The 57,671-nt window shown below is 44.3% G+C and carries 47 protein-coding genes (2 of these 47 running past the window's edge); 13 read left to right on the top strand and 34 right to left on the bottom strand.

Annotated features, from left to right (window positions below):
- Window positions 1-333, bottom strand: partial view of a glucose 1-dehydrogenase gene (locus VXQ11_RS05960; protein ID WP_064096798.1) — the beginning only. The gene continues 441 nt to the left of window position 1, outside the view; the window shows 333 of its 774 coding nt (coding positions 1-333); it begins with the start codon at window positions 331-333; its stop codon lies beyond the left edge, outside the window.
- 661 nt (window positions 334-994) lie between these two features.
- Between VXQ11_RS05960 and VXQ11_RS05955 the strand changes: the two genes are divergently transcribed.
- Together VXQ11_RS05955 and VXQ11_RS05950 are read left to right on the top strand one after the other, a co-directional pair.
- Window positions 995-1,864, top strand: a complete 870-nt coding sequence (locus VXQ11_RS05955) for an SDR family oxidoreductase (RefSeq protein ID WP_064101564.1) — start codon at window positions 995-997, stop codon at window positions 1,862-1,864.
- A 168-nt stretch (window positions 1,865-2,032) separates the two neighbouring features.
- Window positions 2,033-2,203 (top strand): hypothetical protein, encoded by a 171-nt coding sequence (locus VXQ11_RS05950; RefSeq protein WP_004280276.1) that lies wholly within the window; start codon window positions 2,033-2,035, stop codon window positions 2,201-2,203.
- 82 nt (window positions 2,204-2,285) lie between these two features.
- Here the strand turns inward: VXQ11_RS05950 and VXQ11_RS05945 are convergent, their stop codons facing one another.
- The 6 genes from VXQ11_RS05945 to VXQ11_RS05920 form a co-directional block, all read right to left on the bottom strand.
- On the bottom strand, window positions 2,286-3,347 hold the full coding sequence (locus VXQ11_RS05945; protein ID WP_416705644.1) for an enoyl-CoA hydratase/isomerase family protein: 1,062 nt from the start codon (window positions 3,345-3,347) through the stop codon (window positions 2,286-2,288).
- A gap of 25 nt (window positions 3,348-3,372) precedes the next feature.
- Window positions 3,373-4,146, bottom strand: a complete 774-nt coding sequence (locus VXQ11_RS05940; protein WP_064096796.1) for an enoyl-CoA hydratase — start codon at window positions 4,144-4,146, stop codon at window positions 3,373-3,375.
- A 19-nt stretch (window positions 4,147-4,165) separates the two neighbouring features.
- Window positions 4,166-5,293, bottom strand: coding sequence for an acyl-CoA dehydrogenase family protein (locus VXQ11_RS05935; RefSeq protein WP_416705643.1), 1,128 nt, complete (start codon window positions 5,291-5,293; stop codon window positions 4,166-4,168).
- Window positions 5,294-5,351: 58 nt separating this feature from the next.
- Window positions 5,352-7,001: an AMP-binding protein gene (locus VXQ11_RS05930; protein WP_416705642.1), complete on the bottom strand. Its 1,650-nt coding sequence runs from the start codon at window positions 6,999-7,001 to the stop codon at window positions 5,352-5,354.
- An 88-nt stretch (window positions 7,002-7,089) separates the two neighbouring features.
- The gene (mmsB, locus tag VXQ11_RS05925; RefSeq protein WP_144723722.1) at window positions 7,090-7,980 is read right to left on the bottom strand and encodes a 3-hydroxyisobutyrate dehydrogenase; all 891 of its coding nucleotides are present in this window, start codon (window positions 7,978-7,980) and stop codon (window positions 7,090-7,092) included.
- Between the two features lie 11 nt (window positions 7,981-7,991).
- Window positions 7,992-9,521 carry a CoA-acylating methylmalonate-semialdehyde dehydrogenase gene (locus tag VXQ11_RS05920; protein WP_416705641.1) on the bottom strand — a complete coding sequence of 510 codons (1,530 nt, stop codon included), beginning with the start codon at window positions 9,519-9,521 and terminating at the stop codon, window positions 7,992-7,994.
- A gap of 177 nt (window positions 9,522-9,698) precedes the next feature.
- Between VXQ11_RS05920 and VXQ11_RS05915 the strand changes: the two genes are divergently transcribed.
- Both VXQ11_RS05915 and VXQ11_RS05910 read left to right on the top strand, forming a co-directional pair.
- The gene (locus VXQ11_RS05915; protein ID WP_416705640.1) at window positions 9,699-10,583 is read left to right on the top strand and encodes a LysR family transcriptional regulator; all 885 of its coding nucleotides are present in this window, start codon (window positions 9,699-9,701) and stop codon (window positions 10,581-10,583) included.
- Window positions 10,584-10,752: 169 nt separating this feature from the next.
- Window positions 10,753-11,430 (top strand): type 1 glutamine amidotransferase domain-containing protein, encoded by a 678-nt coding sequence (locus tag VXQ11_RS05910; RefSeq protein ID WP_416705639.1) that lies wholly within the window; start codon window positions 10,753-10,755, stop codon window positions 11,428-11,430.
- A 107-nt stretch (window positions 11,431-11,537) separates the two neighbouring features.
- On the opposite strand, the gene aliA is transcribed toward VXQ11_RS05910, so the two are convergent.
- The 4 genes from aliA to badH form a co-directional block, all read right to left on the bottom strand.
- Window positions 11,538-13,205 carry a cyclohexanecarboxylate-CoA ligase gene (gene aliA, locus VXQ11_RS05905; protein ID WP_416705638.1) on the bottom strand — a complete coding sequence of 556 codons (1,668 nt, stop codon included), beginning with the start codon at window positions 13,203-13,205 and terminating at the stop codon, window positions 11,538-11,540.
- Window positions 13,206-13,253: 48 nt separating this feature from the next.
- Entirely contained in the window at window positions 13,254-14,411 is a 1,158-nt protein-coding gene (gene aliB, locus VXQ11_RS05900; protein WP_144723718.1) for a cyclohexanecarboxyl-CoA dehydrogenase, read from the bottom strand.
- A gap of 12 nt (window positions 14,412-14,423) precedes the next feature.
- Window positions 14,424-15,206 carry a 2-ketocyclohexanecarboxyl-CoA hydrolase gene (gene badI, locus VXQ11_RS05895; protein WP_101162355.1) on the bottom strand — a complete coding sequence of 261 codons (783 nt, stop codon included), beginning with the start codon at window positions 15,204-15,206 and terminating at the stop codon, window positions 14,424-14,426.
- A gap of 75 nt (window positions 15,207-15,281) precedes the next feature.
- Window positions 15,282-16,046 (bottom strand): 2-hydroxycyclohexanecarboxyl-CoA dehydrogenase, encoded by a 765-nt coding sequence (gene badH, locus VXQ11_RS05890; RefSeq protein ID WP_064101544.1) that lies wholly within the window; start codon window positions 16,044-16,046, stop codon window positions 15,282-15,284.
- A gap of 502 nt (window positions 16,047-16,548) precedes the next feature.
- On the opposite strand from badH, the gene VXQ11_RS05885 reads away from it, so the two are divergent.
- On the top strand, window positions 16,549-17,040 hold the full coding sequence (locus tag VXQ11_RS05885) for a MarR family winged helix-turn-helix transcriptional regulator (RefSeq protein WP_064096841.1): 492 nt from the start codon (window positions 16,549-16,551) through the stop codon (window positions 17,038-17,040).
- 75 nt (window positions 17,041-17,115) lie between these two features.
- Here the strand turns inward: VXQ11_RS05885 and VXQ11_RS05880 are convergent, their stop codons facing one another.
- The gene (locus VXQ11_RS05880; RefSeq protein WP_416705637.1) at window positions 17,116-18,387 is read right to left on the bottom strand and encodes an MFS transporter; all 1,272 of its coding nucleotides are present in this window, start codon (window positions 18,385-18,387) and stop codon (window positions 17,116-17,118) included.
- A 358-nt stretch (window positions 18,388-18,745) separates the two neighbouring features.
- On the opposite strand from VXQ11_RS05880, the gene VXQ11_RS05875 reads away from it, so the two are divergent.
- Window positions 18,746-19,969 (top strand): CaiB/BaiF CoA transferase family protein, encoded by a 1,224-nt coding sequence (locus tag VXQ11_RS05875; RefSeq protein ID WP_416705636.1) that lies wholly within the window; start codon window positions 18,746-18,748, stop codon window positions 19,967-19,969.
- 70 nt (window positions 19,970-20,039) lie between these two features.
- On the opposite strand, the gene VXQ11_RS05870 is transcribed toward VXQ11_RS05875, so the two are convergent.
- The 8 genes from VXQ11_RS05870 to VXQ11_RS05835 form a co-directional block, all read right to left on the bottom strand.
- Window positions 20,040-21,722, bottom strand: coding sequence for an AMP-binding protein (locus VXQ11_RS05870; protein WP_191730722.1), 1,683 nt, complete (start codon window positions 21,720-21,722; stop codon window positions 20,040-20,042).
- Between the two features lie 76 nt (window positions 21,723-21,798).
- A complete protein-coding gene (locus VXQ11_RS05865; RefSeq protein WP_416705635.1) occupies window positions 21,799-23,295 on the bottom strand; it encodes a flavin-containing monooxygenase in 1,497 nt (498 codons plus the stop codon).
- Window positions 23,296-23,307: 12 nt separating this feature from the next.
- Window positions 23,308-24,147 carry an alpha/beta fold hydrolase gene (locus tag VXQ11_RS05860; protein WP_416705634.1) on the bottom strand — a complete coding sequence of 280 codons (840 nt, stop codon included), beginning with the start codon at window positions 24,145-24,147 and terminating at the stop codon, window positions 23,308-23,310.
- Window positions 24,148-24,276: 129 nt separating this feature from the next.
- Entirely contained in the window at window positions 24,277-26,076 is a 1,800-nt protein-coding gene (locus VXQ11_RS05855; RefSeq protein ID WP_064101551.1) for an acyl-CoA dehydrogenase C-terminal domain-containing protein, read from the bottom strand.
- Window positions 26,077-26,286: 210 nt separating this feature from the next.
- On the bottom strand, window positions 26,287-27,267 hold the full coding sequence (locus tag VXQ11_RS05850; protein ID WP_416705633.1) for an NAD(P)H-dependent flavin oxidoreductase: 981 nt from the start codon (window positions 27,265-27,267) through the stop codon (window positions 26,287-26,289).
- Between the two features lie 11 nt (window positions 27,268-27,278).
- A complete protein-coding gene (locus tag VXQ11_RS05845) occupies window positions 27,279-28,067 on the bottom strand; it encodes an enoyl-CoA hydratase-related protein (RefSeq protein ID WP_416705632.1) in 789 nt (262 codons plus the stop codon).
- Window positions 28,068-28,103: 36 nt separating this feature from the next.
- Entirely contained in the window at window positions 28,104-29,027 is a 924-nt protein-coding gene (locus tag VXQ11_RS05840; RefSeq protein WP_416705631.1) for a 2-hydroxyacid dehydrogenase, read from the bottom strand.
- On the bottom strand, window positions 29,024-29,779 hold the full coding sequence (locus VXQ11_RS05835) for a class II aldolase/adducin family protein (protein WP_416705630.1): 756 nt from the start codon (window positions 29,777-29,779) through the stop codon (window positions 29,024-29,026). Before VXQ11_RS05835 ends, VXQ11_RS05840 begins: the two co-directional genes overlap by 4 nt.
- Before the next feature lie 110 nt (window positions 29,780-29,889).
- On the opposite strand from VXQ11_RS05835, the gene VXQ11_RS05830 reads away from it, so the two are divergent.
- On the top strand, window positions 29,890-30,327 hold the full coding sequence (locus VXQ11_RS05830; RefSeq protein WP_416705629.1) for a PaaI family thioesterase: 438 nt from the start codon (window positions 29,890-29,892) through the stop codon (window positions 30,325-30,327).
- A gap of 113 nt (window positions 30,328-30,440) precedes the next feature.
- On the opposite strand, the gene VXQ11_RS05825 is transcribed toward VXQ11_RS05830, so the two are convergent.
- From VXQ11_RS05825 to VXQ11_RS05815, 3 genes are read right to left on the bottom strand one after another with little or no spacing between them, the layout of a single operon-like run.
- Entirely contained in the window at window positions 30,441-31,658 is a 1,218-nt protein-coding gene (locus VXQ11_RS05825) for a 3-oxoadipyl-CoA thiolase (RefSeq protein WP_416705628.1), read from the bottom strand.
- A 25-nt stretch (window positions 31,659-31,683) separates the two neighbouring features.
- Window positions 31,684-33,204: a 3-hydroxyacyl-CoA dehydrogenase gene (locus VXQ11_RS05820; protein WP_064096775.1), complete on the bottom strand. Its 1,521-nt coding sequence runs from the start codon at window positions 33,202-33,204 to the stop codon at window positions 31,684-31,686.
- A gap of 2 nt (window positions 33,205-33,206) precedes the next feature.
- Window positions 33,207-33,980 (bottom strand): enoyl-CoA hydratase, encoded by a 774-nt coding sequence (locus VXQ11_RS05815; RefSeq protein WP_416680172.1) that lies wholly within the window; start codon window positions 33,978-33,980, stop codon window positions 33,207-33,209.
- Between the two features lie 454 nt (window positions 33,981-34,434).
- On the opposite strand from VXQ11_RS05815, the gene VXQ11_RS05810 reads away from it, so the two are divergent.
- The 3 genes from VXQ11_RS05810 to VXQ11_RS05800 all read left to right on the top strand — a co-directional run bounded on the left by VXQ11_RS05810 (window position 34,435) and on the right by VXQ11_RS05800 (window position 38,330).
- Window positions 34,435-35,733 (top strand): MFS transporter, encoded by a 1,299-nt coding sequence (locus VXQ11_RS05810; RefSeq protein WP_064096774.1) that lies wholly within the window; start codon window positions 34,435-34,437, stop codon window positions 35,731-35,733.
- 114 nt (window positions 35,734-35,847) lie between these two features.
- On the top strand, window positions 35,848-37,113 hold the full coding sequence (locus VXQ11_RS05805; RefSeq protein WP_416705627.1) for a DcaP family trimeric outer membrane transporter: 1,266 nt from the start codon (window positions 35,848-35,850) through the stop codon (window positions 37,111-37,113).
- A 17-nt stretch (window positions 37,114-37,130) separates the two neighbouring features.
- The gene (locus VXQ11_RS05800; RefSeq protein WP_416705626.1) at window positions 37,131-38,330 is read left to right on the top strand and encodes an MFS transporter; all 1,200 of its coding nucleotides are present in this window, start codon (window positions 37,131-37,133) and stop codon (window positions 38,328-38,330) included.
- Between the two features lie 170 nt (window positions 38,331-38,500).
- Here VXQ11_RS05800 and VXQ11_RS05795 read toward each other — a convergent pair whose 3' ends face one another.
- The 6 genes from VXQ11_RS05795 to VXQ11_RS05770 form a co-directional block, all read right to left on the bottom strand.
- Window positions 38,501-41,080: an EAL domain-containing protein gene (locus tag VXQ11_RS05795; RefSeq protein WP_416705625.1), complete on the bottom strand. Its 2,580-nt coding sequence runs from the start codon at window positions 41,078-41,080 to the stop codon at window positions 38,501-38,503.
- 203 nt (window positions 41,081-41,283) lie between these two features.
- Window positions 41,284-41,943: a 3-oxoacid CoA-transferase subunit B gene (locus tag VXQ11_RS05790; RefSeq protein WP_064096840.1), complete on the bottom strand. Its 660-nt coding sequence runs from the start codon at window positions 41,941-41,943 to the stop codon at window positions 41,284-41,286.
- On the bottom strand, window positions 41,943-42,614 hold the full coding sequence (locus tag VXQ11_RS05785; RefSeq protein WP_416705624.1) for a 3-oxoacid CoA-transferase subunit A: 672 nt from the start codon (window positions 42,612-42,614) through the stop codon (window positions 41,943-41,945). Before VXQ11_RS05785 ends, VXQ11_RS05790 begins: the two co-directional genes overlap by 1 nt.
- Before the next feature lie 40 nt (window positions 42,615-42,654).
- Window positions 42,655-43,935, bottom strand: coding sequence for an MFS transporter (locus VXQ11_RS05780; protein ID WP_416705623.1), 1,281 nt, complete (start codon window positions 43,933-43,935; stop codon window positions 42,655-42,657).
- A 254-nt stretch (window positions 43,936-44,189) separates the two neighbouring features.
- Window positions 44,190-45,389, bottom strand: a complete 1,200-nt coding sequence (locus VXQ11_RS05775; RefSeq protein ID WP_416705622.1) for an acyl-CoA dehydrogenase — start codon at window positions 45,387-45,389, stop codon at window positions 44,190-44,192.
- A gap of 31 nt (window positions 45,390-45,420) precedes the next feature.
- The gene (locus VXQ11_RS05770; RefSeq protein ID WP_416705621.1) at window positions 45,421-46,575 is read right to left on the bottom strand and encodes an acyl-CoA dehydrogenase family protein; all 1,155 of its coding nucleotides are present in this window, start codon (window positions 46,573-46,575) and stop codon (window positions 45,421-45,423) included.
- Window positions 46,576-47,067: 492 nt separating this feature from the next.
- Here VXQ11_RS05770 and VXQ11_RS05765 point away from each other — a divergent pair, with 492 nt between their 5' ends.
- Window positions 47,068-47,904 (top strand): IclR family transcriptional regulator, encoded by an 837-nt coding sequence (locus VXQ11_RS05765; protein WP_064102868.1) that lies wholly within the window; start codon window positions 47,068-47,070, stop codon window positions 47,902-47,904.
- A gap of 213 nt (window positions 47,905-48,117) precedes the next feature.
- Window positions 48,118-49,830, top strand: coding sequence for a 4Fe-4S dicluster domain-containing protein (locus VXQ11_RS05760; RefSeq protein ID WP_416705620.1), 1,713 nt, complete (start codon window positions 48,118-48,120; stop codon window positions 49,828-49,830).
- 296 nt (window positions 49,831-50,126) lie between these two features.
- Here the strand turns inward: VXQ11_RS05760 and VXQ11_RS05755 are convergent, their stop codons facing one another.
- From VXQ11_RS05755 to betI, 5 genes are all read right to left on the bottom strand, one after another.
- Complete coding sequence (locus tag VXQ11_RS05755; protein ID WP_416705619.1) at window positions 50,127-52,328, bottom strand: OsmC domain/YcaO domain-containing protein; 2,202 nt, start codon at window positions 52,326-52,328, stop codon at window positions 50,127-50,129.
- Between the two features lie 334 nt (window positions 52,329-52,662).
- A complete protein-coding gene (locus tag VXQ11_RS05750; protein WP_416705618.1) occupies window positions 52,663-53,433 on the bottom strand; it encodes a hypothetical protein in 771 nt (256 codons plus the stop codon).
- 129 nt (window positions 53,434-53,562) lie between these two features.
- Window positions 53,563-55,218: a choline dehydrogenase gene (betA, locus tag VXQ11_RS05745; RefSeq protein ID WP_416705617.1), complete on the bottom strand. Its 1,656-nt coding sequence runs from the start codon at window positions 55,216-55,218 to the stop codon at window positions 53,563-53,565.
- An 11-nt stretch (window positions 55,219-55,229) separates the two neighbouring features.
- Entirely contained in the window at window positions 55,230-56,705 is a 1,476-nt protein-coding gene (gene betB, locus VXQ11_RS05740; protein WP_416705616.1) for a betaine-aldehyde dehydrogenase, read from the bottom strand.
- A 21-nt stretch (window positions 56,706-56,726) separates the two neighbouring features.
- Window positions 56,727-57,305, bottom strand: a complete 579-nt coding sequence (betI, locus tag VXQ11_RS05735) for a transcriptional regulator BetI (RefSeq protein WP_416680196.1) — start codon at window positions 57,303-57,305, stop codon at window positions 56,727-56,729.
- Window positions 57,306-57,573: 268 nt separating this feature from the next.
- Here betI and VXQ11_RS05730 point away from each other — a divergent pair, with 268 nt between their 5' ends.
- Window positions 57,574-57,671, top strand: the start of a protein-coding gene (locus VXQ11_RS05730) for a choline transporter (RefSeq protein ID WP_416705615.1). The gene runs 1,939 nt beyond the window's last position; 98 of the gene's 2,037 nt are visible here — the first part of the coding sequence; its start codon is at window positions 57,574-57,576; its stop codon lies beyond the right edge, outside the window.

Raw genomic sequence — 57,671 nt, 5'->3', positions numbered from 1 at the left:
AACTGTAATTTTTGAAGGTGATTCCCGGCCACCACCTCCACCGCCCGCATTATTTACTAATATATGGATAGCTCCAAAAGTATTTCGGGTGGTTTCTACGGCGTTTACGAGATCATCATCTTCCAGAATATTACAGGCTACACACTGGACTTCACCTCCTGTTTTTTCATGGATTTCTTGAGCAGCCTGTTTAGCCTTCTCCTGATTTAAATCCGCAATCATGACTTTAGCTCCCGCCTGAGCAAGAGTAAGAGCACAGGCATGGCCAATCCCTGCCGCACCTCCCGTAACCAAAGCCACTTTTCCTGTTAAATCTATTAGAGAGTTTTGCATGAGATACCTCGTATTAATACATTGTCATATAACTTTATGAGGTTAAGATTTTTCCCTATCATAAATTTTCAGCACTCTAAAAGTAATATATTTACTTTAGAATTTATTTTTAATTGTAATAGTAGGTGTAATTGTAATTCTTACTTATAAATATCAATTTTATTCATAAAAATAATATCAATTTAATACACGACTATTATTTATTTTTAAGATTAGTATTCTTTAGGATTCTTCTATTTTAAAATATTCCATCTTATTAAAATAATTAGTATAACTTTCATTTAAATATCAAAGAAAATTGTTATGGAAAATGTATTTTATTCAGTCTGGTTTCAATAAAGTTTTTCATTTTTGCACTTTTTATTATCTATGCAACGCATTAGAGATAAGCTACAGAGGATTACCCATAAGAAGTCGATCATGATTTGCCTGAAGTTGTACGGGCAATGGATCGACATCAAATAAAACGTATCTCCTCTCATAATATTTATATATCTTTATTTAATGTAATTAAGTTATTAGACCAATGATAATCTGGATGAATAATTGATAAATCTCGAATACATTCTGTTATGAAATGTTGAATACAATCTTATTTTTTCCAAAAGCCACTAATATATTTTGTTCTCATATGGCTAAAATCATTGGAATTGGAAAAGATATGAATCATTATCCTGAAAGCCCAGCTTCAAGTGAAAAACAAGACCATCAACCGGGTGCACAAAATGAAATGAATCCTGCACCGGAAGTGATAAAACCGCAATATAAAGGCAGCGAAAAACTAAAAGGCAAGGTTGCCTTGATTACCGGTGGTGATAGCGGGATTGGCCGCTCTGTATCGGTCCTATTTGCCCGTGAAGGTGCTGATATCGCTATTTGTTATCTGGATGAAGATCGCGATGCGCTGGACACTAAAACAATGGTGGAAAATGAAGGGCGACGATGCCTGCTAATTAAATGTGACTTACAGGATCAAGAAGAAATCAGAAAAATGGTTGAACAGGCCCTACAGGAATTTAAAACCATTAATATTCTGGTCAATAATGCAGGGGTTCAGTATCCGCAAGAAAGTATTACCGATATTTCACCTGAACAATTATTTAAAACTTTCAACGTGAATATTCTATCCATGTTTTATCTGACTCAGGCAGTGATTCCGCATATGCAAGCCGGTGATAGCATCATCAATACAACCAGTATCACCAGTTATCATGGACATGACCAGTTAATTGACTATGCAAGTACGAAAGGTGCTATTACATCCTTCACCCGTAGTTTATCTACCAATTTGTTGAAAAATAAAACCGGGATTCGGGTTAATGGTGTCGCACCTGGCCCAATCTGGACACCGTTAATTCCAAGCAGCTTTGACGAAGAGCAACTTGAGGATTTCGGTAAACAGACCCCAATGGGTCGTATGGGGCAGCCAAGTGAAGTGGCACCAGCCTATTTATTCCTGGCCAGTGAAGAAGCCAGTTATATTTCAGGTCAGGTGATTCATGTGAATGGCGGCAGTATTATTAACGGCTAATCAAGTAAAGAAGATAATGGTTCTAGCTGACCGTTATCTTCATCTCCTTGATTTCAGGCCCATCTATTCTTAAGAAATCTTTTATAAAATAAGTCAAACGAATACTTACCTTTATAGAAACCAGCCCTTGTTATAGTAATTTCAGCCAAACCTGAGGAGGATATCAAGATGCCTAGAGGTGACAAATCAGCCTATACCGATAAGCAGAAACGGCAGGCCGAACATATTGAAGAAAGCGAAAAAGAGCGTGGACATTCTGAAGAAGAAGCCGAACGTATCGCTTGGTCGACGGTCAATAAACAAGACGGTGGCGGCAAGAAAAAGAAAACCTCTCATTAAGCAGAATTCATACTGATGATGCGATAGGATACATATAAAGACTCTTTATAATTTAATTATAGAGAGTCTTTTGCCATCAGCTTTAAGTAATGTTTTCAATACGCTGCTGAGTCCATGCTGGCCAGAGCTTTTCTAGTGTTTGCTCAAATTCTGCATTCTCAGTTCGCCACTGCGGATTTTTGTCCTTATCAATAATCAGCGCACGAACCCCTTCAATAAAGTCGCCCTGCTCTAACCAGACATCTTGCAAGTCGCGTTCTAACTGCATGCATTTTTCTAGCGACAAATTCTGTCCGGCTTGCTGTAACTTCAAGCTGGTTTGCTTGGCCATGACCGGACGCTGCTGCAAAATTGCCAGCATTTTATTGGCCCATTCCTGATCGGTTGAATTACTTGTATGAGCAAGACTCTGTTCAATCTCCTCGAGGTTTTGATAGCCAAAATGCTGATTAATATGCTCTATACTTTTTTGTAGCTCGCTTTCTACAGGATGCGTAATATAGGAACTAATAATCTTTTGAATCTCCATCGGGTTTAATACCGGCGCTGCAATCAATGCCGCTTCCAGTTCAGCAAAACGCTCACTCGGCACATGATAATCCACCAGATCCAGATACAGTGCATCACTGCTACTGATCTGCTCACCGGTCAATGCCATATAGACACCGACTTCATCCAGTCGGGACAGAAAATGGGTTGCACCGACATCAGGGAAAAAACCAATCGCGGTTTCTGGCATGGCAAAACGTGATTTTTCACTGGCGACCTTGATATGACAGGCCTCAGCCAGTCCAAAGCCGCCTCCCAGTACATAGCCATCCATCATCACGATCACGGCCTTTGGAAAATTACGCAAGGTGCTCAGCATCTTATATTCAGTGGCAAAAAAATCCTGATACCGGGTATTGCCGGCCTGATAGCTGTCATACAGATAACGGATGTCTCCTCCGGCACAGAAGGCCTTGGGACTGTTGGAATTGATCAGGATGGCTTGCACTTCTGGCTCATGGCGCCACTGATTGAGTTGCGCCTGAATGCCCTGGATCATCGGCAGGGTTAAGGCATTTAAATGGCTGGTGCGGTCCAGGCTGATGATGCCCAGACCTCCTGCGACCCGAATCGCTAAATTATTTTCATCACTCATTATTTTTGTTCCTGGTATGAATTTCTTATTGATGGGTAAATTTGGCTGGCCGTTTTTCCACAAAGGCTTGCATGCCTTCCTTTTGATCGGAACCTGCAAAAATGGAATGGAATACCCGGCGTTCAAAGCGCAGGCCTTCAGCCAGGCTCACTTCAAAGGCCCGATTAATTGATTCTTTAATCATCATCACGGCAGTAAGCGACTTTTCAGCAATTTTTTCGGCAGCTTGCAGGGTTTGTTCCAGCAATTCTTCCTTGGCAAATACCCGAGCCACCAAACCACTTTGTTCCGCTTCCTGCGCCCCCATCTGCCGTGCCGTCAGGCACATTTCCATGGCTTTGGCCTTACCAATCGCCAAGGTTAAACGCTGGGTACCGCCAATGCCCGGCAACACGCCTAAGGTGACTTCAGGCAAACCAAATTTTGCATTGTCGGCGCAGTAAATAAAGTCGCACATCAATGCCAGCTCACAACCACCACCCAAGGCATAGCCACTCACTGCGGCAATTAAAGGTTTACGGCGCTGGGCAATTCGATCGGCCAGACTGAAAAAATCATCCAGATAAATTTGTGGAAAATTCAGATCTGCCATTTCCTTAATATCGGCACCGGCAGCAAAAGCTTTTTCCGAACCGGCAATCACAATACAGCCAATTGCCGGATCTTTTTCCAGTTGATCCAGTGCCTGATTCATTTCAAAAATCAGCTGGTTATTCAGTGCATTTAATGCTTGCGGACGGTTTAAAGTAATCAGCCCGACACCATTACGTTGTTCTAATAAAATCGTTTGCCACTGCATGAAATAAGTCCTTTTAAAATTAGAGGCTGCGTGCAATCACCAGGCGCTGAATATCGCTGGTGCCTTCATAAATCTGACAAATCCGCGCATCGCGATAAATCCGCTCAATCGGAAAATCTTTCAGATAACCGTAGCCGCCAAAAATCTGCAGCGCTTTGGAACAAACCCGTTCTGCGATTTCTGAAGCAAATAGCTTGGCCATGGAGGCTTCGGTTAAACAGGCTTCACCGGCTTCTTTTTTGCGTGCTGCAAAATGCACCAGTTGCCGTGCCGCTTCAATTTCAGTCGCCATACTGGCCAGCCTGAAGGAAATTGCCTGCTGTTCAAAAATCGGTTTGCCAAAAGCCACACGATCATGCGCATATTTGGTGGCTTCTTCCAATGCGGCACGCGCCAAGCCCACCGCTTGTGCGGCAATGCCAATCCGCCCGCCTTCCAGATTGGCCAAGGCGATTTTTAAACCTTCACCTTCTGCACCAAGTCTTAAACTTTCATGAATGCGGACATCGGTTAAGGCAATCTGACAGGTATCCGAAGCATGCAGGCCGAGTTTTTCTTCGACCCGAATGACTTCATAGCCGAGTGTATCTCGCGGCACTAAAAATGCACTCATGCCTTTTTTGCCCGCAGCTGGATCAGTCACAGCAAACACAATAATCATCCCGGCATTGTGGCCTGAGGTAATGAACTGTTTGGCGCCATTCAGAATGTAATGATCGCCCTCCTTGACCGCTCGGGTTTTAATCGCGGCAGCATCCGATCCTGTATGCGGTTCGGTCAGCGCAAAGGCCCCAATCATTTCACCTTGAGCCAAAGGCTTTAAAAATTGCTGCTTTTGCTCTTCTGTGCCGAACTTGAAAATCGGCACACAACCCACCGAGTTATGTACGCTCATAATCGCGGATGTTGCACCATCGGCCGCAGCGACTTCTTCTAAGGCCAGAACATAAGCCAGTGTACCTGTACCCGAGCCGCCCCATTCCTCGGGAATCAGCATACCTAAAAAACCCAGCTCTCCCATTTGGGCCAATGCATCTTTGGGAAAGATACCTTTTTGATCCCACTCGCCGGCAAAGGGTTTAATCTGTTCCTGGGCGAAGCTTTTGGCCATATCCTGAATCAGTTGTTGCTCTTCCGTTAGTTGCATCGATGCTTCCTTCAATCTCTTTATTTAATCTTCTTATTCAATCTGTTGGCTTTGGCTGTTATGCAGTCTTGGCTTGCTGCTTGTTGATTTCCTGATTGCGCAGTAAAAAGCGTTGAATTTTACCGCTTGGGGTTTTTGGCAATTCGGTCACAAATTCAATCAAGCGCGGATAGGCATGCGCAGACAAACGCTTTTTCACAAATTGACCCAGCTCTTCTTCCAGATGGGTCGAAGCTGAAAAATTATTCGCCAGAATCACAAAGGCTTTAATCACTTCGGTACGCTCGGGATCAGGCACACCAATGACTGCTGCTTCAATCACGGCATCATGTTCTAGCAAGGCACTTTCCACATCAAATGGGCCGACCCTATAACCTGACGTTGTAATGACATCATCACTACGCCCGACAAAGCTCATACTGCCATCAGCATGAATCTCTGCGGTATCCCCAGTTAAATAATACTGTCCGACAAATGGAGATTTACGGCTTTCTTCATAACCAGAGAACCACATCATCGGCGATTGGCTGATATCCACTGCCAGGATGCCCGGGACGTCAGCTGCTAATTCATGCCCCTGTTCATCGACAACGGTAATCCGGTAACCCGGGCTGGCAAAGCCTGCCGAACCTGAACGGACCGGATGTTCCAGGGCATGATGATTACACACCACCATCCCGACTTCAGTCTGGCCATAATGGTCATAAATCGGCACATCCAGTACCTCTTTAAACCAGTGGATCACTTCCGGATTTAACGGTTCTCCCGCACTGCTGACGACACGTAACTTGCCGCGCAGTTTTGCCATTTGAGCAGGATCGGCTGCCATCATCATACGGTAAGCGGTCGGTGCGCCAGCCAGATTGGTAATGCCATATTCCTTAACAATTTCGCAGACACTTTCCGCATTAAAACCACCTTCATAAAATAAGGTCGAGTGTCCAAGCATTAAGGGACCAGTAATCGCATAATACAAACCGTAGGCCCAGCCGGGATCAGCAATATTCCAGAAAGCATCTTCAGGAGTTAGACCAATGGCATTTTGCATATAGCTTACAAAAGCAATCAGCGCTTTTAACGGGACTTTAAGAGGTTTCGCTGGTCCAGTAGTACCGGAGGTAAACATCAATAAAAAAGGATCATTAACATTCAGGATTTCCAGCTCACAAGCTTCAGCCTGACGGTTTAATACCGTCCAGAAGCTGAGGTCGTGCGGATAGCGTTCTGCCTCGGTTTCGGCATGTACCGTCACAATCGCCGGGCAGTTGCTAATTTCGGATAATTTGTCCCGATTCGCCAGATCAGTCACCACCAGCTTGCTTTGCGCCAGCTGAATGCGATGCTCGATGGCTTTGGGACCAAAGGCAGTAAATAACGGTTGATAGACTGCACCAATCCGCCAGGTCGCTAAAATGGTAATGATCAGCTCCGGCGTACGCGGTAATAATCCGGAAACACGATCACCTTTACCAATGCCTTGAGACTTAAGAAAATTGGCAAACTGGCTGGAGTATTTTTTGAGCTCGGCAAAGCTATATTTTTCTTTACGGCCATCTTTACCATGCCAGTACAAGGCAATGGCATCGGAATTGGCATGACGGTCACAGCATTCATAACAGGCATTCACTGCCTGCATTGAACCGGAGAGAAACTGGCTTGCAACCGTATTTAAATCAAAGTCTTGAACCGTTGTTTGATAATCTAACATGTTAAACCTCAGCCTGAATTTATCGTTATTAATGACAAGGTGTGTAGTTATTGAAGCGAATCCTTGCTCCATCTGAATATTTTAGGTTTTAAGCAGGTGGCATGGTGTATTGATGCATGATGCTGGAGAAGTCCAGATGGGCATCGCCTTCCTGACAGAGCTGTTGATAGAGTTTCTGTACCATGCTGCCGAGTACCACCGGCTGATCCACCTGTTGTGCTGCATCGACAGCCAGACCCAAATCCTTGAGCATCAGTTGTGCAGCAAAACCGTCGGTATAACCCCGCGATGACGGCGCATTGGCACAAATATCGGGCCATGGATTATAAATTTCAGAACTCCAGCAGCGTCCGGTGGAACTGTTGATCACGCCAGCCAGAGCCTTTGGATCAATACCCAGTTTGGCTCCTAGCGCCATTCCTTCTGCAACGGCAGTCATGGAAATGCCCAGAATCAGATTATTACAGATTTTTGCCACCTGTCCGGTTCCCACCGCACCACAGTGCACCAGATTTTTACCCATACAATCAAGAACCGGTTTGACAGCTTCGAAAGTAGCCTCATCTGCACCGACCATAAAGGTCAGGGTTCCATCTTTAGCACCTAAAGTACCGCCAGATACAGGTGCATCACAGACGCGAATCTGTTTGGCTTGCGCTGCTGCGGCAACCTCCTGAATGGTTTGCGGATCAATGGTGCTGCTGTCGATACACAAACTGCCCGATTGAAGTACCTCTAAAATACCATTTTCACCTAAATAGACTTCACGCACATGCTTGGCTGCGGGCAACATACTGACCACGATCTCCGCCTGCTTCGCGGCAGCTTGTGGACTGTCGCAGACTACACCGCCCGCTTCTGAAAAATGCTGTAAAGCCACTGCACTTAAGTCATAACCAAAAACCTGATGACCCGCCTTGAGCAGATTCTGCGCCATCGGACCACCCATGTTGCCTAAACCGATAAATGCAATCTTCATACTGATGCTCCTTAACGCAGACTGATTGTGGTATTCACACCACTATTTTCCTGATCATCTTCAAACCAGCGGCTGGTGATGGTTTTGGTCTGGGTATAGAACTGCACCGCCTGTTTGCCATAAGGACCTAGATCCCCCAGTTTTGAACCGCGTGAACCGGTAAAGCTGAAAAAAGGGACAGGGACAGGAATTGGAATGTTAATGCCCACCTGACCGATATCAATCTGGTTCTGGAAGGTACGCGCAGTATTACCATTTTGGGTAAACAGTCCAACGCCATTACCAAATGGATTGGCATTAATCAGCGCAATTGCCTGCTCTAAAGTATCGACATACATGATGGCCAGTACTGGACCAAATACTTCTTCTTTATAAATGCGCATATTGGTCGTAACCTGATTAAAAATCGTTGGCCCGACAAAATTGCCTTTTTCATAGCCTGGAACCTGTACATCACGGCCATCCAGCAGCAGTTCAGCACCTTGTTCGACACCGCTGTGAATTAAATCGATGACACGTGCTTTGGCACGGGTTGAAATCACTGGTCCAACATCGGTATTCGGTTCATGCCCGGCATTCACCTGTAAAGTTTTGGTTTTATTGACCAGTTCATCGACCCAGTGCTTGGTCTCACCGACCATCACCGCCACTGAAAGTGCCATACAACGCTGACCAGCGGCGCCAAAAGCTGCACCGACCAACGCATTTAAGGTTTGTTCTTTATTGGCATCTGGCATCACTACCACATGGTTTTTGGCGCCCATCATCGACTGCACACGTTTTCCGTGCTGGCCCGCGAGGTTATAGACATGCGTGCCGACTGCGGTCGAACCGACAAAAGAAATCGCTTTGATATCGCGATGGGTACACAATTGATCGACCACTTCTTTGCCGCCATGCACCACATTGAGCACACCCGCCGGTACACCTGCCTGAATCGCCAGTTCAACCAGCATCATGGTCGACAATGGATCCTGTTCAGAAGGCTTTAAGACAAAGGTATTGCCGCAGACAATCGCCATTGGGAACATCCAGAGTGGAATCATCGCCGGGAAGTTAAACGGCGTAATCCCTGCACAGACACCCAGTGGTTGCTGCAAGGTATAGGTATCGACACCGCGTGCCACGCCCTCAATATACTCACCCATCTGTAATGAACCGATCGAACAGGCATGTTCCACTACTTCCAGACCACGCTGGATATCACCCTCGGCATCGGCCAGGGTTTTGCCTTGTTCTGCTGTTAAGACCTGGGCAATACTTTTTAAGTTAGTACGGATCAGATCCTGCAATTTCAGCATAATCCGCATACGTGCCTGAATCGGGGTTTGGCGCCAGCTGGCAAAGGCATTTTGTGCAGCCTCAATCGCTGCATTGACTTCTTCAGCAGTGGCAAAAGGCACCTGACCCAAGACTTCCTGAGTGGCAGGATTGACAATATCTTGCCAATGGCTGGTTTTTGATTCGACAAATTCACCATTAATCAGGAGTTTTGCGGTAGTGAATCCGGTACTTTGCTGGGGATGAGAAATAGCGTTCATGATCGCTCCGTGCTGGTTTGTTATTGTCGTTGTGTGAGCCTTTAATGGCTTTTATTTAATGTATAATTTTTGCGCTGTTTTAGCAGACTAACAAAGAACACTTTGACCACCAATAGAAATTGATGCACGATGGTTGTGCAAATATGCACAGGGATTTAACAGGACGTTAAATAGAAAATGAAAGTAGATTGGGATCATTTACGCTTTTTTCTGGTTTTGGCACGTGCTAAAACGCTCACCAATGCCGCACGCTTGATCGGAGTGGAACACAGTACGGTAGCAAGGCGGATTCAGGCCCTCGAAAATACCCTAGGGACGCAACTATTCAAGCGTGAAGCGACAGGTTATGAACTGACTGCAGAAGGGCTGGCACTGGTGCCACGGGTCGAACAGATGGAACAGTCCTTTATCCAGATTGACAAGCGCCATAATCCCTTGCAGGGACGGGTTAGAATTGGTGCACCAGAAGGTTTTGGTACAGCGTTTTTAGCTCGTCTTTTGGCAGAATTTTCCCAACATTATCCTTTGCTGACCATTGACCTGATTCCGGTGCCGAAGGCGATTAAACTTTCACATCGAGAAGCCGATATTGTGATTGCGATTGACCGGCCCAAATCTGGGCCCTATATCATTACCCGGCTAACCAATTACTGCCTGAAACTGTATGGCAGTCAGTATTATTTACAGCAAAATCCGGAAATTAAAAAACTGGAAGACCTCCAGCAGCACCGTTTTGTCGATTATATTGATGATTTGGTCTATAGCACTGCACTCTATTCGCTAGAGCGTCTTCCACTGCAAGTCAGTGCCTGTTTTCGCAGTAACAGCATTCTGGCGCAGGAAACTGCCGTGCGTGCAGGCGCTGGACTGGCTATTTTGCCGAAATTTCTGGTCAATGATAAAAGTGAACTGAAAGAGGTGCTGGGTCAGCAGCTCAGTTTTACCCACACTTTCTGGATGCTGACACTGGTCGATCTGCAACATGAACCAAAAATAAAACTGGTCTGGGATTTCCTGCGCAAGCAGGCTGATCTTCAACAAGACCTGTTAATGGGCAGATGAATATTAAATACAACTGTGCTGTATATAGAGTCACCTCTTTAAGTTAAATCAACTGAATTAACAACGTATCGATACAGCAAATGAACGTATCACAACACTCCTGACCTTTGTGACTTGTTAAATTAACAGTCGATTATTCACGATGTTTAACGAGATACAGGAAAATAATATGAAAATCTTGATGGTACTGACTTCACATGACCAGCTGGGTGATACTGGCAAAAAAACCGGCTTCTGGCTGGAAGAACTGGCTGCACCCTATTACACTTTTGTTGATGCAGGCGCAGAGGTAGTTTTGGCTTCTCCTGCAGGTGGTCAGCCACCACTAGATCCAAAAAGTAATGAGCCGGATGCGCAAACCGAAACCACCAAACGCTTTGAAGCAGATGAAGTGGCTATGCAGGCTCTTGCCAATACACATAAGTTGAGTGAAGTCTTAAATCAGGATTTTGATGCTGTATTCTATCCGGGTGGTCATGGACCACTATGGGATCTGGCCAAAGACCAGAATTCCATTTCTTTAATTGAGCAAACCTTGCAGGCAGATAAACCTGTTGCGCTGGTCTGTCATGCACCAGGTGTACTGCGTGATGTGAAAGATGCCGAAGGCCGTTCGATTGTAGAAGGCAAGACAGTCACCTGTTTTAGTAATACCGAAGAAGACGGCGTGGGTTTGACAGACATTGTTCCGTTTCTAGTTGAAGACATGCTGAAAGAAAAAGGTGGGAAATATTCTAAAACTGAGGACTGGCAGGTATACGTGCAACAAGATGGTCTACTCATTACTGGACAAAACCCAGCCTCTTCTGCTGCAACGGCTGAAGCTTTATTAAAATTATTAAAGTAGAAGTTAATCTAAAATTCGTATTAACCTTTTAAGTCACTTCTTTTTGAATAAGAAAAACCCTGAATAAGGCAATATTATTCAGGGTTTAATTCCGTATATTCCCAGATTTAGTTCGCTTCAACTGCTGTTGAGGCAATATGCTGAGCCAGTAATTCTCTGAGTTTAAATTTCTGGATTTTCCCAGATGGCGTCATCGGAATATCCTCCCAGATTTCCAAACGTTCCGGAAGATACTGCATGGCCAGATTATGAGTTTTCAGGAAATCTACCAGCTCATTAAAACTTAACGGTTTTGTCTGATCTTTCAGTTTGATGATTGCACAGGCACGCTCGCCCATTCGCTCATCTGCATAAGCCACTAAAGCTACTGTTGCAATATTCGGATGTTTATATAGCAATGATTCAATTTCTGCGACCGGAATATTTTCTCCGCCACGGATAATTACATCTTTCTTACGTCCGCAAATCCGGATATAGCCCTGCTCGTCCTGATAGGCAATATCGCCAGTATCAAACCAGCCTTCGGCATCTGTATCATTTAAATGGGGCCGTTTTAGATATCCGCCAAAATTTGAACAGGTACGGATCATCAAACGACCGGATTCATTCACGGCTTTGGTCTGACCTTTTTTATCCACGATCTTGATTTCCACGCCTGGTAAAGCGATGCCATCAGTATTGAAAGAGCGCTCATCTTCATCCTCAGGTCGGGTTAGCGTCACCGCACCACATTCAGTCATACCCCAGGCTGATATGACTTTAACACCCAGAATTTCCCGGGCTTTTTGCACCAATGGACCTGGAATGGGTGCGCCGGCACACAGGAAAATTTTCAGTGAATCAACCTTGTCATGCTGTTCCGCCACGGTATTGGACAGGTCATTCAAGAATGGGGTCGAGGCCATGGTGAAATTCACCTGATGCTGATGAATCAGATCTACGGCTTTGGCTACGTCCCAGACATCCTGTAACACCACTTTGGTATTCAGCTGAATTGGCATCATCAGGCCATACATAAAACCGGTCTGGTGCGCCATAGGTGACGCCATTAACACCACATCATTTTCAGTTAAATGTAGCCGCTTCGCATAAGGCACAATATTGGAAAATAAAGTATTGGCGGTATGCATCACCCCTTTCGGTTCACCGGTCGTGCCTGAGGTAAAGATCAGTTGAGTAATGTCATCCGGGCCAGATTCCAGTCCATCCATCGCAGCAACTGCTGAAGCATCTTGTTCCAGTCCATGATTGAGCAACAGGCGATCAAAATTATTTTCGCCTTCACCATTGACCACCACTACATGCTTCAAGCTTTCCAGTTTGTTTTGCAGCTGATTGGCCAGCTGTTCATGATTAAAATTGCGGAACATTTTCGGTACAACAAAAACTTTGGATTCACCATGTTTGAGCATGAATTCCAGTTCACGTTCACGGAAGATCGGCATAAGCGGATTGAGCACGGCACCGATATGGCTACACGCCAGGTAAAGCAAGGTAAGTTCCCACCAGTTCGGTAGCTGGCAAGACACCACGTCATTTTTTGCTACACCCAGCTGTTTCAGACCCAGCGCAATGTTATTGGTCATGTCCCAAAGCTGCTGATAGCTGAAAGTCTGTTCAGTTTGATTCTCAACCTTAACGCTTACCAACGCTATTTTGTCCGGATTCTTTTCTACGGCACTGCGTAAAAAATCGAGTATTGTCTGGTTTAACCAGTGTCCCTGTTTAAGCATAGCCTCTTTTCTGGCCGGGATCAGAACCGCATCGAAATCCATTCGCTTACTCCTCATTATAATTTTAGTTCAGGCCTGTGCTTATTTTCCTTAAGCTGGTACAGCCTTACGTCCTGCCTTATGCCGCGCAATAATCGTTTTCATGATTTGTGCTGTTCCATCACCGATCTGGAAACCGAGTACATCCCGCATCCGCTGTTCCATCACACCGCGATCGTAACCGGCATGACCAAAAGTCAACAGACATTGATGAATTACATCATAGGCCAGTTTTGGCCCCCACCATTTACACATGCCTGCTTCAGAGGTATGGGGCAGATGATTGTCTTTCAGCCATAAGGTTTGCAGGCAAAGTAAGCGTGCAGCTTCAACCTGAGTTTCGTATTCAGCGAGTGGATGCGAAACTCCCTGAAAAGCAGTCAATGGCTGACCAAAAGCTTCGCGTTGCGTGGCATATTCCCAAGCTTCATCCAGACTCACCCGGGCAACGGCCAAAACCTGTAAACCGATCAGAGCACGAGAAAAATCAAAGCCCTGCATCACCTGCACAAAACCTTTGTTTTCATCCCCTAGACGGTGATTGACTGGCACACGAACATTGTCAAAGAAGATTGAACCGCGACCAATGGCGCGCTGACCATGACAGTCAAATCGTGTGGTACTGATGCCCGGTAAATTCATCGGAACCAAGAGCGCTGTCACGCCATGTGCACCATCTTCATTGGCGCCAGTGCGACCGAAAACCACCGAAGCATCTGCCTGATCGGCCGCAGAAATTGAAGTTTTTTCGCCATTAATGACATATTCGTCGCCATCACGTTCAATCTTTAAACGTAAATTTGCTGCATCAGAACCGCCTCGCGGCTCGGTCAAGGCAATTGAGAAGATAGCCTCGCCTGCAGTGAGTTTTTTCAGCCAGGGCTCAACCACTTCAGGCTGCCCATGTTCGGCCAGAATTTGGCCATTTAGGGAAGCAAGCAGGTTGATATAGGAGAAACTTAAATCCGCTTTGGCAATCGCTTCATGGATAATTCCGGCAGCCAGTCTGCCCATGCCCTGACCGCCGTACTGTTCCGGAAGTTCAGGTGCAATAAAGCCCATTTCGCCCATCTTTTTGACCAGATCACGGTCAAAGACTCGGCTTTGATCACGTTCCAGAAAACCGGGAGCAATATATTTCTGGGCAAATTTTTCTGCCGTTTCTGCCAGAAACTCGAGTTCTTCAGTGATATAAGGATTCTTTTTCATGGATCAGTCTCCTTATTTGGCATATTTACGGAATTCAGGCTGACGTTTTTCTTTCAGTGCATTGACTCCCTCACGAGACTCTTCAGTATCATAATAAAGTTTCAGCGCATACATCCCCATGCCCGCAATACCTGCCTGATGCGCGGTATCCATATTGAAACTGCGTTTGGCAATTGCAATGGCAGTCGGACTACGCTGACAGATTTCTTCAGCCCAGGCCTGCACTTCGGCATCCAGTTGATCGGCCGGTACGCATTTATTCGCCAAACCCATTTCCACAGCTTCCTGACCAGAATAACGGCGGCACATATACCAGATTTCACGGGCTTTCTTTTCACCGACGACGCGTGCTAAAAACGCCGTGCCATAGCCCGGATCAACCGATCCCATTTTCGGACCAACCTGGCCAAAAATCGCTTTATCTGAACAGATGGTCAGGTCACAAATAGTTGCCAGCACATTGCCACCACCAATGGCATAGCCTTGTACGCGTGCAATTACCGGTTTAGGTACATCACGGATGGCGGTATGCAATTCTTCCATCGGCAAGCCAATCGTTCCACGGCCATCATAATTGCCATCATGCGCGGACTGGTCACCACCTGTACAGAAAGCTTTCTCACCCGCGCCTGCCAGTACAATTGCGCCTACGTTACGGTCATAACCTGCTTTATTCAATGCCTTGATCAGTTCGTCGCAAGTGGTACCACGGAAAGCATTCATTTTTTCTGGACGGTTAATCGTGATCCAGGCAACACCGTTTTTAACTTCATATAAGATATCTTCAAAATTCATTTTCTTTACATCCTGTACTGTTTTTATCTATCTGGTTGAACTGTGATTGTTATGAGATTTAATGATGATGTCCGTTTAACCGTTCATGGTTAAACCGCCAGAGACACTGAGTACCTGCCCGGTAATAAAGCTAGCATCATCACTCAAGAAAAAGGCAATGGCAGAAGCCAAATCATCCGGTTGACCCAAGCGACCCAGTGGAATGGCACGAATAAAGGCTTCACGTAATTTTTCCGGATTTGACGCGCCTTCAGTCACGCCTGCAAGCAAAGCCGTATCGGTGGGTCCCGGGCAAATCACATTTATTTTGATGTTATGACGTGAATGTTCACGTGCCAGCGTTTTAGAGAAAGACAACAAGCCGCCTTTACAGGCCGCATAGACTGCTTCACCTGAAGAACCGACCCGGGCTGCGTCAGAAGCAATATTGACAATACTGCCGGAATTGCGTTCAACCATGCCTTTCAGCACTGCAAAATGCATATTCAACATACCGACCAGATTAATCTGGATCAGTTTTTCCCATTCCTGCGGATTGGTTTTAACAAAAGGTTTAAAAATATCCCAGCCGGCATTGTTGACCAGTCCATCAATTGGACCGAGTTCAGTTTCAGTTTTTTGAACCGCCTGCTCAACCACATCACTTTGGGTAATATCACACTGAATTGCCAGTGCCTGACCGTATTGATTGATTTTATTCGCCAGCTTTTCAGCCGCTTCCAGATTCATATCAAAAATGGCAACTTTGGCGCCTTCCTCTGCCAGACGTCGGCAGGTGGCTGAACCAATTCCGCCTGCTCCGCCTGTCACAATCACAACCTTGTCTTTTAATCCTTTCATTGCTCATCCCTACGCTATTTTGTTGTTGAATTTAATCGGCTGGTGTTTTAATTCGGTGTGTTTTATCTAAAATAGAAAGAGATTGAATTTATGTCAATATATTTACATAAAATAATATTTATAAATTATTATTTATATATTTATCATTAACTTAATATTTTTATTTATTCAATGTATTGACCTATATTGGTTTTTGGCTTTAGATTAATTTGAATCCGACTTCACTCTAGAGTCAAAATATGTCTTTTGCATGACAGATAATTTATTCCTTTAAAATTGAGAAGAAAACCTTAGATATTTGGTGAGTGAGCGCAATGGAAGTGAAAAGAAAATGGAGATTTCCAAACCATAAAACTTATTGACTCAGAATTTAAATAGGAAAATTTCTGCAAAAACACTATGATTTTTAAAACAAATTATAATAGAAACTGGTTTGTGCGAAAAAGCGATAGGCTATACTCTGCGCGGCTCGGCTATTTCAGTTTTGAGGATGTCCACTATTGTGAGTGATACTTTGTCAAAAAAATATGATCAATCCTTATATTCTGCTCATAACCGGCTTTTTTTCCGGCTGTTTCAGGTGGGCAACAGTTTGGACCGTAAATGCCTCAATGAGCTGAAAATATCCCCAGTGCATTGGGCAGTACTGGGTGCTTTGTCCCGTCCAAAAGTTAAATCAGGAATGTCCTTTTCTGATCTGACTGAATATCTCGGGGTGAGCCGGCAAAACCTGGACGCAGTGTTAAAACGGCTGGAACGTGACGGTCTGGTGGAACGGGTCATTAGTGAACAGGACCGCCGCGCTAAAATTGTTGCACTGACGGCTGAAGGCTTGGAAACATGGGACAACTTGCAAGCTGATTTCTTTGATTTTTATGGTCAGGCCTTAAATAAGCTGGCCTTTGACGATGTGATTACCCTGATTCATCTGCTCAATAAAGTAAATGATGGTTTAAAAAGTATTCATCTGCATAAAGAAACAGATCAAGAATAAACAAATAGAAATACAGCTTTAATTGATGAATATAAAAAAAGAGCCTGTATTCAGGCTCTTTTTTTGAAGTTGAAATTATGCTTTTTGTGGATCGTATTGACGGTCTTTGATGAATATCCCGGACACTGCCCCACACAAGAAATAGGCACCGCCCATAATCAGAAAGCCTAGGCCAATTGAACCACCGCTAGCTGCCGCGCCAATAATTGCAGGGGCAAACATGGCGCCAATACGGCCTGCATTATAAGCACCGCCTACCGCAGTACCACGAATCGAGGTGGCGAAGCTTTCTGTCATATAAGTGGCATTAATCGCATATGGAATGCCATACAGGAAGCCAAAGAAAATTAGCAGATAGGCAATGTTATCTGGCGTATTGAATAGCACAATCACGGGCAGGAAAATCGCCGTTCCAATTGCTCCAAACGAAAAGACAGCGCGTCTACCCAGACGGTCTGCGGCAAAGCCCGCTAGAATTTTGCCGAAAATCATCGCCACATAAGTACCAATCATATAGCCGGCCATGGATTTAAAATTCATGTGCAATTCAGATTCCAGATATGCCGGCATCCAGTTGTTTACCCCATAATAGCCAAATTGCAGAAAACCGGCCGTAAAGATCCACAAAATAAACATTCTGCGATTCGCAGGATCCGCGAAAATCTCTTTGACTGTGCTTTTTTTGGCAGGTTGCTGTGCTGTGATTTCAGCTGGGGCATATAGACGCTGCAAACGTGCACGCTGCCAAGATTCTGGCTCAGGAACCAGTTTCTGGATAAAAATCGCCATAACCGAGGGAATAATGGCAATAAAAAACAGGGTTCGCCAGCCATATTCCGGAATGATCCAGCCTGCCAGTACAGTGGCCACAATATAACCGACGGTCCATCCTGCCTGTAAGGTACCTAAAACCGTGGTGCGATATGCAGTTGGAACATATTCAGCCATGAGCGTATTGGCTGCAATATATAAAGAGCCAATACCGAAAGCAGACAGAAAGCGTAAAACAGCAAATTGTTCAAAGTTTTGTGCAAAGCCTAAGGCTGCGGTCAATATAGAAAATACCAGAATCGAAATGACTACGGTACGTACACGGCCCAGATGGTCACAGGCCCAGCCACCTATAAAGCCACCAATCGCCATACCTGCTAAGGTAAAACTGCCTAGTGTACCCGCCTGCAGATTACTGAGACCAAACTCTGCTTTCAGGCTATTTAAACTGAAAGACAACAGCAACATGTCAGCGCCATCTACCAGTAAAGCCAGAAAAGCGAAAATAAAAGCAATTTGCTGGGTTCGTTTGGTCGTCGGTTTAATCTTTTCTAATTCTCTAGCTAAATCCGTCATATTTAAATCTCTGTTTTCCTATCCTTAGGTTTTCATGATCTTTTTATATTTAAAGCTATTCCGCTAATGAATATGCTTTAAGGCTAATCCGTTTTTTATTCACTTGATTGACTCCTTTTTTAATCCTGTCTGGGAGATCCCTTTTTCCTTTTTATCAGTTAGCTCTTATTCCTCGTTCATGCTTATATTTGCATCAGGCTAAAGAAAATAAGATGAATATTCAATCATTTTAGATGTTTTATTTTGTTATACGAAATTTATTATCATAAAGTTGATTGTTCTTTCATTTTCATATAGCTTTAAAAAGAGGGATAAGAACGATATGTCATTTGAATAGGATCGAACAGGGAGCGTAATAATGGGTGCCTTAACAGGATTTCGTGTACTGGATTTAAGCCGGATTTTGGCTGGGCCCTGGTGTAGCCAGATTCTGGCTGATCTGGGTGCAGAAGTGATCAAGATTGAAAAACCGGATCATGGGGATGATACCCGTATCTGGGGACCACCCTGGCTTAAAAACAATCAGCAACAAGATACCCAGGAATCGGCTTATTACCTGTCAGCCAACCGTGGCAAGTACTCGGTTGCAATCGATTTATCTACACCTGAAGGTCAACGTATTATCAAAAAACTTGCTGAACAGAGTGATGTAGTCATTGAAAACTATAAAGCCGGTTCGTTGAAACGATACGGGCTGGATTATGAAAGTCTAAGTCAGCTAAATCCGCGACTGGTATATTGTTCTATTACCGGTTTTGGCCAGAACGGTCCGCGTGCGCAAGAGCCGGGCTATGATTTTATCGTTCAGGGAATGGGCGGCATGATGAGTGTCACTGGCGAACGTGATGACCTGCCCGGTGGTGGCCCGCAAAAAGCAGGTCTGGCCTTTTCCGATTTGACCACCGGCTTATATGCCGCAATTGCCATTCAGGCGGCTTTGTTGTCCCGTGAGAAAACCGGTGAAGGTCAGTATATTGATATGGCACTGTTAGATACTCAGGTAGCTTCCCTCTCTGTTCTGGCCATGAATTATCTCACCTCAGGCAAAGTCCCCGGTCGCTTTGGAAATGCGCATGCCAATATTGTGCCCTATCAGGTGTTTAAAGCCCAGGAAGGTGAATTTATTATTGCCTGTGGTAATGATCTGCAATTTCAAGCTTTGTGTCAGGCCGTTGGTCTGGCTAAGGTGGCAGAAGATCCTCGCTTCTTGAAAAATTCAGGACGTGTTACACATCGTGAAGAACTGACCACAGTTCTACAGGCTCATTTCTATACTCGACCTGCAAAAACCTGGGTGGATTTAATCCATGCGGTTAAAGTACCGGTAGGAATGATCAATGACCTGAAACAGACTTTGCAAGAAGAACAGGTATTGGCACGCGATATGGTGATTCAGATGCCGCATACCTTACGTGAAGATTACACCTCAATCGGTTCACCGATTAAACTCTCCAAGACACCGGTAGAATATAAAAAGGCCCCACCTTGTCTGGGTGAAGATACCGATGCCATTTTGAGTCAATATTTAAGCCCTGTTGAAATGGAAGAACTAAAAAGCAAAAAAGTCATCCAGCAGCGATAAGCCTGCAAGCAGTAAAAAAGAAATCTTTCGATTCCTTTTTTATTTTAAATCTAATGAATTAGATTATTCCTTAGCAGGCTTTGTCACTCGGCTGAACAGTACGAGGCAGTTCACGACGCAGAATTTTGCCTACTGTTGACTTTGGCAATCCAGCCACAAACTCAATGTATTTGGGCAGTTTATAACTGGTCAGTTGCTGCCTCAGATAAGTCATGACTTCATCTTGGGTCAGATTTTCATCCTGTTTCACAATAAATGCCTTGGGTACCTGTCCAGATTTTTCATCATCAATACCAATCACTGCACATTCCAGTATTTTAGGATGTCTGGACAGTACGCCTTCCAGCTCATTGGGATAAACATTAAATCCGGATACCAGAATCATGTCTTTTTTTCGGTCCAGAATGGTGATATAGCCTTGTTCGTCCATACAACCGATATCACCTGTCAGGAAGAATCCATCTTTGGTAAATACCTGTGCTGTTGCTTCGGATTGCTGCCAGTATCCTTTCATCACCTGTGGACCACGTATGGCGATTTCTCCAGCCTGATTAAGCTCTACAGGTTTTCCTTCATCATTCAGAATCAGAATTTCAGTCCCTGCCAATGGCAAGCCAATCGTGCCACTAAATCGCCGGCTTAAAGGCGGGTTAAAAGTTGCAGTCGGTGATGTTTCAGAAAGTCCATAACCCTCATAAATCTGGCAGCCTGTGACCTCATGCCATAACTCAGCCGTATTTTTCAGAATAGATGCCCCTCCGCCGGTTGTGGTTTTCAGGCGTGAGTGATCGAGTTCACGAAAACGTGAATGATGCGCCAAGGCATTAAACATGGTATTCACCCCGGGGAAAACAGTGGGTGGATGTTTCTGGTATTGATCCGCCAAAGCATCCAGATCTCTCGGATTTGGAATCAAGACATTGGCGAAACCACGGCTTAAACCATAACTGAACAGGCAGATGGTAAATCCATAAATGTGATACAGCGGCAAGGCACAGAATACATATTCATTTTCAGTGGCATAACGGTCACCAAAATGGCTGATAAAAACGGTACTGTTCTGGGCGATATTGAATAAAATATTGCGATGGCTCAGTTCTGCACCTTTAGAAACACCTGTGGTTCCTCCCGTGTATTGCAGAATGACCGTATCTTCCTGATGCTGTACAGGCAGTTCAAAATCAATAATCTTTACCTGATTTATTGCCTGTCTAAAGTCAGAAAACTGTTTATCCGGATATTGTGCTGCCTGACTATAAATAGCACTTGGCTGCTCTTGAATAAAATCCAGCGGATGCGTCGAAATGACATATTTGAGTTGACGACATTCCTCTAATGCTGTTAATTGCTCCAAAGTCTGTCCCAGGATAATCAAGGCTTCTGCACCTGAATCCTGTAGCTGATGATAGAGCTCGCGCTGGGTGTACATGGGATTGACATTGACCAGCACATAACCGGCACGAATAATGGCAAAGGTCGCAATTGGATACTGAATAATATTGGGTAACATCACGGCAATACGGCTGCCAGCAGTCAGCCCAAGACTCTGTAAATAGCTTGCCAGTTTCTGGCTATACATATCGATATCGTGATAGCTGAATTTGCGATCCAGATAGATAAATGCGGTTTTATCCTGAAATTTCACCAAATTCTCAGCAATTGTCGTGCTCAGGGTTTTCTCAGGATCTGGCCGGGTAAACTCCGGATTGATATTCCACTTTTTATATTCTTCCATCCATGGCTGACTGCTCATGACTATACTCCTGTCCTGGATTTACATTTATTTTGTATTGTTGAAACTATAAAATTTTGATTTTAATTAAATGTTTTTAAACCACTTTCTGCTGTCTCGATTCAACATACTGATAGTGATAACCGCTACGAATAAAATGCTGATTTTTATCCCTAAATGAATGGGCATAATCCGGCCAGACCAAAGTCAGCTGGCGACTGACCGGATCCAGATACCAGCTTTTACAGCTTTCCGATAACCAGACACTACCTTGGGAAAGTTGCTGTAGCTCCTGCATATAGCTATTTTCAGCTTCTTGATCTGCTTCAAAGACCTGAATCTGTTGCTGCTCAAAAAACCGCAAGGCATCCAGTACCAGATCAAACTGAGTTTCCAGAAAATAAAGTGCTGAATTATGTCCACTGCCTGTATTTGGCCCATTCAGGATGAACAGGTTTGGAAAGTTGTGTACGGTCGTTGACTGATAACCCTGCATACCGCTGGACCATTGCTGCTCCAGGCTTAAACCCTGTTTACCTACCACCTTCGCGGCATAAGGTGGACGTGCCGCTTCAAATCCGGTGGCAAATACGATGATATCTGCAAAAAATTTATTTCCAGCCTGGCTTAATACACCGTCTTTCGTAACTTCTGCCAATGCTGAATCTTCAAGTGTGACATGCGGTTTTAAAAAGGTTGGATAATAATCATTAGAAAGCAATAAGCGCTTACAACCAGGTTCATAATTCGGCGTGAGTTTGTGCTGTAATTCAGGATCTGAAATCTGATGTTTTAAGAATTGCAGGCAGTTTTTCTTGACCCGCTCAAACTGGCTTTTCAGATTACGGCGCTGGGCAAAATTGTATTCATTGCCCCAAAACAAGGAATGTCTTAAGGCTGACATACTGTCCGGATCTTTGCGGAAAAGCTGTTTTTCTGACTCAGAATAAGGTCGGTCTGGTCGGGGCAAAATATATGGTGCACTACGTTGCAAGACGGTCAGGTTTTTTGCTGTTTTGGCAATTTCCGGCACAAGCTGAACGGCTGAAGCCCCTGAACCCACCACAACGACATGCTGGTTCTCCAAACTTATCTGATGATTCCAGCGTGCTGAATGCATGACCTGGCCTTCAAATTCTTCCAGCCCCGGAATTTGCGGGAGATGCTCATCTGCCAGATGTCCGGTTGCGGTAATTAAGATCTCAGCCTGATACAAACTTTTAGAGGTGTGAATTTCCCAGATACGTTCTTTAGCATTCCAACTGGCTCTTTCCAATTGGGTGTGAAAATCAATATGGGGCCGGATTTTTTCCTGATCACAGCATTGAATTAAATATCGCTGAATTTCTGCCCCTTGCGGAAACACACGTGACCAGTCCGGATTTTTAATAAAAGAGAAAGAATATAAGTGGGAAGGTACATCACAGGCGACCCCGGGATAGGTATTGTCACGCCAGGTGCCGCCCACTTCTGCTGCACGTTCAATGATTTTAAAATCGTGGATGCCCTGCTGTTTAAGGCGGATTGCCATTCCCAAACCACCAAAACCACTGCCTACAATTAGAATCTTGCTGCGCTGTCCTTGAGCTTGCATTATTTATCTCCTTTAAGGCATATAAGGCTGGATTTTTTGATTCACCGGATATTGTTCTGGATGCTGGCTAAACTGGTTGACCAGTTGCACCACTTCGGCTGGTGCTTCGATATAGAGCGCATGTCCTGAAGAAATTTCGATATAGCGACTGTTCGAAATTGAAGCAAACAGCAGTTTTGCTTGGGCTACAGGCACCATGCGGTCTTCACGACAGGCAACGACTAGAGTTTCTGCACAGATGTCAGATAAAGCTGACGTAATATCAATGCGATAATTCAGTTCCCGCTGTTTGGCTGCATCCTGGGAAGGTTTAACAAAGCGTGCCAGATCCAACACCTGCTGTTCGCTTCGTGCAGACAGATAATCATCGCTATACAGGCAATAATTGACAAAATGCAGCAAGGCAGCAGATTGATCATTAAATAACTGTTGCCAGATCGTGGTACGCAGTTGTTGGACTGAACTGGTTTTTGCCCAACCGGCTAACAGGATCAAACGCGCTACGCGCTGTTTTAAACTGGCTGCTACTTGTGCAGCAATCACAGCACCGAGTGAATAGCCTACCACTGTAATGGTTTCATCTTCTGCAACTGCATGCTGAATCAGTGCTTCAACCTGTTGGCTAAAATGGGTCACCGCCAGATCGGCGTTATCTGGGGTATGCAAATCAATGGATAAAACCCGCTGATGAATACCCAACATCGGAAAAATATAGCTGAAATGCTTGTCGGTATTTCCACCGGTGCCATGAATCAGAATAATGGTGGGAAATGCAGAACGCTGTCCGACTTCATGAAAAGTAAGCTGCAGATCAGCATAGGGACACTGTCGAGTAATCATGTCTAAATCCATATAGACTCCTGATCTTGTTGTTTTATGGTTTATTCAACACCCGAGAATAAATCTAAATATTTGAATTGGGTTAGGATGCAAAAATTATTAAAAAAAGACCCACGACACGAGTATCGTGGGTCAAAAGGTTTAATCGAATTTGAACTCTTCAGGCTCAAGTAAAAACAGGCTTTCACCACCCGCCTGAATATTGGCAAGGTGGGTTGAGGTTCTTGGCAAAATACGTGCAAAGAAGAATTGTGCAGTTTTGATCTTGGCTGCATAGAACGGATCAGTATTGCCTTCTTCAATTTTCTGTTGCGCAGTAATTGCCATTTTCAGCCACAGATAAGCGGACACGACATAACCAGAGAAATATAGGTAGTCAACTGATGCTGCCCCAATTTCATTGGCAGACTGCTGAGCCTGTGCCTGAATGGTTCTGGTTAATTCCAGCCATTGTTCAGTCAACTGGCTGACTTGTGCAACTTGCTGGCTAAACTGGGCATATTGTTGCTCTTTTATAAAGCCCTGAATTTCATCAGTCAATGCGGTCAGCAGACCCAGTTTTGAACTCAGCACTTTACGCGCCAGTAAATCAATAGACTGAATTTCAGTGGTTCCTTCATAAAGGCTGGCAATACGGGCATCACGGGCAATCTGTTCCATGCCATGTTCAGCAATATAACCGTGACCACCGAAAACCTGCATACCATGTTTAGCCGCTTCTATGCCGGTTTCAGTCATTAATGCTTTGGCAATTGGGGTTAATAATGCCAGACGATCCTCTGCTGCTTTCTTCTCTTCAGGATTATCCGTTGCTTCAGCAATATCGGCATAGGTCGCCAGATAATATGCCAGTGCACGTGAACCTTCTGCAAACACCTTTTGAGTCAGCAGCATGTTACGTACTGCGGGATGCACGATAATCGGATCTGCAGGCTGGCCTGGCGCTTTTGCACCTTCAAGTGAACGCATCGCCAGACGGTCTTTGGCATAAGCCAATGCCCCCTGATAAGAAGATTCTGCTGCTGCCAAGCCTTGAATGGCTGTACCGATACGTGCCGAGTTCATAAAGGTAAACATGCAGTTCAGGCCGCGATTTTCAGGCCCAATCAGGAAACCTTTGGCATTATCAAAATTCAGCACACAGGTCGCATTGCCGTGAATGCCCATCTTGTGTTCAATGGCGCTACACACCACACCATTACGGGAAGCTACATTGCCAGCTTCATCCAGATTGTATTTAGGAACAATAAACAGTGAAATACCCTTGGTTCCCGCAGGTGCATCTGGCAAACGTGCCAGTACGATATGCACGATATTTTCAGCCAGATCATGTTCACCGGCTGAGATAAAGATTTTCTCACCACTGAGGCTGTAACTGCCGTCTTCATTTGGCACTGCTTTGGTACGGATTAAACCTAGGTCAGAACCGGCATGAGATTCAGTCAAACACATGGTTCCAGTCCAGCGGCCTGCAATTAAAGGTACCAGGAATTTCTGTTTCTGTTCATCGCTACCGTGGTGCTCTAAAGTACGCATGGCACCATGGGACAGGCCTGGGTACATGCCCCAAGACCAGTTGGTTGCAGTAATAATTTCAGAAATAGCAATCCGGTATAAAGTTGGGAAGCCCTGACCGCCATATTGTTCATCACCGGTTAAAGAGGTAAAGCCAAGTTCTACATATTTGTCATAAGCCGCTTTAAACCCATCTGGAGTAGTTACGACACCATCCTGCAAACGGCAACCCTGCTGGTCGCCTATCGCATTAATCGGTAGAAGTTCGTTTTGGCAAAAGTCCGCAGCAACTTCCAGATATTGCTCCATAATATCCATAGAAACCTTGTCAGCGAATTTTGCATAGCCCTGATATTTCTGTTCCACGTTTAACAGGTCTTTCAGGACAAACTTCATGTCTTTTAATGGCGCAATATAATTTCTCATCGTAATTCCCTTGTATGAGTTCTAATTTGTATATTTATGACTATTAATTTCATAATACGAAATTATGTTTTAAATCCACTATAATATAATTTAAAGAATAAAATCTAGTCATTCAATGAAATTTCCCATTTAAAAATAAAAAATATACAGGATAAAAAAAGCCATTCATGGTGGAATGGCTTTTCTATACAGCGACTGCACTAAGGCTGATTAACGTGGAAAAAATTGAGCTAAACGCTGATGAACGATCTGCTCTGCCTCCTGCATGATATTTTTGATCAGCGCCTGACAAGTCGGAATGTCATGAATCAATCCCATCACTTGGCCTGCAGTCAGAACTCCCGCATCCACATCGCCATTTTCTAAAGCGAGCTTGCCTTTTAAACCGCTGACATAGGGACGAATCTGTTCAAATTCCAGATCTGGATCTTCACTCATTTTAACCACTAGATCAGATACTGCATTTTTGGCAACACGGGCAGTATTCCTGAACTGTCGATACAGCAGATGTGTCGCCCTTTCATCATTATCGACATAGAACTGCTTGATGTTTGGATGGATCGGCGCTTCCTGAGTGGCACAAAAGCGTGTACCCATATTGATGCCTTCAGCACCTAAAGCCAAAGCTGCGACCAGACCACGGCCATCAGCAAAACCGCCACTGGCCACAATCGGCACAGTGAGCTGATCAGCAGCGGCAGGAATTAAAATCAGGCCAGGAATATCGTCTTCACCTGGATGGCCCGCACATTCAAAACCATCAATCGAAATAACATCCGCACCAATTCTTTGTGCTGAAAGCGCATGACGAACGGAAGTACATTTATGAATGACAATAATGCCATGTTGCTTAAATGCCTCAATATGTTCATGAGGCTTGTTGCCTGCTGTTTCTACGATCTTGATACCGCTTTCAATGATCGCCTGTCGGTATTCTGCATATGGCGGCGGATTTACAGCGGGCAATAAAGTCAGATTGACTGCAAAAGGCTGATCGGTCATTTCTCGGCAGCGTGCAATTTCCTTGACCAGGGCTTCAGGCGTCGGTTGAGTCAATGCCGTTAATGTTCCCAAGCCACCAGCATTAGATACAGCACTAGCCATTTCTGCGGTACCAACCCACATCATGCCGCCCTGAATAATTGGATAGCGAATGCCTAGAAGCTCGGTAATACGGGTCTGAATTTTCATAAATATTCTCCTTAGCATCCGGTAAATTGTGCAGGGCGTTTTTCGATAAAAGCCTGGACACCTTCTTTATAGTCCTGACTGCTCAGAGCCAGATATTGCAGGTTTTGTTCTAACTCCAGTTGCTGGTCTATGTTATTTTCAGCACTGCGTTGCAAGGCCTGTTTGGTTAAAGCCAGCGCATAAGTCGGCTGTTGAGCTAATCGCTGTGCAATGTCATCGATATAAATATCAAATTCTGTATCTGGAAGCATTTTCCAGATCATGCCCATTTTAGCGGCCTCTTTGGCATGCACCGGTTCCCCCAGAAAAGTCAGTGCCATGGCACGTGCATAACCGATTAAACGTGGCAACATCCAGGTGCCACCGGCATCAGGAATCAAGCCAATTTTAGAAAAGGCCTGAATAAATCGGGCACTTTCCTTGGCAATGACCAGATCACAGGCCAGCGCGATATTGGCACCTGCACCGGCAGCCACACCATTCACTGCTGCGATTACCGGTTTGGGACTCTGACGGATCAGGTTAATCAAGGGATTATAGTATTTGGCCAGTGAGCCTTCGGGAGGCAAAGGCACATTGCCGAGCTGTCCAGCACGTTCTTTTAAATCCTGTCCCGCTGAAAACGCCCGGCCATTACCACGGATCACAATCACCCGAATATCCGGATCTGTATTCCAGTTTTTCAGCACCTGCTGCACCTCCTCATGCATTTGCCGGGTAAAACTGTTGAGTGAATCCGGGCGGTTAAAGCTTAAAGTTGCGACGCCTTGCTGAACCTGAGTTTGAATCGTTTCCCACATCATCAATTTCCTTATTTTTTGCCTGTATCCCTACAATTAATAGCCTTTATTGACATCTACCTGATGGCATAAATCCAGCCCGAGATTTAAGCGTCGGTCATTTTCCAGAATCTGTTCCACCACCACAGACATGGGCGCATGTGAGGCGACATGTGGTGTAACAACGATCTTTTCATGCTGCCAGAATGGATGTTCAGCAGCTAATGGCTCCTCTTCAAATACGTCGACAATTGCACCACGTAACTGGCCGGAATCCAGTGCATTGAGTAGATCCTGCTCGATTAAATGCTGCCCACGCCCCACCTGAATAAGAGCAGCTTGGTCGGGTAATTTTTTAAATAGCTGTTCAGATAAGATGCCAGTATTGTCTGCAGTTAAAGGCATTAAATTAATCAAAATCTGGCTGTGGGCCAGGAACTCGGAAAGCTGTTCTGTACCGACATAGCTTTTGACCTGAGCAATCTCTTTTGGGGAATTGGACCATCCAGACACCTGATAGTCCATGTCGGCAAAACGTTTTGCCACATAACCGCCCATATGGCCAAGGCCCATAATCCCGATCTGGATATGATGACTATAACTTTGACGATACTGTTTCCATAGCTGCTGCTTTTGCTGCTGGATCATGCGGTCAAAATAACGCTGAAAATACAGCACGCCCCAGAGCAGATAATCAAACATGCCCTTTTGATGATGTGGATCCAGTACCCGGCAGACTGACTGGTCAGCTCTAATCTCGTTTAAATTTAAATGTTCGACTCCTGCAGCAATCGAATGAATCAGACCAAGTTCTGGAAGTTGCCGGAGTTTTTCCAGATCTGGAAACCACGAAGCTGCTGTGGTCGCCTGTTCAGCTTCCGGGCTGTCCAGTGTACAAAAACTGCCCTCAGGCGCATATTTCTGAAAAGACTTCACCAGAATGGCTTCAATATTCGGCACAGTACTGGATATCACAATCATGATGCATACTCCGTATATTGATGCTCAATCAGGGATAACGCAGCCTGCCAGGCACGCTGTAAAATCGGTTCCACAAAAGGACTGGCGAACTGCCTGGCGGTTTTAATTCGGACTTCTTCTGCTGGATAATGCAGTTCGGCACCGCCACTTAAGGCCTTCACCTGCGCCTGACAGGCACGCTCCAGAAAATAGATTTCATGAAAAGCCCGTGCAATCGTTTCGCCAGCCGTTAAAAGTCCGTGATTGCGTAAAATCATGGCGCGATGGCCGTCCAGGTCCTGAATCAGGCGTTCTTGTTCATCTGTTGACAATGCAACGCCCTCATATTCGTGATAGGCCACCTGCTGATAAAATTTCAACGCATGCTGGGAAATGGGAAGAAGTCCGTGTTTCTGTGCAGAAACTGCTATGCCATCTGCGGTATGCGTATGAATGACACAATTCAGATGAGCATGTGCTTCATGAATCGCGGCATGGATGACAAAGCCTGCCATATTCACCGGCTTGTCTTGTTCATAGCTTTCTACCACTTGCCCTTCATGATTAATCTTCACCAACGTTGAGGCACGCATTTTTTCAAATGCGACACCATATTGATTAATCAGAAAGCATTCTGGTTGATCTGGAACTCTTAGGCTGATATGAGTATCAATCAGGTCGGTCATTCGGTAATGCGCAATAATGCGATAAAGCGCTGCGAGTTCGCAACGTGCCTGCCATTCAGCATCTGTGACGAGATTTTTTATTGTCATCGTTCCATCCTGGAAAAATATAGCATTTCGATCATTATCTGTTATATCATAATTCCAGAAAAACAGAATATTATTTCATAAAGCGAAATAAATCGTTACAAGGAGTGGATATGCCCACATCACAATTAAACGGACTTGAATATCTCAGCGCAATTAAGAATGGGGAAATTCCCAGCTCAGCCATGAGTGAAATTATTCCCATGCGTCTGACCTTGGTGCGCGAAAACTATGTGGAATATGAGGTGCGTCCTGATCAGCGCCATTACAATTTACAGGGTGGAATTCATGGCGGCTTTTGTGCAACGGTTCTAGATAGTGCCACTGGCGCTGCCGTGCATACGACAGTAGATGCAGGTGTTAGTTTCTCGACCATTGACCTGAATGTCAAAATGCTGAAAGCGATGAAAAGCGGCGAAACCTATACAGCTATTGGTGAAGTTATCCGGATCGGACGCAATGTTCTGACCTCAGAAGGCCGAATTATCGATAAAGAAGGTAAAGTTTATGCCTTTGGGTCGGCAACATTATTAGTCACTGGTCGTAAGTAATCTTTACACCGATATAATCAATCCCTGCATGTGCAGGGATTTTTATTTTGAAAGAAAAATCCCAATAAAAAAATGCCATGCATATCACATATACATGGCATTTAGGTGATGACTTAAGATGTTGCAGCTTCAGGGTTTTCAATCACCATCGCCAGGCCTTGACCCAGACCAATACACAGACTGATCACGGCATATTTTTTACCGGTACGCTGTAACTGACGTGCAACGGTTAAAGCTAAACGCGCACCCGAACAGCCCAGTGGATGACCAATGGCAATCGCACCACCATTTGGATTGACACGCGGATCATCCAAAGCGACATCCAGACCTTTCAGGCAAGATAATACCTGACTGGCAAAGGCTTCATTAATCTCGATGATATCCATATCGTCTAGCGTCAAACCCGCACGCTGTACTGCCTTTTTAATCGCTTCAATTGGGCCTGCTCCCATGATGCGTGGCTCAATGCCAGCGGCTGCAGAAGACAGGATACGAGCGAGAGGTTTTAAGCCATACTGTTCCTGAACTTTTTCACTGCCAATAATCAGTGCTGCAGCGCCGTCATTGATACCTGATGCATTACCCGCTGTTACTACACCACCTTCGAAAAGCGGTTTTAACTTGGATAAAGCTTCAAATGTTGAAGAAGCACGTGGATGCTCATCCTCAGTAATTTGTTTAGGCGGCAATTTGCGTCCTTGAGAAACTTCAATCGGGGTAATTTCACCTTCAAAGAAACCTGCTTCTTTCGCTGCCTGATATTTTGCCTGTGATGCAGCAGCAAAGGTATCAGCCTGTTCACGGCTAATACCGAATTCTTCAGCCACGTTATCACCTGTTTCAGGCATGCTGTGCGCGCCAAACTGATCCGTAAATTTACGGTTCGGGAAACGGGTACCAATCGTGGTGTCATAAATTTTGGCATCACGTGAATAAGCACTCTCTGCTTTACCCATTACAAAAGGTGCGCGGGTCATGCTTTCTACGCCACCGGCAATGTACAACTCGCCTTCACCTGCAGTAATGGCACGTGCCGAATCAATCACAGCACCGAGACCTGATGCACATAAGCGGTTTACCGTCTGACCCGGAACTGTTACCGGCATACCTGCTAACAATGCTGCAAAACGTGCCACATTACGGCTGTCTTCACCGGCCTGATTGGTACTACCAAAAATTACATCCTCTACATCTGCTGCCGGAATACCGGTTTTTTCCAGCAGGTTTTTAATTACGGTCGCTGCCAGATCATCTGGGCGTACGCTTGACAGACTTCCTGCATGGCGACCGATTGGTGAACGTAAACCATCATAAATATATGCATTTAACATGAGTGTTATTCCTTTAACTTTTTAATTAATTTGTTGTATGAACAAGAGGCAGACCAAGCTGAACACGGCGACGCAACCAAGGACTTGGACGGTAACGCTGGTCACGGGTAATCGCAGTCATACGGTCTAATATTTTCAGGATTTTTTCAGCACCCAGTACATCCCCCCATTCAATAGGGCCATATGGATAGCCAAGGCCTAGTTTCACTGCGATATTGATATCTTCTACCGTTGCAACGCCTTGCTGGGCAATATCACAGCCGAGATTCACAATCATTGCCAAAGCACGTTGAGCCACAAAGCCGACGCTTTCCTGAATTACGCTGACGGTCATACCATCCAGATTGAAAATCGATTGGGCTGCTTTTATTAGCTCAGGTTGGGTGACAAAAGTTGGCATCAAGGTACGGTGTTTATTCAGACCATATAGCAGATCGATACACACCACTTGCTGAGGTGCCACATGATAACGAACAGCGGCTGATGTTGCATCTTCACCATAAGTGGCAATCAGGATTAAAGCCTCTGCTGAAGGTATCTCAGTTTGCTCAATCTGAATGTTGAACTGTTGCAGATATTGCTCAAGTGCCTGACGGTCTTCACTATATTCTGTGCCTAGCCAGACTGCTGGATATTGATCGAGTTTTTCAACCAATGCTGGAGCCACATCACCTACTTTGCTGCCCGAGGTGTAATCATAAAAACCTTTACCGGTTTTACGACCTAACTGCTTGGCAATAAAACGCTGACGGGTAATCACGCTTGGACGGTAACGTGCTTCTTCATAATACTGGTGATAAATCGATTCACTCACCGGATGCGAGACATCCATACCGGTCAGATCACCTAATTCAAACGGCCCCATCTTGAAACCGATTCCGTCACGGTAGATCCTGTCAATATCATAAAATGGTGTGACATTTTCATTCAGAATTGCATAGGCTTCGCTACCAAAGGCACGGCCGGCATGGTTAATGATAAACCCTGGCGTATCTTTAGCTTTGACCGGACGATGACCCATTTTTGTCGAGAGCTGGGTTAATGCTTCAATAATGTCAGCACGGGTGTTAAAGCCTTCAATCACTTCGACCACTTTCATCAGTGGTACCGGATTAAAGAAGTGATAACCGGCAACACGTTCTGGCTGCTTACAGTTGGCGGCGATTGCGCTAATCGACAATGAAGAGGTATTGGATGCCAGAATCGCTTCTGGTTTTATAATTCCTTCCAGTTGCTGCATCAATTTTTGCTTGATTTCCAGATTTTCAATAATCGCTTCAACAATTAAGTCACAATCTTTCAGGTCTTCTAGCTGCTGCGCAGTCGACAGATGAGCAATATCTTCAGCGGCTTTTTCATGGCTGAATTTACCTTTATCTGCCAAGGTATTTAATGTTTTGGCCAGTTTGTCCTGTGCCTGTTCGGCTGCCCCTTCTTTGGCATCAAACAGTACAACATCATGACCAGACTGAATCGCGATCTGGGCAATACCTGCACCCATCGTGCCTACACCAATAATGCCGATTTTCTGAATCTGAATACTCATGCTTATCGTCCCTGATAATTCGGTTTACGTTTTTCAATAAAGGCCTGCATACCTTCTTTTTGATCTTCTGAAGAAAACAGCATCTGGAAAGATTTACGCTCCAGGGTAAGTCCAGCATTGAGTGGTACATCTTCGGCCAATAAAGCCACTTCCTTGATTTGCTCTAGAGCAATTGGCGGCATTTTCGCTAGACATTCCGCCATCTTGATAGCTGTAGCAAGGGTTTCACGGTCTTCAGTCACCTGGGACACCAGACCAATTTGATAGGCTTCCGGTGCAGGTACCAGACAACCAGTCATGATCATGCGCATGGCATGAAATTTGCCAACTGCACGGAATAAACGCTGAGTACCGCCTGCACCGGGCATGACACCTACTTTCACTTCAGGCTGACCAAACTGGGCACTTTTCCCGGCAATAATAATGTCTGCATGCATGGCCAGTTCACAGCCACCACCCAGTGCATAACCGTTTACAGCTGCAATCACCGGTTTGGAACATTGTGCAATCGCCTGCCAGTAACGTTCAGTCCGACGCTGCATCATCTGGATGGTTTCTGCATTGGCCAGTTCTTTCAGGTCTGCGCCTGCTGCAAAATCTGTTTCACCACCGGTAAGAATAATGGCACGGACATTTTCATCATCATTCAGTTGCAAAAAAGCCGCCGCAAGTTTCTGGCGAACTTCTGTATTCAGGGCATTTTTCGCTTCTGGTCGATGAATTTTAACCATCGCTACATGTGCTGAAACTTGTTCTACTTGAACTACCTGTTCCATTAAAATCTCCATTTATTTTGTATAGCGAAATTTTATTTTATATAAAACTAAGGTTTCTTAAGCTATAAATCAAGGATTTTTAACTCCAGAATTCAAAAAAGTTATTTTTAAATAAAAATAGAGTAAAAACTCTTGTTCAATTGCTCATTTTATGATTAATTAATTTCGCAATACGGAATTAAATATTTTAAATGCAATTTGATTATTCATTTCAATGAATAATCACCATAAGGCAGAACTTACAAGTAATTTACGAAATCAAATTTTCCAGCAATGAGAGGATTTTGATTTTGCGTAAAGCGTGAAAAATCGAATGTAGCCTGATAATAAATGCAGCGGCTGTTGTGTTTAGAGCAAGTCTGTTAAATCAGGAAAACTATGTTTCCGTGAGGAAGAAAAATGGATTTAGCGGTAGCAGAGGAAATGCTACTTTGAATATATAGAGGATATAACAATGACAAGCGATACCATCGTAACAGGAGACAATAAAACCGATGTCTCCTCCACGGATACCATTAAACAGGCACCAAAACGTCTATGGATGACGGCTTTTGTCTTTGCTTTTCTGATTTTGCTCTGTGACGGTGCAGATATCGGGATTCTGGCTTTCAGTCTGACCAGTCTGAAAGCGGAATGGGGCCTGACTTCTGTACAGGCGGGTGCCTTGGGAAGTTATTCTCTTTTAGGTATGGGGATCGGAGGCTTTATTGGTGGATGGGCATGCGACAAATTTGGACGTGTCCGCGTCATTGTACTGGCAACTATCGCCTTCTCGATCTTGTCTGCCTACTCAGGTTTTGCACAGTCTTATACTGAATTTGCAATGTTACGTACCCTGTCCTGCTTAGGTCTGGGCTGCTTGTATATTGCCTGTAATACCTTGATGTCTGAATATGTACCAACCAAATACCGTACCACAGTGCTGGCAACATTAATGACCGGTTTTACTCTGGGTTCTCTGGTGATTACCATGCTTTCAGGCTGGATTATTCCTGAGTTCGGCTGGCGTATGCTGTATTGGATTACGATTGCACCTTTAGCACTCGGTATCCTCATGCACTTTATGGTGCCTGAACCAGAATCGTGGAAACGTGTTCGGGAAATGAAAAGAACTGGCCAGATCGTGGATAATAATGCGAAAAAAGGCAATCCATATATCACCATTTTAAAAGATAAAACCCACGGCAGAATGTTTATCTTATGGTCATTCAGCTCAGGTTTTCTCTTATTCGGTTATTTCGGTGTAAGTAACTGGCTGCCAAGTTATCTGGAAGCTGAATTAGGTATCAAATTCAAGGAAATGGCGATCTATATGATTGGTACTTTCTTGACCATGATATTCGCCAAAATCATTGCGGGCTATGTTGCTGACAAGATCGGCCGTCGTATCGTGTTTGCTTTCGGCACCATGGGAACTGCGCTGTTCATTCCGGTCGTGGTCTACATGCACACTCCAGATAACATCGGTGTACTGATGCTGATCTTTGGTTTCCTGTACGGCATTCCATATGCCATTAATGCAACCTATTTAACTGAAAGCTTCCCGACTGCAGTTCGTGGAACAGCCGTGGGTGGTGCATTCAATATTGGCCGGATCGGTGCCATTTTTGCCCCGATTACCATTGGCTATCTGGCCATGCATGGCTCAATTGGAACTGGCTTGATGGTGATGGGCGCTGCCTACTTCTTCTGCGGCTTAATTCCGGCCCTGTTTATTAAAGACCGTTTATACGATCCGCAAAAAGCAGAATAAATACTCTCCGGAAGGCAGTTTAACTTGCTGTCTTCCTCTTTCTCCAAATATTGACCACACGTATAGAAAGGTTTCCTTTCATTCAGGATTAAAAGTTTCTTCAGGGATTAAGAAATGAAAAAATTAGTTTTAGCCACATTGTGCGGTATCGCATCAGGAACTGTACTTTCAGCAGAAGTATCGGAAGATCGTATCCAGTTTCTAGAAGCACAGCTCAAACAGATTCAGTCTGAACTGGAACAGCAAAAACAGTCACAGCTTGCTTTAAAAGCACAACAGGAACAGTCTAAAGCAGCAGACTCCAAAAGTTTAAGTAGCATGATGGACAATGTGGATGTGTATGGAATGATCCGTCTGGATGGCGCGATTGATTTTAAAAGTACGCCAGAAACCCGTGGCCGAACCATTAACCAGATCAATAAAGTGCCTTTTACTGAACCTGATTCAGTCCGTTCCGATTTTACTGCAGCTGCCAGCCGTATTGGTTTCCTAGCCAAAGATCTGGGAGGTAATCCGAATATTTCCGCACGTCTGGAAGCCGATTTCTGGACCAATAATGGCAAAGGTGATGGTGGCCTCCGTATCCGTCATGCATATTTTAAATATTATAACTGGACTTTTGGTCAGGCCTGGTCACTCATGTCTACGCCGGAAATTAGCACCGATGCGGTAGACTATAGTTTATTGCTCGGTGGTTCGATCCTGCGTACTCCCCAGGTCAGTTATGCGTTTAAGCTTGATCCGGAAAATACCTGGAATATTGGCCTGGAATATATGGCCGGTGGTGATCGCTCCTCTGCCTTACCTGCTTTAACCACCAAATTTGTACATCAATCCGGTCCGGTACATCTGTTAGCTCAAGGCTTTATCAATGAAAAGCAGGCGCAAACCGCGACAGGTGATATCGAGAAAATTGGCTGGGGGGTTGGTGCTGGTGGACGTTATCGTTTTGATGATAGAAACTCTATTCAGGGCAACTATTTCCATATAGTGGGCGATCAGCGTATTGCTGCCTTTTTAATTCAGGGTTCTACGGTTGACGGCGCAGCTTGGGGTGGCGACTATTCGGTGGATACAACCAATAATGAACTTTTACTGAATGAGTTTAACAGTTTGAATATCGGATTTACGCATAAATTCACACCGAAATGGCGTAGCAGTATTGCAGCCAGTGTGGTCGATTTTGATGATTCTAGCGATTATGCCAAAGCCAATCCGGAAGCCAATAAGCGCTTAACCGACTATGTGGCTAACGTGATCTATTCTCCTGTTCCAAAGATTAATCTGGGTGCAGAATATCATCATGGCAAGCGTGAAACCTTTGACAATAAGGAAGCAGATATTTCGCGTATCAACCTCTCTGCCAACTATAGTTTTTAAGGCCTCAGGAGACAAGGATGTCAGCCCAAAGGCAAATTTCACGCCGTTTCATGTTCATGATGGCAATGACCTGCGCACTCTGCGCAGGTTGTAATTATTTTAACCAGCCCTTGATTTATTCTATTGCTGAGGATCTGCAGATCAGTGTAGCCCAGTCTGGCTGGACTGTGGTTTTAACCCAGATTGGCTATGCCACCGGGTTATTTTTGTTTGTCCCTCTCGGAGATTTGTTTGAAAAACGGCTGTACATCTGCAGTTTAATGTTCTGTACCGGACTGGCACTTATTGGGCTGTCAGCCAGTACCAATCTGCATATGTTGTATGGCTTTACTCTACTCGCCTCTTTTTGTTCGATTACCACCCAGATTCTGATTCCTTTTGCCGCCAGCCTGTCGCAACGTGATAAAAGTGCCGAAGTCGTTGGCCTGCTCATGAGTGGTGTTCTGGTTGGTATTCTGTTTGCCCGTACCGTGGCCGGACTGATTTCTACTTTATGGTCCTGGCATGCGGTATACCTATTTAGTGGTTGTGCAATTCTTCTGCTAAGTCTGGCCATGTGGTTCCAGTTGCCGAGTGCCAAGAGCCAGTTGCAGATGAATATATTGCAAATTTATCGCTCACTATTTACCTTTGCCCGAACAGAACCCATGCTGATCCGGCGTAGTATGATCGGAGGTTTGGGTTTTGGCATGCTGAGTATTATCTTTACTACCATGACTTTTATTCTGGCTGAAGCACCGTATCATTTTAATGATTTCCAGATTGGTCTCATGGGTATTGTGGGTGTGGTCGGCATCTGGTCCTCTCAATGGACCGGTAAAATGATTGGCAGGCATCGGGAAAAATGGATTGCGCATCTGGCCACATGCGGACTGATTCTGGCCTGGATTCCCTTATTCTTTGCCCAGAATTATTTATGGATTTATATCCTGGGCTTGATTCTGGCTTATTTCGGAATTTCCTGCTTGCATGTCCTGAACCAGAATCTGGTCTATCGAATTTCAATGCAGGCTCGCTCACGGATTAATGCCATCTATATGACCTGTTATTTTTCGGGAGCCGGTCTGGGGGCATTTTTATCGCTGCATTTATGGAAAAGCTATGGCTGGTCTGCCTGTGTCATTTTAGGTTTTATTTTTGCCGTGTTGATCTTTGTGATTAACTATTATGATTTAAACCAAGAAAGAAATTTAGCCAATATTCAGCCTGAGCCTTAGATACTGTTAAAAACCTTTGGGGTTAAAAAGCTTATTTTTTATCCCGCTTTCTGTACCAAGTGCAAATTCTAAAGATGATACGTTCAAAAATAGAAAAATTCTTTAGACTTTTAACGTTTCCTTTCTCTCTGAAGAGCAGTTGAAAATATTGATATCTTAATTTTTTAGAGTTAATTCAATTTACTATTTTCCATTGCGAGATAAACAGATTTCAATTCAGTTAAAGGTGCAGGTTTTGCATAAAAGAAGCCTTGTAGCAAATCACAGCCCTGCTGATAGAGCAAACTGGCCTGACTTAAGGTTTCGACACCTTCTGCGACAACTTCCAAATCCAGCTGATGGGCTAGATGAATAATAGATTGCACAATTGCAGCATCCTGACCATCGAGGGTCAACTCTTCAATAAAACTACGGTCTAGCTTGATTTGATTGATTGGCAAGCGACGCAGATAACTGAGACTCGAATAACCTGTGCCAAAGTCATCAATGGCAACCTGTACACCTAAAGTACGCACCGCTTTTAAAATTTCTATGGTTCGGTCTGCACCATTAATGATGACACCTTCCGTAATTTCAATTTTAAGTAGTTCCGGCGGTAATTGGCTGAGTTGAAGCGCATGTTCAAGTACCTGTAAAAAGCCTGCTCTACGGAATTGTAGCGGAGAAATATTCACCGATACCGTGATCTGGCTATTATGTTTCTTGTTCCAGTGCGCAATATCTAAACAGGCCTTTTCCAGCACCCACTGGCCTACACTAATAATCTGCCCGGTTCTTTCTGCAAGAGGGATAAAAATTGCTGGGGAAATATAACCCTGTTGCGGATGACACCAACGGATTAAGGCTTCCACACCTATTACATGTCCAGTTTCAGGATGAACCAGCGGCTGATAGAACAGGTCGAAATTTTCCTGATTGATCGCTTCCATGAGTTCCAGACGCAGATTGGTATAATCTATTTCTGCGACAGGCTGCATTTTGTTTTTTTCATACCACTGCCACATATTACGCCCCTGTCTTTTGGCTTCCTGCATTGCCAAAACAGACTGATAGATCAGTTCAGATGAATGCTGGATTGAGCTGTCATCCGCCACAATACCAATACTGGCACTTAAATGTATTTTGTACTGATCAATAACAAAAAGTATGGAAAGAAGCTCAAGAATTTCTCCAGCGATCGCCTCCACTTCAGATGACTCATATATTCCTGAAAGCAGTAAGATAAACTCATCTTCAGCAAAGCGGCATAGTACGTTATCGTCTTGAATAAATTTTTGCAGCCGCTCACCCACACTTTTAAGAATCTGATCCCCCACCAGATGACCCAAGCTGTCATTAATATTTTTAAAGTCATCCAGGTCTATATATAGCAGCACCAAAGGTTCTGAACTCTCATGCTGTACTTCAAAAATATTTTCCAGAATTTGCTTAAATGCATGCTGGTTCGGCAAACCGGTTAAATAATCATGGGTATGCTGATGCCGGATATATTCTTCGTGAATAAGTTGCTGGGTAATATCTTCCTGAATTCCTAGAAAATGGGTACAGGTTCCAGTCTGATCAAAAATAGGACCTAGGGTTAAACGGTTCCAGAACCAGCTGCCATCTTTACAGTAACTTTTTATGGTGACCTGAATTTCTTTTTGTTTTTTAACTGCTTGCTTGAGTAATGAAATTTGATCCGGATCAGTATCTGGACCCTGCAAGAAAAAACAGCCTTGCCCTAAAACTTCTGTTTCTGTATAGCCTGTGAGCTTGAGAAAAGCCGGGTTCACATATACCATTAACCTTTCTTCTGAAACATCGGTAATAAAAAGACTATTCGGACTGGCTTCTACTCCCCGTTTTAATAAACGCAAATCCTCCTTGTTTTTACGGGATAAAGTAATATCCCGCGCAATGCCAATAACGCCGGTAACTTTCTGATTTTGTATAATCGGTAAATTGGTCAAATCCAGCCATAAAATATCTCCAGTAACATTATAGATTGGAAGCTCAAAATGTTGAGATTTACCTTGCAGCGTTTCTATAAATGAAAAGTTGGCCAGCTCATGAAATTCGGGCGGTATAAAAGCACAATAATGCTGACCACAAATTTGCTCTTTAGAAAATCCTGTAATTTCTTCGCAAGCAATATTGGTAGTAAGCATATGCCCCTGTAAATCAAGTTCAAAAATGATATGGGGATGATAAGTATAAAAAGAACAGTATTTCTCATTAAGCTCCTGTCTTTTTTGACGCTCCTGATCAAGTTCGATTGCGAGGGCCACTAATTTTGCCGCTTGTTTCAAAAGCTCAATATGCTGTTCTGTCGGTATTTTGGGTGCCCGATAATAGGTCGAAAAAGTGCCATATAAAATATCTGAGGCATTTATAATCGGCATAGACCAGCAACTAGACAGCTTTTCTGCATTCACTACAGCACGGTAGGACTGCCAGTTTGGATCTTTCATTAAATTTGGACTAATGACGAGTTGACGCAAAAAAGCAGCTACGCCACAGGTTCCTCGATCAGGACCAATCTTTAAATCTTGGATGACATTACAGTACTCTTTTGAGAAATGCTGCTGGCCACTTATAACATTTAAAGTTTGCGAGTCTTCTCTATAGAGCATAATTGTGACAAGCGCCTCTGGAATACGTGATTCCAGCCATTGGCTAATAATGTCGAGAATAGGTTTGAGTTCAGTATGGCGGCCAATCAGATTAAAAATATGAAAAATATCTTGATCATCACAATTATTATGCATTCAGACTATCACCTTCCTTAGCTTGTTAACATTTTAGACTTATTCTTAAGATAATCATTAGCAAAAGTTTATATGTACATCTTAAAAGTGCGAAATTTGCCTCATTTTATGTGTAAAAAATATTAATATTAAAGTTTAAAAATCACAGCCAAAGCTGTGATTTGAAATTATGTTTCACTCGTTCAAATTTTGATGTCTTATTTTTAGGCTGCTTGTTGACGACTGTCTACTAATTTACAGCCAGTCTTCCTTTGCAACTCCTCAAAACTTAAGCCATCCACTATTTCAATAACCTGAGCTTGGCCATCTTTTAATTCAATCACACAGAGATCGGTATAAATGCGGTTGACACACTGCTTACCTGTTAGAGGATAAGTCAGTTCTTCAACGATTTTTGCTTCACCGTTTTTGGTCATATGCTCCATACAGACATAGACACATCGAGCACCCACTGCCAGATCCATTGCCCCACCTACAGCAGGTACAGCATCAGCATTACCGGTATGCCAGTTCGCCAAATCACCATTAATAGCAACCTGAAAAGCACCCATGATACAGATATCCAGATGCCCGCCTCGCATGATATCGAAAGAGTCCGCAGAATTCATAAAACTGCCACCTTGCAACATGCTTACGAGTTCTTTACCGGCGTTAATCAGGTCATCATCTGCCTGTTCAGGATCATTCAATGCAGCAAAACCTAAAACACCATTTTCCGAGTGCAGAATTACTCCTTGTTCAGGTTTTAAATAACCAGCCACGCGTGTCGGTAAACCAATACCCAAATTCACAAAAGAGCCAGCTGGAATGTCTTGTGCCACTTTAGCCACAATCTGTTCACGGCTACGTTTTTGAATATTCATCATTTAATATCTCCAACCTTGACCACATGCTGTACAAAAATTCCCGGCGTTACGATGATCTCTGGATCAAGCTCTCCCAGTTCCACAATCTGATGCACTTGTGCAATGGTGGTTTTTGCTGCTTTGGCCATGATCGGACCAAAATTCCGTGCTGCCTTACGGTAGGTCAAGTTGCCCCACTGATCTGCCTGATTGGCATATACCAAGGCATAATCAGCATGAATCGGATATTCCAGCACATAATCTTTTCCATTGATATTTCGGGTTTCTTTACCTTCAGCAATTTTGGTACCAAAACCGGTTGGAGTAAAAACAGCTCCTAAGCCTGCACCGGCTGCCTGAATACGGCAGGCCAGATTGCCTTGTGGCACCAGTTCCAGTTCAACTTTTCCTGCCTTATACAGGTCTTCAAAGACGGTTGAGTTATTGGCCCGCGGGAATGAACAGATCATTTTTTTAACCAGTCCAGACAACAGCAGATTGGTTAGACCACGATCTCCAGAAGCAGCATTGTTGTTAATAATGGTTAAGTCTCGAGGACCAAGATCAATTAATGCTTCGATTAATTCGACCGGCTGACCTGCCAGGCCAAAACCACTGGTCATAATGTGTGCACCATCAGGAATTTGCTTGAGTACCGTCTCGATATCCTTTGTGATTTTATTCATCATATTGCTTCCTAGCATGTTCTATCTATATTGCAAGTGCAGATTAATCTGCCTTTTGCGGATCAAATAAGCGGTCTTTAATAAAGAAAGCGGGTATCAGGCCACAAAGAAAATAGGCAATCCCCATAATCAGTAAGCCCGTACCAATTGAGCCTCCTTGAGCAAAATAGCCAATCGTAAGAGGTGCAAATACAGCACCCAGTCGGCCGACGTTATAGGCACCACCCACTGCTGTTCCACGCACTTTGGTGGAGAAGCTTTCTGTCATGTAAGTCGCATTAATACCGTATGGAATACCATAGAGAAAACCAAAAAATAACATCAGCCAGAGAATGTTATCCGGCGTATTACCAAAGACAATCACAGGGATAAAAATCGCAGTACCCATGGTGCCAAAAGCAAATACCGCACGACGGCCAATCCGGTCAGCGATAAAACCGGCAATGACTTTGGTACACATCATGATCAGAAAAGTCCCGATCATATACATGGTCATTTCTTTAAACTTGATTCCCAGATCAGTCTCTAAATAGGCCGGTAGCCAGTTACTGACTCCATAATAGCCAAACTGTAAAAATGCGGTACTGAAGGACCAGAGGATAAACATGCGACGGCTGAGTGTATCTTCAAAAATCATTTTAAAAGTGTTCTTGGGCTTTTCCTGGACAATACCACTAGCTTTTGCATCCAGTCGGGCCTGACGTGCTTCTAACCAGGCTTTCGGTTCAGGCACCAAGAAGTACATCGCGAAAGCCAGTACAATTGGAATAATGGCAATATAATAGAGGTATCGCCAGCCAAATTCAGGCAACAGCCATCCAGCTAGAACAGTTGCGACCACCGAGCCTAAAGTCCAGCCAGTCATGAGCGTTGCCAATACTGTAGAGCGATATTTGGTGGGTACATACTCTGCCATGAGTGTATTACAGGCAATATATAGAGCACCTAGTCCAATCGCAGAAGTAAAGCGCAGCCATTTGAACTGATCATAACTTTCCACGAATCCCAGCCAGAAGGTTAATGAAGAAAATAATGCAATGGCAACGACGATCACACGAACCCGGCCAAAACGGTCACAAGCCCAGCCACCAAAAAAACCGCCGATAGCCATCCCTGCAAGTGTCCAGCTTCCTAAGGCACCGGCCTGCATATTACTTAATGAAAACTCTTGTTTCAGACTGGTCAGACTGTAGGCTAATAATGCAATATCAGCGCCATCAACCAGTAATGCCAAAAATGAGAAGATAAAGGCCAGAATCCAGACTTTTTGCTTGGGTTCGTTTCTACCTTCCACTGGGTGTTGTTGTGAACTGATCGTATCCATAATGCTCTTTCTACTTTTCGGCACTCCTGTGCCTTTTTAAAACGCATATTTCACTTAATTATTTAGGTGAAATATAGAATATTTACTGATCATTACCACGTTTTAGCAAAGTGGTATGAAGATGCTTTTCAAGGTTTTTAAAAATTGAATACGGTGAAATCACATAGCAATCTACAAATAGATGTGATTAAGCCGCGATGCTTAACCCCGAAAACAATCTAGCCAGCAATGCTGGCTAGAGGGAGATCTCAGGTTTAGTTGCAAAATGCTGCAATTCCGGTTTGTGCACGTCCTAAAATCAGGGCATGTACATCGTGGGTACCTTCATAGGTATTTACCACTTCCAGATTAACCAGATGACGGGCTACACCGAATTCATCGCTAATACCATTTCCACCCATCATGTCACGGGCCAAACGGGCAATATCCAGTGCCTTACCGCAGTTATTACGCTTAATTAAAGATGTACCTTCAACTGAAGCAATACCCTCATCCTTCATGCGGCCAAAACGTAAAGCCACCTGTAAGCCAAGGGCAATTTCAGTTTGCATGTCTGCCAGTTTTTTCTGGATCAGCTGATTGGCCGCGAGTGGTCGGCCAAACTGTTTCCGGTCCATGGTGTACTGATGCGCGGTATGCCAGCAGAATTCTGCAGCTCCCATCGCACCCCATGCAATCCCGTAACGCGCACTGTTCAAGCAGGTAAAAGGCCCTTTTAAACCACGAACTTCCGGAAATGCATTTTCTTCTGGAACAAAGACGTTATCCATCACAATTTCACCGGTGATTGAGGCACGTAGACCCACCTTGCCGTGAATCGCTGGAGCAGAAAGCCCTTCCCAGCCTTTTTCTAAAATAAAGCCACGAATGTCACCGACATTACCTTCGGCAGAAACTTCTTTGGCCCAAACTACAAATACATCGGCAATCGGACTATTGGTAATCCACATTTTTGCGCCTGTTAAACGGTAACCACCCTCGACTTTTTTAGCACGGCTAATCATGCTGCCAGGATCTGATCCATGATCTGGCTCGGTCAAGCCGAAGCAACCAATATATTCACCGGTTGCTAATTTTGGTAAATACTTCTGCTTTTGCTCTTCAGAACCAAATTCATTAATGGGTACCATCACCAGAGAGCTTTGTACGCTGGCCATTGAACGGTAACCTGAATCGACACGTTCAACTTCACGGGCAATCAGACCATAACTGACATAATTTAAACCTGCACCGCCGTACTGTTCCGGAATGGTTGGACCGAGTAAACCCAGTTCTCCCATTTCACGGAAAATAGCCGGATCGGTTTTTTCATGACGGAACTGTTCCAGTACACGCGGCATCAGTTTGTCTTGACAGTATGCTGCCGCTGCATCGCGAATCATGCGCTCTTCTGATGTCAGTTGCTGTTCGATTAAAAATGGGTCTTGCCAATCAAATTTAATTTTTGTCGTCATTTTAATATTTCCTTATTTTAAAATTATGAGACTAGGCAGTTGCTTGTTTAATCATTTCACGCGCAATAATAATTTGCTGGATTTGTGTGGTTCCTTCATATAAACGGAACAGTCGCACATCACGGTAGAAACGTTCAATTGAATATTCACTGATATAACCCGCTCCGCCATGAATCTGCAAACAGCGATCAGCTATTCGGCCACACATTTCGGTTGCAAACATTTTGGCACAAGAGGCTTCAGTCGTAACATTTTGACCCGCATCACGCAGACGCGCAGCATCCAGCACCATACATTTGGCTGCATAAATTTCGGCCTTAGAGTCTGCCAACATCCCCTGGATCAGCTGGAAATTCGCAATGGGCTGACCAAACTGTTTGCGTTCCACTGCATAGTTAAGTGCGTCTTCCAGCATGCGCTCTGCCATGCCAACGCTATAACCGGCAATGTGCAGACGACCCTTATCCAGCACACGCATTGCTGTTTTAAAGCCGATCCCTTCTACACCGCCAATCAGTTGATCTTTATGCACTTTACAGTTATCAAAAATTACATCACAGGTATAGGAACCATGTTGGCCCATTTTCTTGTCAATTTTACCTAGGCTTAAACCAGGCGTGCCTGCTTCAACTAGAAATGCTGAAATAGCACTAGCACCTTTAATTTCTTGATTGGTACGTGCCATCACGGTAAATGTCGTAGCTCGTGGGGCATTGGTGATGAAGCGTTTAGTTCCGTTTAAAATATAATAATCGCCGTCTTTGACTGCACTGGTTTTTAAAGCAGCAGCGTCTGACCCTGAATCAGGTTCGGTTAAACAGAATGAACCAATAATTTCGCCCGTTGCATAACGCGGTAAATATTTCTGTTTTTGTTCTTCTGTACCGTCGATGATGATGCCACTTGAGCCAATGCCGTTGTTAGTACCAATTAAAGAGCGGAAGGCAGCCGATGTCTGACCCAACTCCATCGCGACCAGAATTTCTTCTTCCATGGTAATACCTAAACCGCCATATTCTTCTGGAATCGTCAGGCCAAATAAACCCAACTCTTTCATCTGTTCCACAATATGTTCAGGAATGGCATTGTTCTCTTCTACTTCATGCTCGAGAGGCACCAGTTCATTTTTTACAAAATTTCGAATCGTCGACAGAAGCTGGTCTAACATTTCTGGATCACGAATCATATAAATCTCCATGGATATAATTTAGGTAAATTCCTTTACCATTATTTTTGTTTCGCAATACGAAATAAATAATCACATAAAATCATTTTTAGCAAGAAAAATTACCAAAATTTTTATTTTTATCTTAAAAATGAAATTTTTCTGGCATTCGAGTTCAGTTGTGTTTAAGATTTAATTTCACAATGCGAAATATTACCAATGAGGAATCGTTGTGTTTATCAACTTTTGAAGATAAGGCTGCATCTTTCTTCTTGAGGTAATGCTTATTAATTATTGCTATTGTGGTGAAAAATCGAAATTTTGAATGACTTTCTTTAACCTGAAAACCAGATGACTGTATGTTGTCTGGAAGCTTGGATAACTACATTCTTTCCGATCACAAATAATTTAGGTACTTTTTTCTACATTTTATCTTTTGTATAAGTGTTTTATTTTGTATCGTGAAATTATATTGTTATCATATTTACTAATTTAACCTTAATTGCCTTGAACATGACAAAAAATAAAACTGGTGAAATTCCCAATTTTGATGAAATCCGTTTAGACCCGATTTCACATATTCATAGAGAAAACAATCCTCAATTTATTGCGTCTATTGCGCGTGGATTGGAAATCTTGCGCTGCTTTTCTTCAACCAATCAATTACTTGGCAATCAAGAAATTGCACAATTAACCAACTTGCCTAAGCCGACTGTAGCGCGTATTACCAGTACCCTGGTTTCTTTAGGTTATTTAAAACAATTGCCTAATACCACAAAATATTTACTAGATGTGGGTGTATTGGCTTTGGGCTATGCAGCTCTGAGTAATATTTCTGCGCGGACTCAGGCTTATCCATTTATGGAAGAAATGTCGCGTTATTCCCAAGCCCCTGTGGCAATGGCTACACGTGACCGTTTGAGCATGATTTATCTGGAAGTGGTACATACAGAGTCGACGCTGACCATGCGCCGCCCTGTTGGTTCGACTTTACCGATTCATAGCAGTGCCATGGGACGTGCCTGCCTGGCAGCAATGGATGTAAAAGAACGTGAATATTTATTTGATGCGATCAAGAAAAGAAACGAAGACCAGTGGCCAACTATCAAGCGTAATCTGGAACGTGCAATCCGTGATTATCAGGATTATGGCTACTGTCTGTCTTTAGGTGACTGGGCTAAGGATGTGAATTCCGTGGCAGTTCCACTGGTGCATCCCAAACATGGAATTTTAACGTTTAACTGTGGGGCTCCAAGTTATCTTCTCAATCAGGAAAAACTGGAAAATGAAATTGGACCGCGTCTGATTCACATGGTGAATAATATTGCGATGAATCTCAATAATATATAAAAAAATTAATCATCAGAGCGACATTAAGTCGCTCTTTTTATTAAATACCCAGTCTATACATCTTCTTACTTTACCCAGAATTTGCCGCAAACCTTTTTGATGCTGTGAAATAAATAAGTAAAGTCCTATTTCAAATAAAAAGATCAAAAATAAGCTTCATAACCGATTTAGATAATGCTATAAATATCGTATAGCGAAATTGGATTTTATATTATGGAAGATATAACAAGAGAGTCGATGGAGTTTGACGTCGTCATCGTAGGCGCAGGCCCTGCGGGTCTTTCTGCTGCGATCAAAATCCGTCAACTTGCAATTGAAAACAACTTAAACGATCTGTCCGTTTGTGTTGTAGAAAAAGGCTCCGAAGTCGGTGCACATATTCTTTCCGGTGCGGTGCTTGAACCACGTGCCATGAACGAATTGTTCCCGGACTGGAAAGAACAGGGTGCCCCGCTGAATGTCCCGGTGACTGAAGATAAAACCTTCTTCCTGCTGTCAGATGAAAAATCACAGGAAGCACCGCACTGGATGGTACCTAAAACCATGCACAATGAGGGCAACTATGTCATCTCGCTCGGCAACGTGGTGCGCTGGTTAGGCCAGAAAGCTGAAGAGCTGGAAGTGTCAATCTTCCCGGGCTTTGCCGCCTCAGAAATTCTGTACCATGAAGATGGCACGGTAAAAGGCATCCAGACCGGTGACATGGGTATTGGTAAAGATGGCGAACCGACGCATAACTTTACCCCGGGTTATGAACTGCATGCCAAATACACGTTATTTGCAGAAGGTTGCCGTGGTCATTTGGGTAAACGCCTGATCCAGAAATTCAACCTGGACAAGGATGCCGATCCGCAGCATTACGGCATTGGCATTAAAGAGCTTTGGGAAATTGATCCGGCCAAACATAAACCAGGTCTGGTGATGCACGGTGCTGGCTGGCCATTGAATGAAACCGGTTCTTCAGGTGGCTGGTGGTTGTACCACGCCGAGAACAACCAGGTGACCCTGGGCATGATCGTGGATCTTTCTTATGAAAACCCGCATATGTATCCGTTCATGGAAATGCAGCGCTGGAAAACCCATCCACTGATCAAGCAGTATCTGGAAGGTGGCAAGCGTATTTCTTATGGTGCCCGTGCCGTGACCAAAGGTGGTTTTAACTCGCTGCCGAAATTCACCTTCCCGGGTGGCTCATTAATTGGGGATGATGCCGGCTTCCTGAACTTCGCCAAGATCAAGGGTTCTCATACGGCAATGAAATCCGGCATGCTCTGCGGTGAAGCGGTATTTGAAGCGATTGCTGCCGGTGTAGAAAAAGGTGGTGATCTGGCGATTGCACGCGTGGTAGAGGGCGAAGATTTCTTTGTTAAGGAATTGACTGCTTATACCGACAAGTTCAACCATAGCTGGCTGAAAGAAGAGCTGTACAGCTCGCGTAACTTCGGCCCGGCGATGCACAAGTTCGGTCAATGGATGGGAGGTGCATTCAACTTCATCGACCAGAACGTGTTTAAAGTACCGTTTACCCTGCATGACCTGCTGCCTGACTTCAAGGCATTAAAAACTGTCGATGCAGTGAACTTCAAGCCGACCTATCCAAAACCGGATGGCAAGCTGACTTTTGACCGACTGTCTTCGGTATTTGTATCGAACACGGTCCATGAAGAAAACCAGCCTTCGCATTTGAAACTGACTGACCCGTCCATTCCGGTTGAAGTAAACCTGCCGAAATGGGATGAGCCTGCACAGCGTTACTGCCCGGCGGGGGTGTATGAAATCATGGAAAATAATGACGGTTCCAAGCGCTTCCAGATCAATGCAGCCAACTGTGTGCACTGCAAGACCTGTGACATCAAGGATCCGTCCCAGAACATCACCTGGGTGACACCGGAAGGTGGTGGTGGTCCGAATTACCCGAATATGTAAGGTAATTCTTGTGAATGAGAGAAATAAATTTATTTCTCTCATTCACATACCCAATCTTGAAGCAGTTAGTATTAACACTTCACTTTAATTTTTTAGGTAATCCCAGTTCCCTCGGGAGCTGAGATTAATAAATTTTCAAATAGAAAAAATAGAAAAAATAGAAAAAATAGAAAAAATAGAAAAAATAGAAAAGATCGCATATAGGGTCAGAGATAAAAATGGCCTACTCGAAACCGAGTAAGCCATTTTTAAGATTTAAAACAAATGACGAAAAATTTTAGTCATTCATCTATGGATTATTGCTGAGCCACAAACTTGGCACGCGCTGCATGCAATTTCTTATAGCTGTCAATTAAACGTAGATGACGATCCAGCCCTTCAAGCTGCATGTTGGTTTCGGTCAAACCATAGAAACGAACTGTTCCTTCGATTGAACCTAGAACGGCATCCATACGGGCATCACCAAACATACGACGGAAGTTGTGTTCATAATCTTCCAGTTCCATTTCATCATCCAGAATGACTTCTAGAACGACATTCATGCACTGGTAGAACAGCCCACGTTCCACGGTATTGGTATTGAACTGCAGGAACTGCTCAACCAGATCTTTGGCTTCTTCAAATTGCTGCAAAGCCACATAAATCAGAAGTTTCAGTTCCAGAATAGTAAGTTGGCCCCATTCAGTATTTTCATCGAACTCGATACCGATCAAGGTTTTGATCTCGGTATAATCATCCTCATCTGCTTCTTCCAGACGCTCAACCAGTGCTTCCAGTTGTTCATCATCCAGACGGTGCAGATTCAGGATATCTTCACGATATAACAAAGCCTTGTTGGTATTGTCCCAAACCAGATCTTCTACCAGATAAATTTCCGAATAGCCCGGTACCAGAATACGGCAAGCTGTTGCACCTAAATGCTGGTACACCGCCATATAAACTTCATGGCCCATGTCTTCCAGAATTGTGAATAATTCCTGAGCTTCATCCGCATTCGAATTTTGACCATTATTGGTGAAGTCCCACTCGACAAAATCATAATCTGATTTCGCGCTGAAGAAACGCCAAGACACCACACCGCTCGAGTCGATGAAATGCTCAACAAAATTATTCGGTTCAGTTACTGCATTGCTGCTAAAGGTTGGTTTTGGCAGATCATTCAGACCTTCAAAACTACGGCCTTGTAACAACTCAGTCAGACTGCGTTCTAATGCCACTTCAAAGTTAGGATGGGCACCAAATGAGGCAAATACACCGCCGGTACGTGGGTTCATCAAGGTGACACACATGACCGGGAACTGACCGCCTAATGAAGCATCTTTGACCAGAACTGGGAAGCCCTGTTCTTCCAGACCTTTAATACCTTCAACAATTTTTGGATATTTTTCCAGAACATGTTCAGGCACATCCGGTAATGCGAGTTCACTTTCCAGAATTTCGCGTTTAACAGCACGCTCAAAAATTTCAGACAGACATTGTACTTGCGCTTCAGCCAAGGTATTGCCGGCACTCATACCATTACTTAAGTAAAGGTTTTCAATCAGATTCGACGGGAAATAAACGGTTTCACCATCAGACTGACGTACAAATGGCAGTGAGCAGATGCCGCGAGCCTTGTTCCCTGAGTTGGTATCATAAAGATGGGTACCCAATAACTCATCTTCAGGATCATAAATTTCACGGGTATGTTCATCTAAAACTTCTGCAGGTAGTTCGCCATTCGGACCTGGCTGGAACCATTTTTCATCTGGATAATGCACAAATTCTGCATTGGCAATATCTTCACCCCAGAACTGATCGTTATAGAAGAAGTTGCAGTTCAGACGCTCAATAAATTCACCCAAGGCAGATGCCAGCGCACTTTCCTTGGTCGAACCCTTACCGTTGGTAAAGCACATTGGTGACTGCGCATCACGGATATGCAATGACCAGACATTCGGCACGATATTACGCCAAGACGCAATTTCAATCTTCATGCCGAGGCCTGCCAGAATGGCAGACATATTGGCAATGGTTTCTTCCAGCGGAAGGTCTTTACCTGGAATAAACGTACTGTTTTCAGAAGCCAGACTTGGCATTAACAAGGCTTGAGCATCTGCATCGATACTTTCCACTTCTTCAATAACAAATTCAGGACCGGTCTGAATCACCTTTTTCACGGTACAGCGGTCAATCGAACGCAAAATGCCCTGACGGTCTTTTTCAGAAATATCAGCCGGTAGTTCCACCTGAATTTTAAAAATCTGTTTATAACGGTTTTCAGGATCAACAATATTGTTTTGTGACAGACGGATATTGTCGGTCGGAATGTCACGTGCTGCGCAATAGACTTTGACAAAATAAGCCGCACAAAGTGCCGACGATGCCAGAAAATAATCGAATGGGCCGGGTGCAGAACCATCGCCTTTATAGCGGATCGGCTGATCGGCAATCACCGTGAAGTCATCGAACTTGGCTTCCTGACGAAGATTATCGAGATAATTGACCTTAATTTCCATGTAGATACCTAAATATTCTTATGTGCCGTCACGGACAGATAAGATGCTGAATCTGAATATACAAGCCGGTTCACGGAGGAGAACTTGAATGAAAAATAGAAAATGGTCAGGTTATGCCATTTGACTAAGTGTCTGGATAACGCTGCCGAGAATGGGCGCTATTATAGAATTATTTTATGAAATTGATAATATTTGTCTGAAATTCTGGCAGATTAAACCAGACCCTCAGTCTTTCCTGAGCTGCCGGAGCATGAATCTACTTCAAGTCATGGCTTATACTATTAATCAAAGTTGCAGATAAGGCAGATTTTCACCTGCCTAGTCTGAGATAACTTTAGAAATCATAACTCAGTGCAAATACTGCAAGATTACGCTGCTTGTCATCATAGCGGTCATAACCGCCAAAGATATATTCACCTGACACACTCAACTGCGGTAAAAGCGCATAACTGAGTCCGGCAGAAGCATAACGAAAGGCAAACTGCTTTTCGGTATCGCCCAGTTCACCGCCCTCATATTTGCCTTCATCGTTAAAATAGCTCCCTGCTGCCGTAACGCTGGCATTCAGGCGATCATTCAATTGATGGTTCAGGTTAAGGGTATAAAAAGTATCGCCCTGATTGGCATAAGCCACATCATACAGATAGGTCGATATGCTGGCCCCGATACTGGTCTGATCATTCACTGCACGACTTACATTTAAACCCAGCTCATTTCCGGTAGTATGCTTGCCGCCCGGATAATAATAAGTTGCGTTCCATAGATCCCAATCATAATTTTTGCTGCTATGGGTATAACCCAGCAGAAAGTCATGCTCGAATTTGTCTGAGCGATGTCCCGGACGCCCCTGCACTTCTGCATAAGAGTATCCAAGCGTAGATCCCCAATATCCGACATAAAAATTGCCATAAGCCAGATTCAATGCAGCCTGTACAGCAACGTCATCATTTTCAGGTGCATTGGTCAAACCGCGGGAGATATATTTGGATACCACACTCAAGTTTCCGCTTGCTTCTATTTGTTTTACTTCTGCATCATCGGCATAACAGTAAAGACTTGAAACAGCAGCACAGCCAAACAGCACTGTTTGATTGAATATTTTCATAAAATATAAATTGTATTAAGCAAAGCCGGAGATAAAACGAAAGCAGTCGAGGTTTTATCTCCGTTTTTGGGAAAAAATTGAAATTCGTTTTACTCCTGCTTTGCCAGATGACAGGAATAAAACCATGATTTAAGCGCGAGGCGCCTTGTAAAAAGGTGCCGATGAAGGCGCAAGAGCAGGTTTGCCACGAATATGGTCTGCCAGTTTTTCAGCGATCATAATCGTAGTTGCATTGAGGTTACCGGTAATGATCAAAGGCATAATCGAGGCATCAATCACACGCAACCCCTGCATTTCATGTACGCGTCCATAACCATCGACAACCGCCATGTCATCCTCACCCATTTTACAGCTACACGATGGATGATACGCGGTTTCTGCATGATTACGAACAAATTCATCAATTTCAGCATCTGTTTGTAGATGTTTTCCTGGACTGATTTCTTCACCACGATAGGGATCTAATGCCGGCTGATGCATGATTTCCCGGGTAATACGGATGGCATCGCGGAATTCACGCCAGTCCTGCTCAGTACTCATATAGTTGAACAGAATACTTGGATGCTCAAACGGGTCTTTGGATTTCAGACGGACACGGCCACGTGACGGTGAACGCATAGAGCCCACATGAGCCTGGAAGCCATGTTCATGAATGGCATTGGTGCCATTATAATTAATCGCCACAGGCAGGAAATGATACTGGATATTAGGCCATTCAAATTCGTCTGAAGAGCGGATAAAACCACCAGCTTCAAACTGGTTGCTGGCCCCGATACCTTTACCTAAAAACAACCATTCAGCGCCAATCATCGGCTGGTTATACCACTTGAGTGCTGGATATAAGCTGACAGGTTTTTTGCACTTATATTGCAGGTACATTTCCAGATGGTCCTGCAGGTTTTCACCCACGCCTGGCAAATCCTGAACCACAGGAATATCCAGACTTTTTAACAGTTCAGCCGGACCCACACCGGAGCGCTGCAGGATTTGCGGCGAGGCAATTGCACCTGCACATAGTAATACTTCACGATCTGCAAAGACCTGAATCGGCTGTAAGGTATTTTGTCCTTCAAAATATTCCACACCAATCGCCTGATTACGATTAAACAGAATACGGTTGGTCATGGCGTGGGTAATAATCGTGAGATTATCCCGGCCTTTGGCCATATCGAGATAACCGCGTGCTGTACTGGAACGACGGCCTTGCGGCGTTACGGTACGGTCCATCGGCCCGAAACCTTCCTGCTGATAGCCATTCAGGTCATCAGTACGTGAATAGCCGGCCTGTACACCTGCCTCGACCATGGCATGGAACAGTTCATTATTGCCATTTTTCGGTGTTGCGACCGAAACCGGTCCAGAATCACCATGATAATCATTGCCGCCAATATCGCGCGTTTCAGCTTTTTTATAATACGGCAGACATTCGGCATAGCTCCAGTGTTCTAGCCCCTTAAGGCTGGTCCACTGTTCAAGATCCATAGCATTACCACGAATGTAACACATGCCGTTAATTAACGAAGAACCGCCCAGACCTTTTCCACGCCCGCACTCCATACGACGATTATTCATATGAGGTTCGGGGTCGGTCAGATAGGCCCAGTTATAGCGTTGTCCCTGTAATGGATAAGCCAATGCAGCCGGCATTTGTGTTCTGAAGTCTAGACGGTAATCCGGCCCACCCGCTTCCAGCAGCAGGACTTTCACATCCGGATCTTCAGTTAAACGCGCTGCGAGCACATTTCCTGCCGAACCTGCACCAATAATAATATAATCGTAATTCATCCAATCCTCCCTTATGCGCTAAATACAGACTGGAAAGGACTGAGTTCGACCTGAACTGACTTGGTCTGGGTATATTGCTGTAGCGTGACAATACCGTTTTCGCGACCGACACCTGAATGTTTATAGCCACCAACTGGCATTTCTGCCGGTGATTCGCCCCAGGTATTAATCCAGCAAATGCCGGCTTCAATCTGGTGAATAATCTGGTGTGCACGTGCCAGATTCGGCGTCACGACACCAGCTGCCAGACCATACTCGGTGTCATTGGCTCGACGAATCGCCTCTTCTTCTGAGTCATAACTCAGAATACTCATGACTGGACCAAAGATTTCTTCACGAACAATCGTCATGTCGTCACGACAATCGGTAAATACCGTTGGTAGCACATAAGCGCCTTGCGCAAACTGCTCATCTTCAGCACGGCCACCACCACACAATAAGCGTGCACCTTCGATCTTGCCCTTTTCAATATAGCTCAATACTTTTTCCATATGAGAGAAGCTGGACACTGGACCAAAATTGGTCTCAGGATCAAGTGGATCCCCCATACGGATATAAGGAATACGCTGCAAAATCTTTTCTTCGAATTCGGCTTTCAAGGCTAAAGGTACAAATATGCGGGTACCATTGGTACAGACCTGACCGGAACTGTAGAAGTTGGCCATCATGGCAATATCTGCCGCCAGATCCAGATCGGCATCTTCACAGATAATCAGCGGGGATTTTCCGCCCAGCTCCATAGTCACTTCTTTCAGGCTGGAATTCGCAGCTTGGGCCATGACTTTTTTGCCGGTTGCGACACCACCGGTAAATGAAACTTTGGCTATGTCCGGATGTGAAGTCAGATAGCCACCAATTTCACCACTACCGGTCACCACATTAAATACGCCATGCGGCACACCTGCTTTAGTATAAATTTCTGCCAGTTTTAATGCAGTTAAAGGCGTTACTTCACTGGCTTTAAAGATCATGGCATTGCCTGCTGCCAGTGCAGGTGCCGATTTCCATAAGGCGATTTGAATCGGGTAATTCCATGCACCAATCCCGGCAACCACACCTAAAGGTTCACGGCGGGTATAGACAAACGAACTGCTTCTGAGCGGGATTTGCTGGCCTTCTAATGCTGGTAAAATACCTGCATAGTATTCGAGTACATCTGCACCTGTCGCAATATCGACGGTGGATGTTTCACTGAAAGCTTTACCACTGTCGAGGCTTTCTAAACGCGCCAGCTCGTCATTACGTTCACGGAGGATGGCAACCGTCTTGTTCAAAATACGGGAACGTTGAATCGCCGTCATTTCTGCCCAGACCTTTTGTCCTTTCTGTGCCGATTCAACAGCGCGATCGATATCTTTTCGCGTACACACTTGCACGTCTGCCAGAACTTCGCCTGTTGCAGGATTAATCGTTTGAAACGTGCTATTGGACGATGCATCGACATACTGTCCATGAATATAAGGACGTTGCAGTTTGAATGTTGTCAATGGAATTTCCTCGCAGGTGGGTTATTTGAGTTGTTGCCGGATATATTCACTACACAGTTCAATCGGCAGTTCTGGATCAATTTCGCCACTTACCAAAGCACCTCTTAGCCAGAATCCGTCAATCAATGCTGCCAGACCTTGAGCAGCTTTCTCTGCCTGGTCTTTACTCAACTTTTTCATGAATTCATATTTGAGATTGGAATGTAAACGGTAATGATTGATCTGCTGTAAACGGTGTAATTCAGGTTGGTGCAAACTGCTAGCCCAGAATGCCAACCAGACTTTCATGGCTGCCTTGTCCGTTTGTGGAGCAGCAAAATTACCACGGACGATCGCCAGTAAGCGTTGTTCCGGTATGTCATCAACCTGCATCTTTATCTGTGCAACAGATGTACCTAATTGCTGCAACAAGTAACGCATTGTGGCTTCGATCAAGCCATTTTTACCTTGAAAATAATGACTTATAATGCCGGTTGAGACACCTGCCCTTTGAGCAATCTGACTGATTGAGGCTTCTGCAAAACCCAGCTCATTGACTGCAGCTAAAGTGGCGTCGATAAGTTGCTGACGGCGGATCGGTTGCATACCAACTTTGGGCATAGGTCTAACCTGAATAACGGATATAACAATAGAAAGTTACTTTGCTAAAAAAATAGCGGAATGATGTAACAATTAATAAACGCTTTTTTAATTGAACGTTCAATTAATAAAAATTATAGTGCCAGCTCACCCTTGATGTACAGCGCAGTTTGTTTTGGATTTGCAAAAGTTTGTAATTCACGAAAACAGGGAAGCTTTATGCATGTTTTTACTTTTAAATCACACGGCACTGTAGATCATCCGGCAACAAAACGATGGTCATGGATTTATGCAAAAGAAAAATGAAGAGATGCAAGATGGTCTGAATAAAGTAGTTTTTTATTTTTCGGCGACACTTATTCTGCTGTTTTCTATCATTACCATTTT

The sequence above is a fragment of the Acinetobacter sp. 197 genome (assembly GCF_048148385.1).
Taxonomy (GTDB): Bacteria; Pseudomonadota; Gammaproteobacteria; order Pseudomonadales; family Moraxellaceae; genus Acinetobacter; species Acinetobacter pecorum.
Note: the sequence above shows the minus strand (reverse complement) of the source record. Positions and strands in the feature narration are given on the sequence as shown.

Excerpts from the sequence above, each read along its gene's own strand:
- VXQ11_RS05955 (WP_064101564.1), top strand. The coding sequence starts at position 995 with ATGAATCATTATCCTGAAAGCCCAGCTTCAAGTGAAAAACAAGACCAT.
- VXQ11_RS05950 (WP_004280276.1), top strand. The coding sequence starts at position 2,033 with ATGCCTAGAGGTGACAAATCAGCCTATACCGATAAGCAGAAACGGCAG.
- VXQ11_RS05945 (WP_416705644.1), bottom strand. The coding sequence starts at position 3,347 with ATGAGTGATGAAAATAATTTAGCGATTCGGGTCGCAGGAGGTCTGGGC.
- VXQ11_RS05940 (WP_064096796.1), bottom strand. The coding sequence starts at position 4,146 with ATGCAGTGGCAAACGATTTTATTAGAACAACGTAATGGTGTCGGGCTG.
- VXQ11_RS05935 (WP_416705643.1), bottom strand. The coding sequence starts at position 5,293 with ATGCAACTAACGGAAGAGCAACAACTGATTCAGGATATGGCCAAAAGC.
- VXQ11_RS05930 (WP_416705642.1), bottom strand. The coding sequence starts at position 7,001 with ATGTTAGATTATCAAACAACGGTTCAAGACTTTGATTTAAATACGGTT.
- mmsB (WP_144723722.1), bottom strand. The coding sequence starts at position 7,980 with ATGAAGATTGCATTTATCGGTTTAGGCAACATGGGTGGTCCGATGGCG.
- VXQ11_RS05920 (WP_416705641.1), bottom strand. The coding sequence starts at position 9,521 with ATGAACGCTATTTCTCATCCCCAGCAAAGTACCGGATTCACTACCGCA.
- VXQ11_RS05915 (WP_416705640.1), top strand. The coding sequence starts at position 9,699 with ATGAAAGTAGATTGGGATCATTTACGCTTTTTTCTGGTTTTGGCACGT.
- VXQ11_RS05910 (WP_416705639.1), top strand. The coding sequence starts at position 10,753 with ATGAAAATCTTGATGGTACTGACTTCACATGACCAGCTGGGTGATACT.
- aliA (WP_416705638.1), bottom strand. The coding sequence starts at position 13,205 with ATGGATTTCGATGCGGTTCTGATCCCGGCCAGAAAAGAGGCTATGCTT.
- aliB (WP_144723718.1), bottom strand. The coding sequence starts at position 14,411 with ATGAAAAAGAATCCTTATATCACTGAAGAACTCGAGTTTCTGGCAGAA.
- badI (WP_101162355.1), bottom strand. The coding sequence starts at position 15,206 with ATGAATTTTGAAGATATCTTATATGAAGTTAAAAACGGTGTTGCCTGG.
- badH (WP_064101544.1), bottom strand. The coding sequence starts at position 16,046 with ATGAAAGGATTAAAAGACAAGGTTGTGATTGTGACAGGCGGAGCAGGC.
- VXQ11_RS05880 (WP_416705637.1), bottom strand. The coding sequence starts at position 18,387 with ATGACGGATTTAGCTAGAGAATTAGAAAAGATTAAACCGACGACCAAA.
- VXQ11_RS05875 (WP_416705636.1), top strand. The coding sequence starts at position 18,746 with ATGGGTGCCTTAACAGGATTTCGTGTACTGGATTTAAGCCGGATTTTG.
- VXQ11_RS05870 (WP_191730722.1), bottom strand. The coding sequence starts at position 21,722 with ATGAGCAGTCAGCCATGGATGGAAGAATATAAAAAGTGGAATATCAAT.
- VXQ11_RS05865 (WP_416705635.1), bottom strand. The coding sequence starts at position 23,295 with ATGCAAGCTCAAGGACAGCGCAGCAAGATTCTAATTGTAGGCAGTGGT.
- VXQ11_RS05860 (WP_416705634.1), bottom strand. The coding sequence starts at position 24,147 with ATGGATTTAGACATGATTACTCGACAGTGTCCCTATGCTGATCTGCAG.
- VXQ11_RS05855 (WP_064101551.1), bottom strand. The coding sequence starts at position 26,076 with ATGAGAAATTATATTGCGCCATTAAAAGACATGAAGTTTGTCCTGAAA.
- VXQ11_RS05850 (WP_416705633.1), bottom strand. The coding sequence starts at position 27,267 with ATGAAAATTCAGACCCGTATTACCGAGCTTCTAGGCATTCGCTATCCA.
- VXQ11_RS05845 (WP_416705632.1), bottom strand. The coding sequence starts at position 28,067 with ATGTGGGAAACGATTCAAACTCAGGTTCAGCAAGGCGTCGCAACTTTA.
- VXQ11_RS05840 (WP_416705631.1), bottom strand. The coding sequence starts at position 29,027 with ATGATTGTGATATCCAGTACTGTGCCGAATATTGAAGCCATTCTGGTG.
- VXQ11_RS05835 (WP_416705630.1), bottom strand. The coding sequence starts at position 29,779 with ATGACAATAAAAAATCTCGTCACAGATGCTGAATGGCAGGCACGTTGC.
- VXQ11_RS05830 (WP_416705629.1), top strand. The coding sequence starts at position 29,890 with ATGCCCACATCACAATTAAACGGACTTGAATATCTCAGCGCAATTAAG.
- VXQ11_RS05825 (WP_416705628.1), bottom strand. The coding sequence starts at position 31,658 with ATGTTAAATGCATATATTTATGATGGTTTACGTTCACCAATCGGTCGC.
- VXQ11_RS05820 (WP_064096775.1), bottom strand. The coding sequence starts at position 33,204 with ATGAGTATTCAGATTCAGAAAATCGGCATTATTGGTGTAGGCACGATG.
- VXQ11_RS05815 (WP_416680172.1), bottom strand. The coding sequence starts at position 33,980 with ATGGAACAGGTAGTTCAAGTAGAACAAGTTTCAGCACATGTAGCGATG.
- VXQ11_RS05810 (WP_064096774.1), top strand. The coding sequence starts at position 34,435 with ATGACAAGCGATACCATCGTAACAGGAGACAATAAAACCGATGTCTCC.
- VXQ11_RS05805 (WP_416705627.1), top strand. The coding sequence starts at position 35,848 with ATGAAAAAATTAGTTTTAGCCACATTGTGCGGTATCGCATCAGGAACT.
- VXQ11_RS05800 (WP_416705626.1), top strand. The coding sequence starts at position 37,131 with ATGTCAGCCCAAAGGCAAATTTCACGCCGTTTCATGTTCATGATGGCA.
- VXQ11_RS05795 (WP_416705625.1), bottom strand. The coding sequence starts at position 41,080 with ATGCATAATAATTGTGATGATCAAGATATTTTTCATATTTTTAATCTG.
- VXQ11_RS05790 (WP_064096840.1), bottom strand. The coding sequence starts at position 41,943 with ATGAATATTCAAAAACGTAGCCGTGAACAGATTGTGGCTAAAGTGGCA.
- VXQ11_RS05785 (WP_416705624.1), bottom strand. The coding sequence starts at position 42,614 with ATGATGAATAAAATCACAAAGGATATCGAGACGGTACTCAAGCAAATT.
- VXQ11_RS05780 (WP_416705623.1), bottom strand. The coding sequence starts at position 43,935 with ATGGATACGATCAGTTCACAACAACACCCAGTGGAAGGTAGAAACGAA.
- VXQ11_RS05775 (WP_416705622.1), bottom strand. The coding sequence starts at position 45,389 with ATGACGACAAAAATTAAATTTGATTGGCAAGACCCATTTTTAATCGAA.
- VXQ11_RS05770 (WP_416705621.1), bottom strand. The coding sequence starts at position 46,575 with ATGATTCGTGATCCAGAAATGTTAGACCAGCTTCTGTCGACGATTCGA.
- VXQ11_RS05765 (WP_064102868.1), top strand. The coding sequence starts at position 47,068 with ATGACAAAAAATAAAACTGGTGAAATTCCCAATTTTGATGAAATCCGT.
- VXQ11_RS05760 (WP_416705620.1), top strand. The coding sequence starts at position 48,118 with ATGGAAGATATAACAAGAGAGTCGATGGAGTTTGACGTCGTCATCGTA.
- VXQ11_RS05755 (WP_416705619.1), bottom strand. The coding sequence starts at position 52,328 with ATGGAAATTAAGGTCAATTATCTCGATAATCTTCGTCAGGAAGCCAAG.
- VXQ11_RS05750 (WP_416705618.1), bottom strand. The coding sequence starts at position 53,433 with ATGAAAATATTCAATCAAACAGTGCTGTTTGGCTGTGCTGCTGTTTCA.
- betA (WP_416705617.1), bottom strand. The coding sequence starts at position 55,218 with ATGAATTACGATTATATTATTATTGGTGCAGGTTCGGCAGGAAATGTG.
- betI (WP_416680196.1), bottom strand. The coding sequence starts at position 57,305 with ATGCCCAAAGTTGGTATGCAACCGATCCGCCGTCAGCAACTTATCGAC.